The organism is Microbacterium sp. 10M-3C3, from assembly GCF_003931875.1.
Taxonomy (GTDB): Bacteria; Actinomycetota; Actinomycetes; order Actinomycetales; family Microbacteriaceae; genus Microbacterium.
The window spans coordinates 2,378,751-2,435,840 of record NZ_CP034245.1; the positions used below are offsets into that span (position 1 = coordinate 2,378,751).

The window sequence follows — 57,090 nt, forward strand, 5'->3', positions numbered from 1 at the left end:
GCACGAGCGCACGGACGGCCTTGGTGTTGGCATCGAGCACGAAGCTCGACGTCACCTTCGCCGGCGACAGCGCGTTCGCGACGAACCGCGGCAGGTCGGCGTCGTAGTCGACGATGTCGATCTTCTCGCCGCCGAGCTCCTCGGTGACCGCGCGCACGCGGCGGCCGAGCTCGCCGATGCACGCGCCCTTCGCGTTGATGGTCGGGTCGTTGGCCTTCACGGCCATCTTGGTGCGGTGACCGGCCTCGCGCGCGAGGGAGACGATCTCGACGAGGCCGTTCGCGATCTCCGGCACCTCCAGGGCGAAGAGCTTGCGGACGAGGCCGGGGTGCGTGCGCGACACGGTGATCGAGGGGCCCTTCGCGCCGCGGCCGACGGAGGTGACGTAGACGCGGAGGCGTGAGCCGTGCGGATACGTCTCCCCCGGCACCTGCTCCTCGGGCGGCAGGATCGCCTCGACGGAGCCGAGGTCGACGTGCACCATGCGGGGGTTGGGGCCCTGCTGCACGACGCCGGCGACGATGTCGCCCTCCTTGCCGCGGAACTCCCCGAGCACGGCGTCGTCGGCGATGTCGCGCAGACGCTGGCTGATGACCTGCTTCGCGGCGAACGCCGCGATGCGGCCGAAGTCATCGGGAACCTGCTCCTCCTCGCCGATCACGGCGCCCTCCTCGTCGAGGACGGGCGTGTAGATCGCGACGTGACCGGTCTTGCGGTCGAGGTGGGCGCGCGCGCCCTCGGGGACGGCGCCGGTGGGCGAGGTGTGCTTTCCGTACGCGGTCAGGATGGCCTGCTCGATGATGCCGGCGAGTTCGTCGAAGGGAATCTCCTTCTCCCGTTCGATCGTCTTCAGCAGCGCGAGATCGATGTCCACCGTGGGCCTCCCCTATTCAGCTCTCGTCGGCGCTCACCGCCGCCGACATCCTGAATACGTTACCGGATGCAGCGGCGTTCAGGGCAGGCGCTCATTCCTTGCCGCAGTCGTCCAGCTCGCCGGGCGCGCGTTCGAAGAGCGCGTCCGTCCAGCGGTACAGGACGGGGAGGAACCGCGATTTCGGGAGGATCGGCTGAAGGTGGGTGTAGCCGCTGTACGACCGCCACTTCACGGTCTGCCCCTGGCTGCAGAGCTCCCGGACGAGCTCGCCCTGCAGTTTCGTCGGGATGACCTCGTCGGCCCGCCCCCACGCGAGCAGGATCGGAGAGCCGAGGGGCGCGACCGCGCTGTTCTCCTCGAGCCGGCGGCCGAGTGCCCCCGCCGTGAGGTCGGCGTCGTAGAGCGGTCGATCCTCCGAGACGCCGAGCGCCGTGAGCACCGAGACCACCACGCCCGGCTCGGTCGGGCAGCGCTGCGTCATCTCCCGGACGATGGACCTGGCTCCCGGCGTGACGTAGTCCTCGAGGTGCACGTCGGCGTACGTCTCGGAGTAGGGCACGAGCACCCACGACGTCAGCACCGACAGCAGGGCGCTCGCGTCGCTGCGCAGGAGCTCGCGCGCGAGAGCGGCGGGCTCGGCGGCCGGGGCGATCGCGGCGGTGCCGAGCACGTCGATGCCGGGGGTGTACTCGGGCGCGAGGCGCGTCGTCCACAGCGCCGCGTGACCGCCCTGCGAGTGCCCCCACACGACGGTGTCGGGCGAGAGCGTGACGTCCGGGAGCTCGGCGGCGGCCAGCACGATGTCGAGCGACGACCGCGCTTCTCCCTTGCCGATGAGGTAGGGGAAGGTCCCGGGGGCGCCCTGCCCGCTGTAGTCGGAGGCGACGACCACCCATCCGGCCTTCAGCGCGTCCTCGAGTGCGGGGATCGACCAGCGCGTCGCCGACGCGTCGCGCAGGCTCGGCGCGCAGCCCTGCGCGACACCGGTCGTGCCGTGGTTCCATACGACGACCGGACGCGGTCCGGCCGGCGGGTGCTTCGGCACGATGACGAGCCCGCTCGCGACGGCGGGGCGGCTCACCGCATCCCGTGTCGTGTACAGCACGCGGTACACGTCGCCGTTCTGCGGGGCCCGGCCCTGGTAGACGTCCCACCGGATGAGGCGCCCGTGGCCCTCGGGAAGATCGGCGGGCGGCGAGTAGAACGCGTCGATGACCGGAGCGCCCTCGGCGAGCCAGTCGTCGAGCCACCATCCGCCCGCCGCGGTCGCCACGAGCACGACCGCGAGCGCGTAGCGCCCGGCCGCCGCCCACCGGGTGCGGACCCGCACGGCCGCCGCATCGCGCGTGCGCTCCGCGGCGGGTGCGCCCCGCCGCTCGCGCACCTGCGCGCGCCACTCCCGGGCGCCGCGGATGACGAGCGAGCCCCCGAAGACGAGCGTGCGCACACCGAAGACGATCGCGACGACGAGCACCGTGACATCCGGCCAGGTGAGCGACAGCACCGCGAACGCGACTTGTGCGACACCGGATGCGGCGGCGAGCACCCGCTCGCTGACGCGCCCGCGGCGCAGCGCGTCGCCGATGGCGGCAAGCCCGCCCACCACGAGGAAGACGGCGAGCGCCTGGGGCAGCAGGTCGAGGCTGCGCCCGAGCCACACGAGCACGGCGAGGCCGCCGACGATCCACACCGCCGCGACCGCGCGATTCCACCAGCGCAGGCGCCGACCGCGCGGTATCAGCTCGACGACGCCGGTGACGACGGCGCTCACGCCGATGTAGATCGCGAGGAGCACGAGCGAGGTGAGCGGGCGCGTGACGATGAGCGCGCCGAGGACGACGACGACGATGCCGACGACGAGCACGACCCGCGCCGGCGCGCGCGCCACGAGCACGGGCAGGGCGCTCCAGCGCCGGGCGGTCGACATCCGCCCCATGATAAGCGTGTCGCCGATGACGCTCCGGGCGGAGGTAGGGTGCGGGGATGATGAGCACCGTGCGCTCGGCGGCGCGCGACGTCGAGCGCAATCCCGTCGTCCGCCTCCTCGCGCGGGCCGGGTACGTCGCGAACGGGATCACCCACGTCCTCATCGGCGTGGTCGTGCTCGTGGCGTGCTTCGGCGGCGGATCGGAGGCCGACCAGACGGGCGCCTTCACCTCCGTCGCCCGCGCGCCCGGCGGCGTGGTCCTGCTGTGGGCCGTGGCGATCGGCCTCGCCGCCCTCGCGGTGTGGCACGCCGCGGCCGCGATCGCCGCGCGGCGCGCGGACGCCGCCAAGCGGGCGGGCATCCTGGTCTCCGAACTGGGTCAGGCCGTCGCGTTCGCCGTGGTGGGGGTGGTCGCCGCCGCCATCGCCCTCGGCGCCCGTCCGAGTGCCGAGCGCACCGCCGAGGACGCCAGCCGCGGCCTGTTCACCGTCCCCGGCGGCCTGTTCGTCGTCGGCGCCGCCGGAGTCGGCGTGGCGATCGCGGGGATCGCGTTCGTCGTGATGGGCGTGCGGCGCTCGTTCCGCGACAAGGTGTCGTTCCCCCGCTCCGGCTGGGGGCACGTGCTGGCCGGTGTCGGGGTGGTCGGCTTCGTGGCGAAGGGCGTCGCGCTCCTCATCGCGGGCGTGCTGCTCGTGATCGCGGCGGTGCGACTCGACCCCGACACCGCCGGCGGCATCGACGGCGCCGTCCAGGCCCTGCTCACCCTGCCGGCCGGACCGGCGCTCGGGGCGACGGTGGGCGCCGGGTTCCTCGCGTACGGCGTGTTCACGATCTTCCGTGCCCGCTACGCGCGGCTCAGTGCCTGACGTGCCCGACGCGTGAGCGCCCCGGCGCCCGGTTCAGTCGAGATCCGGGTCGCGCCCGGTGCGCTCGCCCGTCTCCAGGCGCGCGATGACGGCTCGATCCGCGTCGTCGAGCGAGAAGTCGAACACGTCGGCGTTCTCGCGCAGGCGCGCCGCGGAGGTCGACTTGGGGAACAGCACGAGGCCCCGGTCCAGGTGCCACCGGATCACGACCTGCGCGGGCGTCCGGCCGTGCCGACGGGCGATCTCGGCGAGCGCGGGGTCGTCGAGCAGCCCACCGCGGGCGAGCGGCGCCCACGCCTCGGTCACGATGCCGTGCGCATCGTTCCACCGCTGCAGGTCCCGCTGCGGGAAGCGCGGATGCAGCTCCACCTGGTCGATGACCGGCCACACGCCCGTCGCCTCGGCGATGCGCTCGATGTGGGCGGGCGAGAAATTGCTGACGCCGATCGACCGGGCGCGTCCCTCCTCGCGCAGCCGCACGAGGGCGCGCCACGTGTCCACGTAGCGGTCGCGGCTCGGGATCGGCCAGTGGATCAGATACAGATCGACCTCGTCGAGGCCGAGCCGCGCCGCGCTCGCGTCGAACGCGCGGAGCGCCTCGTCGAAGCCGTGGTCGTCGTTCCACACCTTGGTCGTGACGAACACGTCGTCGCGGTCGAGGCCGCTGCGACGGATGCCGTCGCCCACCTCCGCCTCGTTGCCGTAGAGCGTCGCGGTGTCGACGTGGCGGTAGCCGATCCGCAGCGCCTCGACGACGAGATCGGCGGTCGCATCGGCCGGCACCTTGTACGTGCCGAAGCCCAGCTGCGGGATGCTCCGCCCGTCGGCGAGCGGAACCCGGGGGGCCGGCAGCGCGGTCACGACCGCAGCCGCTCCACGGCCTCCGCGACGGCGAGCGTGTCGCGCTCGCCCGTGCTGCGGTCCCACAGCTCGACCTGGCCGTCCGCGGCGCCGCGTCCCACGACGAGGATGCGCGGCACGCCGACGAGCTCGGCGTCGCCGAACTTCACCCCGGGCGAGACCTTGGGGCGGTCGTCGTAGAGCACGTCGAGCCCGTCGGCCTCGAGCTGCGCGGCCACCTTCTCGGCCAGCTCGAACGCCGCCGCATCCTTGCCCGTCGCCACGACGTGCACGTCGAACGGCGCGACCGACGCCGGCCAGATGAGACCCTTGTCGTCGTTGTTGAGCTCGGCGATGATCGCGAGGATGCGGGTGACGCCGATGCCGTACGACCCCATCGTGACGGTGACGAGCTTGCCGTTCTCGTCGAGCACCTTCAGCCCGAGGGTCTCCGCGAAGAACCGGCCGAGCTGGAAGACGTGGCCGATCTCCATGCCCCGCGCGAGCTCGACAGGGCCCGATCCGTCCGGAGCCGGATCGCCCGCGCGGACGGAGGCGACCTCGACGAAGCCGTCGCCCACGAAGTCGCGGCCGGCCACGAGCGAGTGCACGTGCTTCTGGTCGATGTTCGCGCCGGTGATCCACGCCGTGCCGTCCACCACGCGAGGGTCGAGCAGGTACCGGATGCCGGTGGCCGACTCCTCGCCCAGCACGGGCCCCGTCGGCGACCACGGGCCGATGTAGCCCTTCACGAGGAGCGGATTGGCCTCGAAGTCGTCCTCGGTGGCCGGCTCGACCTCCGCCGGCGCGAACGCGACCTCGACGCGCTTGTCGTCGACGTCGCGGTCGCCGGGGATGCCGACGACGACGAGCTCGCGCGTGCCGTCGAGGTGGGTGAGGGCGAGCACGACGTTCTTGAGCGTGTGGGCGGCGGTCCACCTCGCCGCATCCGCCGTCGCAGGTCCTGCGATGCCCGGCGCGGGCGCGTCGAGGTGCGCGTTGGCGTGGTCGACGAGCGTCGCGATCGTCGGCGTGTTCGGGGAGTCGAAGACGACCGGCTCGGGCTGCCCCTCGATCGGCAGCGCCTCGGGGACGACGGTCGTGAACGCCTCCACGTTGGCTGCATAGCCGCCGGCCGAGCGCACGAACGTGTCTTCGCCGACCGGGGTGGGGTGCAGGAACTCCTCCGACTTCGCCCCGCCCATGAGGCCGTTGTCGGCGTTGACGATGACGTACTCGAGGCCCAGGCGCTGGAAGATGCGCTCGTAGGCGTCGCGCTGCTTCTGGTACGACGCGTCCAGCCCGGCGTCGGAAGCGTCGAACGAGTACGCGTCCTTCATCGTGAATTCGCGCCCGCGCAGGAGGCCCGCACGGGGCCGCGCCTCGTCGCGGTACTTGTCCTGGATCTGGTAGATCGTCAGCGGCAGGTCCTTGTACGACGAGTACAGGTCCTTCACGAGGAGCGTGAACATCTCCTCGTGCGTGGGGGCGAGGAGGTAGTCGGCGCCCTTGCGGTCCTGCAGCCGGAAGATGCCGTCGCCGTACGACTCCCATCGACCCGAGGCCTCATAGGGCTCACGCGGCAGGAGGGCGGGGAAGTGCACCTCGAACGCGCCCGCAGCGGCCATCTCCTCCCGGATGATGGCCTCGATCTTCGCCTTGACCTTCAGTCCGAGCGGCAGCCACGCGAAGATGCCCGGCGCGTTGCGGCGGATGTACCCGGCGCGCACGAGCAGGCGGTGGCTCGTGACCTCGGCGTCGGCGGGGTCTTCGCGGAGCGTGCGGAGGAAGTATGTCGAGAGACGGGTGACCACGAGGTACGAGTCTAGGCGCGCCGTTCGACCCGATCCGAGCGTGCACCGTTGGGGCGAAACCGTTCACTGGGGCGAGCAGGCTCGGCGGGAGCGTGCACCTTCGCGGCGTTCAGCGGACTACGCGCCTACCCTGGGGCGATGACCACCGTGCTGCTGACCGGGTTCGAGCCGTTCGCCGGCGATGCGACGAATCCCTCGGGCGAGGCGGTGCACCTCGTCGGCGAGCGGTGGGCCGGCCCGGAGGATCTCGTGACCGCCGTGCTGCCGGTGACCTTCGCCGGTGCGACGGCGCGGATGCGCCAGCTCATCGCCGAGCACCGGCCCGACGTCGTGATCGCGACCGGGCTCGCCGGCGGGCGCACGGCCGTCACGCCCGAGCGCGTCGCGATCAATCTCGCCGACGCGCGCATCCCCGACAACGACGGCGCCCAGCCGCTCGACGAGCCCGTCGAGGCCTCGGGCCCCGCCGCGTACTTCGCGACGCTTCCCGTGAAGGCGATCACCGCGGCGATGGCGGATGCCGGCGTGCCCGCGGCCGTGTCGCACTCGGCCGGCACGTTCGTGTGCAACGCGACGATGTACGCCGCGCTCGCGGCATCCGACGACAGCACCCGCGCGGGGTTCATCCACGTGCCGTGGGCGTCCGGCTCCGGCCCGGCCGACGCACCGTCCCTCCCCCTCGCCGACATCGTGCACGCGCTCGAGGTGGCCGTCCGCGTCGCGCTCTCCTGACCACCCGCTCGCCGAAAGTGCACCGCCGCGGCGAGAGTGCACGCCGGGCGGCGCGGATTCGCCGCGAGGGTGCACTCTCGGCGGGGGGGGCGCGGCGGCGCTGTGTCAGCGCCGGCCGGCGTGCAGCACGGCGCGCACGAGCAGGCCCGCGAGGAGCGCCCAGAAGGCCGCGCTCACCCCGGCCACGGCGATGCCGGACGCCGCGACGAGGAACGTCACGACGGCGGGGATCCGCTCCCCCGGGTCGTCGATGGCCTGCTGCACGGCCGAGCCGAACGCGGAGAACAGCGCGACGCCGGCCACCGCGGGGATGACGCCCTCCGGCGCCAGCAGCACGAGCGCGGCGAACGCCGAGGACAGCGCGCCGAGCACGAGGTAGGTGCCGCCGGCGGAGACGCTCGCGAGCCAGCGCCGCTGCGGGTCGGGGTGCGCATCGGGGCCGGCGGCGATCGCGGCGCTGATGGCGCCGAGGTTGATCGCGTGGGCGCCCGCGGTCGCCCCGAGGGCGGAGCCGACGCCCGTGACGAACATCGCGGGGCGCCACGGCACGGTGTAGCCGAGGCTCTTCATGACCGCCACGCCCGGCACGTTCTGCGACGCCATCGTCACCACGAACAGGGGCAGTGCGACGCCGACGACCGCACCGACCGTGAGTGTCGGCGCGGTGAACTCCAGACGTGGCGCGAGGGATGCTGCATCCGGGGCCGGTCCCGATGACACGAGGCCTACGACGATGACGACCGTGGCGGCGACGAACGCGAGCGGCACCGACCAGCGCGGCAGCAGCCGCGCGGCCACGAGCCACACCACGAGCACCGGGGCGACCGCCCACGGGTCGCCCACCAGGCCGACGAAGGGCGCGACGCACAGCGGCAGCAGCACGCCTGCGAGCATCGCCTGCGCGATGGACGGCGGGATGCGGGCGATGAGGGCGCCCAGCGGCGGGAAGAAGCCGGTGAGGAGGATGAGGCCGGCCGACACGAGGAACCCGCCGACGACAGCGGGCCATCCGCCCTCGACGGGCCCCGTCGCAGCGAGGAGCGCGACGCCCGGGGTCGACCACGCGATCGTGATCGGCAGGCGGTAGCGCCACCCCATCACGAGGCAGCCGAGTCCGACGAGCGCCGACAGGGCGAGCAGCCCGCTCGCGGCCTGGTCGGGCGTCGCGCCGACGGCGCGCAGGCCCGTGAGGACGACGGCGAACGTGCTCGTGAACCCGACGAGCGCGGTCACGACGCCCGCGACGAGGGGGCGGGAGGCGGGAGCGGCGAGGTCGGACATGCGGTTCCCGACGCTATCGGATCCGGCCGCTGCATCCGGGTGGCCACCCGCGCTCGCGTGGCCTGCCGCCGTCCGCGGCGACCGGCCGATCCGGGTCGTTTCTCAGGAGATTCGTGTGGCGGAGCGAGACGCACCCTCGGAATCACGCGGATCGGCTCGGAAGCCGGACGATATCTCCGGAGAAACGAACCGGAGAAGCCGGATGCCGAACGGTGCGAGACCGACGGCCGGCGTCAGGAGGTGACGACCTGCGCGGTGCCGATCGGGGCGTCGGGGCCCATCTCGTCGGCGATGCGGTTCGCCTCCTCGATGAGGGTGGCGACGATCTCCGACTCGGGCACGGTCTTGATGACCTGCCCCTTCACGAAGATCTGCCCCTTGCCGTTGCCGGAGGCGACGCCGAGGTCGGCCTCGCGCGCTTCGCCGGGCCCGTTCACGACGCAGCCCATGACGGCCACACGCAGCGGCACGGTCATGTCCTTCAGGCCCTCGGTGACGTTGTCGGCGAGCGTGTAGACGTCGACCTGCGCGCGACCGCACGACGGGCACGAGACGATCTCGAGCTTGCGCTCGCGCAGGTTCAGCGACTGCAGGATCTGCAGCCCGACTTTGACCTCCTCGGCCGGCGGAGCGGACAGCGATACGCGGATGGTGTCGCCGATGCCCTCGCCGAGCAGGATGCCGAAGGCCGTCGCGCTCTTGATCGTGCCCTGGAACGCGGGGCCGGCCTCGGTCACGCCGAGGTGCAGCGGCCAGTCGCCGCGCTCGGCGAGCATGCGGTAGGCCTTCACCATCACGACGGGATCGTTGTGCTTGACCGAGATCTTGAAGTCGTGGAAGTCGTGCTCCTCGAACAGCGACGCCTCCCACACGGCGCTCTCCACGAGCGCCTCGGGCGTGGCCTTGCCGTACTTCTCCAGCAGACGCCGATCGAGCGAGCCGGCGTTCACGCCGATGCGCAGCGACACGCCCGCCGCCTGCGCGGCCTTCGCGATCTCGCCGACCTTGTCGTCGAACTGCCGGATGTTCCCCGGGTTCACCCGGACTGCGGCGCATCCGGCGTCGATCGCCTGGAACACGTACTTCGGCTGGAAGTGGATGTCGGCGATCACGGGGATCTGGCTCTTCTTGGCGATGATGGGCAGCGCCTCGGCGTCGTCGGCGCTGGGTACCGCCACGCGCACGATGTCGCAGCCGGAGGCCGTCAGCTCGGCGATCTGCTGGAGTGTCGCGTTGATGTTCGTCGTGGGCGTCGTGGTCATGGACTGGACGCTGACGGGCGCGTCTCCGCCGACGAGCACCCTGCCCACGCGGATCTGACGGCTCTTGCGTCGAGGGGCGAGCACTTCGGGGATCTTGGGCATCCCGATGTTCACTGCAGGCACGGCCTCAGCCTACGCCGACGCGAGTGGGAGGGGCCTGAGCCTCCCCGTGCAAGGTCGCTGTGCTACATTCGCGGCATGTTCGCGCGCTCCTCCTGGTGGCCCACCGCATAGGCGGTGCGCGAACGAGCGACAGACCGCCCCCGGGGCGGTCTTCTTTTTCGTGTGGCCGCCTCTCCGACGAAAGCACGGCCATGACCCGCCCCGCCGCAGCCGACCTGCTCCTCTCCCTCGCGTCCTCCGACGCCCCGTTCGCGCTGCTCGCGCGCGACGGCGCGACCGTCGAGGTGCTCACCGGCGATGTCGCGGACGTCGAGCTGCTGGCCGACATCCCGCTGACGGATGCGGCGGGCGCGCCACGCGAGATCCTCGCCCTCGTGCCGTACCGGCAGGTGCGCGAGCGCGGGTTCGTCAGCCACGACGACGGCGCGCCGCTGCGCTGCCTCGTCGTGGGCGAGCACATCGCCCTTCCGCGTGACGAGGTGCTGGCCGCCCTCCCCACGACGCCGGTGCCGCTCGCGAACGCCGGCTTCGACATCTCCGACGACGACTACGCCGCGATCGTGCGCCGTGTGATCGGCGTGGAGATCGGGCGCGGCGAGGGGGCGAACTTCGTCATCCGGCGCGACTTCACCGCCGACGTGGACGCCGAGCCGCGCACCGCGGCCCTCACGTGGTTCCGGGCCTTGCTCGAGCACGAGCGCGGCGCGTACTGGACGTTCGCGATCGTGACCCCCGGCCACATCGCGGTCGGAGCGAGCCCGGAGGCGCACGTGAGCGCTCGTCGCGAGGGCGGCGAGCCCGCGGGGGCGAGCACCGTCACGATGAATCCGATCTCGGGCACGTTCCGCCATCCGGCGGGCGGGGCCACCGCGGAGACGCTCACGGAGTTCCTGCGCTCGACCAAGGAGACCGAGGAGCTCTTCATGGTCGTCGACGAGGAGCTCAAGATGATGTCGGCGGTGTGCTCCGACGGCGGGCGGATCACCGGCCCGCATCTCAAGGAGATGTCGCGGCTCACTCACACCGAGTACATGCTCCGGGGCACGAGCCGCATGGATCCGCGCGAGATCCTGCGCGAGACGATGTTCGCCCCGACGGTCACCGGCTCCCCCATGCAGAACGCGTGCGCCGTGATCGCCCGCCACGAGAGCACGCCGCGCGGCTACTACTCGGGTGTCGCGGCCCTGTTCACGCCGAGCGCGTCGGGCCACGACCTCGACGCCCCGATCCTCATCCGCACCGCCTACCTGGTGGACGGACGCCTCCGCGTGCCCGTCGGCGCGACTCTCGTGCGCCACTCCGACCCCTACGGCGAGGTCGGCGAGACGCACGGCAAGGCCGCGGGCGTACTCGGCGCGATCGGAGCCGTGCCCCGCCCAGCCGCCCCCGTGCCCGCAGTCGATCCGGATGCGCCGAAGCCCGCCCCCCGGGCGCTCGGAGACGACCCCGCGATCGCCGAGCTGCTCGCGTCGCGCAACGCCCGTCTCGCGCCGTTCTGGCTGCAGCCGCAGGGCTTCGCGGGTCCGCGACCCTTCGCCGGCCGCACGGCGATGGTGGTCGACGCGGAGGACCGCTTCACCACGATGCTCGCCCACCAGCTCCGCCACCTCGGCTTCGACGTCGAGATCGCACCGTGGACGGATGCCGACGACGCACGTCTCACGACGGCAGACCTCGTCGTCGCCGGCCCCGGACCAGGCGACCCGCGCGACGACGCCAGTCGCCGCATCGAGCGCATGCGGGGGGTCGTCGCCGATCGCCTGCGCTCGGGCCGACCGCTCCTGGCGGTGTGCCTCAGCCACCAGATCCTCGCCGATGCGCTCGGCATCGACCTCGCGCCGCTCGCACGCCCGCACCAGGGACTGCAGCTCACCGTCGACGTCTTCGGCGAGCCCGCCTCGATCGGGTTCTACAACACCTTCACCGCACGCGTCGCGCCCGGGACCACCCAGCGCGGCGTGACGATCGGCTCGGGCGGGCGGACGACCGAGATCCCCGTCGACGTGGCCGCCGACGCCGCATCCGGCGATGTCTACGCGCTGCGGGGGCCGCGGTTCGCGTCCGTCCAGGGCCACCTCGAGTCGATCCTGTCGCGCGACGGCATGCGCACGCTCGAGCGTCTCGTCGCGCACGCCCTCGGCTGACCGGGGCGCGGCGCGCCATCAGAGCAGCTGGATCGGGTTGAACAGGTCGGCCGCGATGAGGACGCCGCCCATGCCGATCAGAAGCATGACGACGACGAAGGTCACCGGCACGAGCTTGGTGGCGTCGACCGGCCGCGCAATACGGCCACGCAGACGCGCCCACGCACGCTTGATCCCGTCCCACAGCGCCACGACCACGTGACCGCCGTCCAGCGGCAGGAGCGGGATGAGGTTGAAGACGAACAGCGCGATGTTCAACGACCCCAGCAGCCCGATGAGGGTCGCGACCCGGTCGAGCACGGGAGCGTCGGTCGCGGCGACCTCGCCGGCGAGCCGCCCGGCGCCGACCACGCTGAGCGGCCCGTTCGGGTCGCGCTCCTGCCCCGTGAACAGGTCGACCGCGGTGCCCCACACCCGCACCGGCAGCTGCACCATGATGCCCGCGACCGATCCGACGTTCTCGATCGCGGCCTGCGGGCCCGCCCACAGCGGCTGCGGCTCGAGAGAGACCTGCGCACCCACGCCGGCGAAGCCGACCTGCTGCGTCCGGGGTTGACCGTCCGCGCCGGTGACGGGTCTGCCATTGGCGTCGACGACCGCGCGGGTCGTCTCGACGGGCGTGAGCGTGACGGTGAGGTCCTGCCCGTCGCGGGTGAGCTCGACCGGAAGCGCGTCCCCGGGGTGGGCCTGGATGATCGCCGTGGCCTCCGCGAACGTCGAGACGGGCGTGCCGTCGATCGAGCGGAGGACGTCGCCCGGCTGGATCCCGGCCTCGGCGGCGGGGGCCACCGGATCGTCGGCGGTGCACGTGTCGCGGCCGGCGTCGGCGGGGAGCACGCACTGGCTGACGGAGGCGACCGTCGTCGTGGCCGTCTGCACGCCGATGCCGCTGAACAGGATCGCGAACAGCACGACCGCCAGGACGAGGTTCATGACCGGGCCACCGAGCATGATGATCACGCGCTTCCACACCGCGAGCCGGTAGAAGGCGCGCTCGTCGTCGGCCACGAGCGTCTCGTCGTTCGCGGCGCGCGCGTCCTGCACCATCGTCGAGAAGAACCGGCCGAGGCGCGTGGGCCGCTCCCGTTCGCCCTCTGCCCCGCCGTCGAGCGCCTTCGAGGGCGGATACATGCCCGCCATCGAGATGTAGCCGCCGAGCGGGAGCGCCTTGACGCCGTACTCGGTCTCGCCGATGCGACGCGACCACAGCGTCGGTCCGAAGCCGATCATGTACTGGCCGACACGCACGCCGAACAGCTTCGCGGGCAGGAGGTGGCCGATCTCGTGCAGCGCGATCGAGACGGCGAGGCCCACGACGAGCAGCACGACGCCGATCACGAACAGCACAACGGTCACCCGCTCACGGTACCGCCGAGCGCCTATGAGAGGGCCGTGCGACGGCGATGAGACGACCGCTCGCCTCCCCTGGAGGCGTGAGCACGCGGTCGGCGAGAGCGGTGCGCGGCGCCTCGTTCGCCGCATCCGCCAGCGCCTTCGCCGCGACGGCCCACACCCTCGGCGGCGGCAGCCCGCCCTCGCCGCTGTTCTGCCTGCTGCTGGCGGCGCTGCTGCTGCCGGTCACGACCGCCCTGGCCGGCCCGCGTCCGGCGCTGTGGCGCACGGTGACCGATGGGCGCCGCGCAGCTCTCGTTCCACACGGCCTTCGCCGTCGTCGGCGACATCGGCGCATGGGGCCCCGTGGCGACGCACGTGCACGGTGCCGGCGCCTCGATCGCACTCGCGCCGGCCACCGGCGGCCTCGCACCGGATGCGGCGATGACGCTCGCGCACGCGATCGCCGCACTCGCGGCCGTCGCGGTCGTGCACCGCGGCGAGCGCGCCGTCGTCGCGATCCTCGCGTGGGTCCCGCGCGCCCTGCGGCGCCTACTCGCCCCCGTCGCCCCGCTCGTCGTCCGTGCCCCCCGCCTCCTGGCGGAGCGCGCGATCCGTCCCGCCCGCCCGACCGTCCCGCACGGGACGCTGTCGCGCCGCGGCCCGCCGCTTCCCGTCGGCCCCGCACCCGCTCGGTGAGCGGGTGGCGCCGTCGCCTGCGGGCGACGGCGTCCCGCCGACCGGTCGCCCGACCGGCCGGTCCGGTCGTGCGCGTTCGCCGCGACCGGTCACGGGCGTCCCACGCCCCGACGAGAAACGAGATCAGCATGTCCCTTCCCTCCCCCGCTCCCCGTCCCTCCCGCCGGCGCCGCACGCGTCTGCTCACGGGCGCTGTCGCCGGCCTCGCCCTCGTGGTCGGCACGCCGCTCGCGGCGCTCGCCCACGTGCACGTCACGCCCGACACCACGGCCGCCGATGCGACCACCACGCTGACGTTCTCCTTCAGCCACGGCTGCGAGGACTCGCCCACGACCGCGCTCGTGATCGACATCCCCCAGGGCGTGACCAACGTCGTGCCGGCCGCGTCGGCGTCGTGGGACATCCAGCGCACGCTCGCCGGCAACGGCACCGTCACGCAGGTCACCTACACCGCCGTCCGCCCGATCGAGTCTGGCCTGAAGGGCGAGGTGGCGATGGACGTGCGCTTCGCGCCCGACCTCGCCGGCACGTCCGTCCCGTTCCCCGTGACGCAGCAGTGCGTCTCGGGGTCGACGGCGTGGACCCAGGGCGCGGGCGCAGGCGAGGAGGAGCCCGAGTCGCCCGCGCCCGTCGTCCAGGTGGGTGCGGTCGCCGCCTCCACGGGCGACGACGAGCACGGCGGAGACGCGCAGTCCGCGGGCGACCACTCCGCCACCGACCACTCCGCCACCGGCCACTCCGCCACAGACCAGGAGGGCGCGTCGGCCGCCGACGGTGCCGACCCCGCGGCCGCGACGACGGATGCGGCGGGCCTGTGGCTCGGCGGAGCCGGCCTCGCCCTGGGCGCCGCGGCTCTCGTCGTCGCTCGTGGCGCTGCGCCGCCGGCGCGCGTGAGCCGAGGCGTGCCGCGGCCCGCGCCGCGGCGCGCCTCGCGCACGCGCGACCGGATGAGACGCGCGACCGGATGAGAGGATGGTGCGGACATGTCGACTGCCGCCGCCTCCCACCTTCCGCCCGTGCTCCGTCCGGAGCATCCGCCCCGCCGCTCGCTGGCCGACCTGGCCGCGCGCTTCGGTGCGCAGGTCGCGGGCGACATCGACGGCGTCGAGCTGTCGGGCATCACGCTCGCCACCGCCGATCTGCGCCCCGGCGAGGCGTTCGTCGCGACCCGGGGCGTCAACCGCCACGGCGCGGAGTTCGCCGCCCAGGCCGCGGCCTCCGGAGCCGTGGCCGTCATCACCGACGAGGCCGGAGCCGCTCTCGCCACCGGCAGCGGCGTGCCGGTGCTCGTCGTGGACGACCCCCGGGCCCTCCTCGGCGACCTGTCGGCGTGGGTGTACGGCACCGGCCCGGACGACGCGCTGCCGATCCTTCTGGCGACCACGGGCACGAACGGCAAGACGAGCGTGTCGCACCTGCTCGAGGGCATCCTCGCTCAGCTCGGCGTCGTGACGGGGCTCTCCTCGACGGCCGAGCGGCACATCGCAGGCGAGGTCATCGTGTCTCGGCTCACCACGCCCGAGGCGTCGGAGTTCCATGCCCTGCTCGCCCTCATGCGGGAGCGCGGCGTCGAGGCCGTCGCCGTCGAGGTCAGCGCGCAGGCGCTCAGCCGCCACCGCGTCGACGGCATCGTCTTCGACGTGGCCGCGTTCACGAACCTCAGCCACGACCATCTCGACGACTACGCCGACATGCGGGAGTACTTCGAGGCGAAGCTCGCGCTGTTCCGCCCCGACCGCGCCCGGCGCGCGGTGGTCTCCCTCGACTCCGCCTCCGGCGCCGAGGTCGCCGCCCGCGCCGAGGTGCCCGTGGTCACGGTCGCCACTCCGGCGATCGCCGCGGACCCCGCGTCCGCCGCATCCGCCGACTGGATCGTCGAGATCGGCGAGGAGCGACAGGACGGCACGGCGTTCACGCTGCGCGGCCCCGATGGGCGCGCCCTCTCGACGGTCGTGCCGGTCATCGGCCGGCACATGGCCTCCAACGCCGGGCTCGCGATCGTCATGCTGCTCGAGGCCGGGTACGCGTGGGACGCCCTCGTCGCCGCCCTCGACGACGGGCGGATCGACGCGTACCTGCCGGGTCGCACGCAGCTCGTCTCGGGCGAGCGCGGTCCCGCCGTGTACGTGGACTTCGGCCACTCTCCCGACGCGTTCGAGAAGACGCTCGCAGCGATCCGCCGCGTCACCCCGGGCCGCGTGCTCATGCTCGTCGGCGCCGACGGCGACCGCGATGCGACGAAGCGCCACGACATGGGCCGCACCGCGGTCGAGGGCAGCGACGTGCTCGTGATCACCGACCACCATCCGCGCTTCGAAGACCCCGACACCATCCGCGCCACCCTGATCGAAGGCGCCCGGCGCGCGCGGCCCGACGCCGAGATCCACGAGTACTCCCCACCCGAGCGGGCGATCGTGGAGGCCGTCGCGCTCGTGGGCGAGGGCGACGCGATCCTGTGGGCGGGCCCCGGCCACCAGGACTACCGCGACATCCGCGGCCGGCGCACCCCTTATTCCGCGCGCGAGCTCGCGCGCCGCGCACTGCGGGCGGCCGGCTGGCCGGTGCCCGAACCGCACTGGCCGGTGCCGTATCCGGACGGCGAGACGCCGGCGTCCGATCCCGAGCGCCCGTACCCCTTCCCCGCCTGACGCACGGCCCGAGAAACCACGCTCGCGTCAAGACATCACGTCAGACCTGCTTTCTCAGCACGGACGTGGTTTCCCGAGGACGTCAGGATGCGGCGGCGATGACCGCGTCCGCGGTGCGTCGCGCCCACGCCTCGGCCTCGGCGAGGCTCTCGCGCGTGAGGGCGACGGGCGCATGGTGCCGCTCGACCACGTCGCGGACGGTGTCGACGATGCCGGTGAACGCCAGCCGCCCGTCGTGGAACGCGTCGACGGCCTGCTCGTTGGCCGCGTTGAAGACGGCCGGATAGGTGCCGCCGCGGCGACCGACCGCCTTCGCGAGTGCGACGGCCGGGAACGCGTCGTCGTCGAGCGGTTCGAAGGTCCACGCGGTCGCCGTCGTCCAGTCCAGCGGCCGGCCGACACCCGCTACACGTCGCGGCCAGTCGAGGCCCAGCGAGATCGGCAGGCGCATGTCGGGCGGCGAGGCCTGGGCAAGCGTCGAGCCGTCGATGAACTCCACCATCGAGTGCACGATCGACTGCGGGTGCACGACGACGTCGATGCGCTCGTACGGCACGTCGAAGAGCAGATGCGCCTCGATCACCTCGAGTCCCTTGTTCACGAGCGTGGCCGAGTTGGTCGTGACGACCCGTCCCATGTCCCATGTGGGGTGCGCGAGCGCCTCGGCCGGCGTCACGCCCGCGAGCTCGGCGCGCGTGCGACCGCGGAACGGGCCGCCCGAGGCGGTCAGCACGAGCCGGCGCACCTCGTCGGCGTCGCCGCCGCGCAGCGCCTGCGCGATCGCGGAGTGCTCCGAGTCGACGGGCACGATCTGCCCCGGTCGCGCGAGCGCCGTCACGAGGTCGCCGCCGACGATCAGCGACTCCTTGTTCGCGAGCGCGAGAATGCGCCCGGCCTCGAGCGCGGCGAGCGTCGGGCCGAGCCCCACCGAGCCGGTGATGCCGTTGAGCACGACGTCCGCGTCGACGTCGCGGACGAGCTGCTCGGCCTCGACGGCACCGACCGCCGTGTGCGCGACGCCGAAGCGCTGCGCCTGCGCGGCCATCGTCTCGCGGTCGCGACCGACGGCGAGGCCGACGACCTCGAACCGGTCGGGGTTGGCCGCGATGACATCGAGCGCCTGCGTCCCGATCGATCCGGTGGAGCCGAGGACGAGAACGCGTCGCATCCGGTCAGCCTACCGACGGGGCCGCGACCGCCCGTCCGCGATCACTGGGCCTGCGGATGCTGCGTCGCGAGGATGTCGACGACGAACACGAGCGTCTCGTTCTGCAGCTCGTTGCCCTCGGCGTTGCCGTAGCCGGCCGACGGCGGCACTACGACGAGCACCTGCGAGCCGACGGTGTGGTTCTCGAGGGCCTGGCGGAAGCCGTCGACGACCCCCGTCGTCGGGAAGCTCGCGGGCATGCCGCGGCTCCAGCTCGAGTCGAACTCGCTGCCGTCCGACCACTTCACGCCCTTGTACTGCACGAGGACGGTGTCGCCGGGCTCCACGGTGGCGCCGTCGCCGAGCTTGAGCGTCTCCAGCTGCACGTCCGTGGGCGGGTCGGTCTGCGGCACGGTGATGGTGGGCTCGCCGTCCTCGGCGAGCTCGACCGTCGGGAAGCCCGCCTGCGGCTGCTGGTCGGCGCCCGTCGCCGTAAGGGGCGTCACACCGAGGAGGTCGACGACGTAGGCCACCGGGGCCGACTCGCCGTCGCTCGAGGGCAGCACCGTCGCCACGCGCGTGCCGACCGGGGCGCAGCCGAAGAACTGGCCGAGCACGCTGTCGGGCGAGATCTGCTGCGGCAGGAGCTCGCCCGCGCCGTAGCCGAGGGTGCCCAGCTGCTCGCCCGTCGTCGTGTCGAAGGCGGTCAGCCCGTACGAGATGTAGTCGCCCGAGGCCACCGGGTCGCCCGAGCCCTCGGTGACGACCGTGCTCTCGACCTCGGTCACATCCAGGGGCGTCGAAAAGGTCGCCGTCGCCGGCTGGCCCTCGTCGCCCGACACCTGGATGGCCTCGGATGCCGCGCCGGACGGCGCGGCGGCGACGCACAGGTCGCCGGGCGTGCCCGACGGGCTCGCGTCCGGCTCCGCGGCGCCCGAGCACCCGGCGAGGATGACGGCCGCGGCGGCGGCGAGGGACAGCGTGACGAGCGGGCGGAAGCGCACGGGGAGACCTCTCGAAGGGAGCGGGGGCCACTCCATCCTGACGCATCCCGCTTACGAAGGCGCTGAGAGCGGGGCATACGCGGTGGAGAATGCGATCGGCAGTATCGTCGTCGGGTGACTCCCGAGGATGCCGCTGCCCCCGAAGCGGCCGAGGTCCCGCCGTCGAAGACGACCGGCGCGGCGTACGCCTTCGGCCGCTTCGTCGTCGCGCCGCTCGCGCGCATGATCTACCGCCCGCACGTCGAGGGCCGCGACCTGGTCCCCCGGACCGGCGCGGTCATCTTCGCGAGCAACCACCTGTCGTTCATCGATTCGGTCGCGATCCCGATCGCAGCGCCCCGTCCCGTGCACTTCCTCGCGAAGTCGAGCTACTTCGAGTCCTGGGCGTCACGGCAGTTCTTCTCGGCCATCGGCGCGATCCCGGTCGAGCGCGGTGCAGGCCAGGCGGCGCTCGACGCGCTCGAGCAGCAGCGCCGCATCCTCGCCGACGGGCGCGCCGTCGCGCTCTACCCGGAGGGCACGCGCTCGCTCGACGGGCGCCTGTACAAGGGCCGCACCGGCGTGGCGTTCCTCGCCCTCGAGACCGGAGCTCCGGTGGTGCCGGTCGGCCTCATCGGCACCGACGCCGTGATGCCCGTGGGCGCGCGCTTCCCGACGCTCCGTCAGCGCGTCACGGTGCGCTTCGGCGCGCCGCTGGACCTGTCCGCGCACGGGCCCGCCTCCTCCGGCCGGGCCCGGCGCACCGCGACCGACGAGATCATGGCCGCGATCCACGCGCTCTCCGGCCAGGAGCTCGCCGGCGCGTACAACGAAGTGCCCGCCTCCCACCCGATCGAGCGCATCAAGCAGGTCCTCCCCCACGAGCGCCGCTGACGACACGTCGCACCCGCGCGCCCTTGACAGTGCCCGCCGCACGGGGGACTCTCTCCCTGACTGCACCGTCGCCGTCATGGGGAGGAATCATGAAGAAGCTGATCAACGCGCCCGCCGACGTCCTGGCCGATGCCCTCCGCGGCATCCAGGCCGCGCACCCCGAGCTACGCGTGGACACCGAGAACCGCGTGGTCCTGCGCGGCGAGCCGACGAGGTCCGGCAAGGTCGCCCTCGTCTCCGGCGGCGGGTCGGGACACGAGCCGATGCACGGCGGGTTCGTCGGCCGCGGCATGCTCGACGCCGCATGCGCCGGTGAGGTGTTCACCTCCCCCACCCCGGATCAGATGCTCGCCGCCGACAAAGCCGTCGACTCGGGCGCGGGCGTGCTGCACATCGTGAAGAACTACACCGGCGACGTGCTCAACTTCGAGATGGCCGCGGAGCTCGCGGAGGCCGAGGGCATCCAGGTGGCGACCGTCGTCGTCGCCGACGACGTCGCCGTGCAGGACTCCACGTGGACTGCGGGCCGGCGGGGCACGGGTACGACCGTCGTGCTCGAGAAGGTCGTGGGTGCGTTCGCGGAGGAGGGCGCCGACCTCGAGGCGGTGCGCGCACTCGCGCAGCGGGTGGCCGACAACGGCCGGTCGATGGGCGTGGCCCTGACCAGCTGCACCGTCCCCGCGGCGGGCAAGCCCACCTTCGAGCTGCCCGACGACCAGATGGAGGTCGGCGTCGGCATCCACGGCGAGCCGGGGCGCGAGCGCCGTCCGCTCGCCTCGGCCCACGAGATCGCGCGCATGCTCGTGGACCCGATCGTCGCGGACTTCGACGCGACGGGCCCGGCGATCGTCCTCCTCTCGGGCCTGGGCGGAACACCGCTGATCGAGCTGTACGTGATGTGGGGCGAGATCGCGCCGCTCCTGGCGGAGGCGGGGGTGAGCGTCGAGCGCGTGCTCATCGGCGACTACATCACGAGCCTGGACATGGCGGGCTGCTCGCTGACCGTGGTCAAGGCCGACGACGAGATGCTCCGGCTGTGGGACGCGCCGGTCGTCACGCCCGGACTGCGGTGGGGGGCGTGACGCGGACATGACGGATGCCACCCCCGCCGACCTCGTCGCGTGGGTCGAGCGCTTCGCCGACCTCATCGACGCGCACGAGGCCGAACTCACGCGACTGGACTCCGAGATCGGCGACGCCGACCATGGCGCGAACATGGCGCGCGGCCTGCACGCCGTGCGCGCCAAGATCGACGCCGACCCGCCCGCGACGGCCGGCGACCTCGGCCGCGTCGTCGGCATGACCCTCGTCTCGACCGTGGGCGGGGCCAGCGGCCCGCTCTACGGCACGTTCTTCCTGCGCCTCGGGTCCGCCGCAGGCACGCAGGCCGCACTCGACGCCGCGGCGCTCGGCGCGGCGCTGCGGGCGGGCCTGGACGGCATCGTCGCGCGCGGCAAGGCGGAAGCGGGCGACAAGACGATGATCGACGCCCTCGCGCCCGCGCTCGACGCGTGGGACGCCGCCGTCGGCGACGGTGCCGATGCCGCGGGCGCGGCCGCCGCCGCCGCCGAGGCCGCCGCGCGCGGGCGCGACGCGACCATCCCGCTCGTCGCGCGAAAGGGACGCGCCAGCTACCTCGGCGAGCGAAGCGCCGGGCACATGGACCCGGGGGCGGCGTCGGTCACGCTGCTGCTGGAGGCGCTCCACGACAGCGTGGGAACCACGTGATCGGCATCGTCGCGGTCTCGCACAGCCGCCCCCTCGCCGAGGCGGCGCGCGAGCTCGCCCTGCAGATGGGCGGCGAGACGCCGCCCCGCGTCGAAGTCGCCGCCGGCACCGCCGACGGCGGGCTCGGCACCGACGCCGCCGCGATCGCCGACGCGATCGCACGCGCCGACACCGGCGACGGCGTGCTCGTCCTCATGGACCTCGGCTCCGCCATCCTCAGCACCGAGATGGCGCTGGAGTTCCTCGCCGAGCCGGTGCGCACGCGGCTGTCGCCCGCTCCGTTCGTGGAGGGGCTCGTCGCGGCGGTCGTGGGCGCCGCATCCGGCGCACCGCTCGACGACGTCGCCGCTCAGATCGCCGACGCCGGCGACGCCAAGCGACAGCAGCTCGGCGACGGCGACGGCGGGGACGACGCATCCGCACCGCCCGCTCCGCCTTCGGAGCCCGAGCGGTCGTTCGAAGCGGAGATCCGCAATCCGTCGGGTCTGCACGCGCGTCCGGCCGCCGCGTTCGCGCGTGCCGCCGGACGCTGGGACGCGCACGTGAGCGTGACCGACCTGTCGCGCGACGTGCCGTCGGCCGCCGGCGACAGCCTGCTCGCGCTCATGGCGCTGGGCGTCGGGCCGGGCACGCGCGTGCGGGTGTCGGCGTCGGGGCCGCAGGCGGATGCGGCGCTCCAGGAGCTGCGCGCGATGATCGAGGACGGCTTCGGGGAGATGTGAGCCCCCCTGCGCTCACGCCCGGGCCGTGACCTCGAGGAGGCGCCGCGCGAGCGACTCCTCGACGACGAGCTCCGTGATGATGCCGGCTGCGAGCGCGCCGCGCAGGCTGTCGAGCTTCGACAGGCTCGACACGATGCAGAAGCGGGTCGGGATGCGGCGGACCGCCTCGAGCTCGGGCCCGCTCGAGCGCGCGTTCAGATCGATGCCGTCGGAGGACCCGTCGAGGTGGTAGAACACCGTCGCGCAGTCTCCGACGATGCCGTTGCGCTCGATGGCGGCCTCGTCGGTCTCATCGAAGTAGTCGCCGGAGTACACGTGGCTCGGCACGTCGGCATGGGGCGAGCCGAGGCCGAACACGAAGATGTTGACGCGGCGCTGGATCTCCAGCACGGCCCGCACCGAGCGCTCGCGCCACATCGCCTGCTTGGTCAGCGGGTCGTCGAACAGGGCCGGCACCGGGAATTGGTGCACAGAGGCCGACCACGCGGCCCCGAAGCGCGTGAGGATCTCGCCGGCGTACGTGATGCCCGAGGTGCGGACGTTCGCGGCGCCGTTCATCTGCACCACGCGCGAGTCGTGTGTGCGCTTGGTCGGCAGATGCCGGGCGACGGCCGACAGCGTCGAGCCCCACGCGATGCCCATGGTCATGGACGACTCGACGCGCTCGGCCAGCAGTCGTGCCGCCGACAGCGCCGTGCGCTCGAGACGCTCGGCCTCGCTGATGCGATCGGGGGTCGGCACGACGTGCGCCGTCACGCCGAAGCGGCGTGCGAGGCGGCTCTCCACCTGACTGCGGGCGTCCTGCGGGGAATAGATCGAGATCGTGACGAGCCCGGTGTCCCGCGCGTAGGAGAGCAGCCGCGACACCGACGAGCGCGACACCCGCATCTCGCGCGCGATCGCCTCCATCGTGAGGTCCTGCAGGTAGTACAGCTGCGCAGCTCGAAGAGCGTCCTGCGCGCGGGTGGACGTCGTCGCCATCGCCTGTCTCCTCTCGCGCCCTACCCCAGTCTGCACGTTTGTGCAATTGGGTTGCAACTCTGTTCAGAGGCGGACAATGGTGGATGAAGCAGCACAGAAAGGCCGAAGAATGACCCCGTCAGCGACGACTCCCTCCGCCCGACCGGACGTCACGGCCCTCCGCGAACGCGGAGACGTCGACGTCCTCATCGTGGGCGGCGGCATCAACGGTTTGGCCACCTTCCGCGATCTCGCCCTGCAGGGCGTCGACGTCGCCCTCGTCGAGAAGGGCGACTTCGTCTCCGGCGCGTCGTCCGCCTCGAGCCACATGGTGCACGGCGGCATCCGCTACCTCGAGAACGGCGAGTTCCGTCTCGTGAAGGAGGCCGTGACCGAGCGCAACGCCCTGCTGCGCACCGCGCCCCACTACGTTCGCCCTCTCGAGACGACGATCCCGATCTTCAAGACGTTCTCGGGCATACTCTCCGCCCCCTTCCGCCTGCTCATCACGCACGGTCGGGGCAAGCCCCGCGAGCGCGGCGCGCTGCTGATCAAGATCGGCCTGGTCATCTACGACACGTTCTCGCGCGGCGGCGGCACGGTGCCGCGCCACCGCTTCCACGGGCGCAAGAAGTCGCTCGCGGCCCTCCCCCGCCTGAACCACGACCTCAAGTACACGGCGACGTACTACGACGCGTCGATGTGGGACCCCGAGCGGCTCGCCCTCGACGTCCTGCACGACGGCCTCGTGGCCGGCGGGCCGCGCGCGAGCGCCGTCAACTACGTGTCGGCCGTCGGCATGGACGGCGGCGCCGTGCGCCTGCGCGACGAGCTCGGCGGCGAGGAGTTCACGGTGCGCGCGAAGGTCGTCGTGAACGCGAGCGGCCCGTGGACCGACGTCACCAACCAGGCGATGGGCATGCCCACGCGCTTCATGGGCGGCACCAAGGGCTCGCACATCGTGCTGGAGAACACCGAGCTGCTGGATGCGACGCGCGGACGGGAGATCTTCTTCGAGAACTCCGACGGACGCATCGTGCTCATCTACCCGCTCAAGGGCCGTGTGCTCGTGGGCACGACCGACATCGACGCCGACCCGTCGAAGCCGGCCGTGATCACCGAGGACGAGATCGACTACTTCTTCGACCTCATCAAGGAGGTCTACCCCGACATCGCCGTGGACCGCTCGCAGATCGTCTACACGTTCTCGGGCATTCGCCCGCTGCCGCGTCACGACGACACCGCGCCCGGCTTCGTCTCGCGCGACTACCGGATCGTCGACGACACGCACGAGGGCACCCCGATCCTCAGCCTCGTCGGCGGCAAGTGGACCACCTTCCGCGCGCTCGCGGAGCACTTGAGCACGCGCACGCTCGAGACCCTGGGGCGTCCGCATCGCGTGAGCACCGCGAACCTGGCGATCGGCGGCGGCAAGGACTTCCCCCGCACGGCAGGCGATCGCGACCGCTGGGTCGCCGCGCACGGCGCCGGGCACCCGCGCGAGCTCGTCGAGGCGATGCTGAACCGCTACGGCACGCGGGCGGACGAGGTCCTCGCCGCGATCCCCGTCGGCGCGGCCGAGCTCACGAGCGCTCCCGGCTACTACCGGGACGAGATCGCGCACCTCGCCCGCACGGAGCAGGTCGTGCACCTCATGGACGTGCTGCTGCGTCGCACGTCGCTCGCCTTCGTGGGCGGCATGAGCGCGCAGACCCTCCGCGAGGTGGCCGACGCGGTCGGCGACACCCTCGGGTGGAGCGAGGCGCGGCGCGACGAGGAGGTCGCCGCGGCGACCGAGCAGCTGCGCACGGCGCATCTCGTCGAGCTCGAGAAGGTCGGCGCGACACAGTCGTGACAGGACGTGCTCCCCGGTGAGCGACATGCCGAGGAGTAACGTCACCCGAAACGGCCACCGCGGCCGTGCAACGATGCGAACGCGGCACACACCAGAAAGGTCATCGTCGACATGCAAGAAGTGAATCTGGGGCTCTACTTCCTCTCGGAAGTCGTCGGTACCGGGATGCTGATCCTGCTCGGTACCGGTGTCGTGGCCAATGTCGCCCTCGCCCGCACGAAGGGCAACGGCGGGGGTTTCCTCCTCGTCAACTGGGGCTGGGGTCTCGCCGTGTTCGCCGGTGTGATCGCCTCGGCGTACTCGGGTGCGCAGCTGAACCCGGCCGTGTCCATCGGCCTGCTGATCCGCGGCACGATCTCCCCCGCGGAGTTCGGCATCGCCGTCCTCGGTCAGATGGTCGGCGCGATCCTCGGCGCCGTGCTGTGCTGGCTGTCCTACAAGCAGCACTTCGACGAGGAGCCCGACCCGGCCGCCAAGCTCGGCGTGTTCTCCACCGGCCCCGCCATCCGCTCGTACGGCTGGAACCTCGTCACCGAGATCATCGCCACGTTCGTCCTCGTGTTCGTGATCTTCGGCTTCGCCGACTACGGCGTGGCCGACGTGGGCGTCCCCGGCGGCATCGGCGCGCTCTCCGCCCTGCCGGTGGCCCTGCTCGTGGTCGGCATCGGCGCCTCCCTCGGTGGCCCGACCGGATACGCGATCAACCCCGCCCGTGACCTCGGCCCGCGCATCGCCCACGCCATCCTGCCCATCAAGGGCAAGGGCTCGAGCGACTGGTCGTACTCGTGGGTGCCCGTGGTCGGCCCCCTCATCGGCGGCGCGCTCGCGGGTCTGCTCGCTCCCGTGCTGCTGAGCCTGGCCTCCTGACCCCCTCGACCTGACACCGGCGCGGTGACACCGCGCCACCGGGTGGGCGCCCACCGGGGCGCCCACCCCCACCACCTACCGAACACACAGACAAGGAAGTCCACTTATGGCTGACTACGTCCTCGCCATCGACCAGGGCACCACCTCCACGCGCGCCATGATCTTCGACCGCAAGGGGAGCGTCATCTCCGTCGGTCAGAAGGAGCACGAGCAGATCTTCCCCCGGGCGGGATGGGTCGAGCACGACCCCGCGGAGATCTGGCGCAACACGCAGGAGGTCATCGGCCTGGCCCTGAGCCGCGCCGACATCACCCGCCACGACATCGCCGCGATCGGCATCACCAACCAGCGCGAGACCGCGGTGGTGTGGGACAAGAACACCGGCAAGCCGGTCTACAACGCGATCGTGTGGCAGGACACCCGCACCCAGCCGATCGTCGACCGCCTCGCCGACGGCGACACCGACCGCTTCAAGGACATCGTCGGCCTGCCGCTGGCGACGTACTTCTCGGGCACCAAGATCGTGTGGATCCTCGAGAACGTCGAGGGGGCGCGTGAGCGCGCGGAGGCCGGCGACCTCATCTTCGGCACGACCGACACGTGGGTGCTGTGGAACCTCACCGGCGGCCCCGACGGCGGCGTGCACGCGACCGACGTGACCAACGCGAGCCGCACCCTCTTCATGGACCTCGAGACGCTGCAGTGGCGCGACGACATCCTCGAGACGTTCGGGGTGCCGAAGTCGATGATGCCCGAGATCCGCTCCTCGTCCGAGGTGTACGGCAACGCCGAGTCGTCGTCGCTGCTGCGCGAGACACCGGTCGCCGGCATCCTGGGCGACCAGCAGGCGGCGACCTTCGGTCAGGCCGCGTACGACCCGGGCGAGAGCAAGAACACCTACGGCACGGGCAACTTCCTCATCTTCCAGACGGGTGAGGAGATCGTCCGCTCGAAGAACGGCCTGCTGACAACGCTCGGCTACAAGCTCGGTGACGGCCCGGCGCACTACGCGCTGGAGGGCTCGATCGCGGTGACCGGCTCGCTCATCCAGTGGCTGCGCGACCAGCTCGGCATCATCTCCTCGGCCCCCGAGGTCGAGAAGCTCGCCGACACCGTCGAGGACAACGGCGGCGTGTACTTCGTGCCGGCGTTCTCGGGCCTGTTCGCGCCCTACTGGCGTCCCGACGCCCGCGGCGCGATCGTCGGCATGACGCGGTACGTCAACAAGGGCCACATCGCGCGCGCCGCCCTCGAGGCCACGGCCTTCCAGTCGCGCGAGGTGCTCGACGCGGTCAACGCCGACTCCGGCGTCGACCTGACCGAGCTCAAGGTCGACGGCGGCATGACGGCGAACGACGCACTCATGCAGTTCCAGGCCGACATCCTCGGCGTGCCGGTTGTGCGCCCGGTCGTCGCGGAGACGACGGCGCTCGGGGCCGCCTACGCGGCGGGGCTCGCCGTCGGATTCTGGGACAACCTGGACGACCTGCGTGCCAACTGGCAGGAGGACAGGCGCTGGGAGCCGAACATGGACCCCGAGGAGCGCGACCGCCAGCTGCGCCTCTGGAAGAAGGCCGTCACGAAGTCGATGGACTGGGTCGACGACGACGTGCGCTGATCCCCGCGATCACGAAGGGCCCCCGCCGGTGCATCCGGCGGGGCCCTTCGCCGTCTCACGCGGCGACGCGGATGATCGGCTCGTGGCGGACGGGGAAGTTCACGGAGTTCGCGATGAAGCACCAGTCGTGCGCATTCGTGTGCGCCTCGCGCGCGGCGGCGACCATCGACGCATCCGCGACCGTGACCACCGGATGCAGCACGACCTCGGTGAAACGGCCCCCCATCCCCTCCACGACCATCGTCGCGGTCGCATCGTCCTCGTACGCGGTGACGACGACGCCGACCTGGACGCACGCGTGGAGGTAGGACAGCAGGTGGCATTCCACGAGCGCCGCGACGAGCAGATCCTCCGGATCCCACTTCTGCGGGTCGCCGCGGAACGGCTTGTCCGCCGAGGCGAGGACGTCGGGCTTGCCCTCGACGCGCAGCGTCACCGACCGGTCGTAGTCGCGGTACCCGCTCGTGCCGGTGCCGCGGTCGCCGGTCCACTCGGCACGGACGCGATAGGAGTGCTCGGAGCTCATCGCCCCAGTCTCGCACCGTGCGTCACGCGGTCGGCCGCGCAGGGGCGGCGATAGGCTGAGGACGTGCCGCCGCTCCCCGCCGACCCCGTCGAACTCGCCGTCGTCGACCGCAGCGGCTTCGTCGAATCCCGGCACTTCGGCGTGGCGGTCGTGCTCGGCCCCGACGGCTCCGTCGTGCGGTCGCTCGGCGACCCGGGCGCGGTCATCCTCCCCCGCTCGAGCATGAAGCCGCTGCAGGCGGTCGCGTGCCTGTCGGCGGGCGCGTCGCTCGAGGGCGCGGCCCTCGCGCTGTCGACGGCGAGCCACGCCGGCACCGATCGGCATGTCGCCGTGGTGCGCGAGATCCTCGCCGCCGCCGGCCTCGGCGAAGAGGATCTCGGGTGTCCGGCCGCGTGGCCCTCCGACACCGCGACGCGCGACGAGATGGTGCGCGACCGCGCCGAGCCCGCGCGCATCCGCATGAACTGCTCCGGCAAGCACGCCGCGATGCTCCTCGCGTGCGTGGCGAACGAGTGGCCGACCGCCGGCTACCTCGACCCGCAGCATCCGCTGCAGCAGCACGTCCGCGAGGTCGTCGAGCGCCTGGTCGGCGAGCGGCCGGCCGCGACCGCCGTCGACGGCTGCGGCGCCCCCGTCTACGCTACGACCCTGGCGGGACTCGCGCGGGCGATCCACCGCATCGGCACGGCGTCCGAGCGCTCGCCGTTCGCGCTGCACCGCGGCGCGGGCATGCTCGTGCGTGCGGTGCGCGAGCACCCGTGGGCCATCGACGGCCCCGGCCGTCCCGACACGATCGTGATCGAGCGCCTCGGCGTGTTCGCCAAGGGCGGCGCCGAGGGCGTCATGGTCATGGTCGCGCCCGACGGCACGACGGTCGCGCTGAAGATGTGGGACGGCAGCGGCCGCGCCGCAACCGCCGTCGCGCTGCGCCTCCTCGAGCAGGCCGGCGCCCTCCCCTCGTCCGACGTCGCCGAGGCGATGTCGGTGCTGCCGCTGTCGATCGCCGGCGGCGGCCGAGAAGTCGGGGCCATCCGCCCCGCAATGTAGAGCGCGGCTCACACGGACGCGCGGAAAGGTCGATGATGAGGATCTGCGTTCCCACCGAGATCAAGGACAACGAGTACCGGGTGGCGCTCACGCCCTCCGGCGTGCACGACCTCGTCGCCGCCGGGCACGAGGTGTTCGTCCAGCGCGGCGCCGGACTCGGCTCGTCGATGACGGATGCCGACTACGAGGCCGCCGGCGCGGTCCTGCTCGACGACGCCGCCGACGTGTGGGACCGCGCGGAGCTGCTGCTCAAGGTCAAGGAGCCGATCGCATCCGAGTACGACCACTTCCGCGACGACCTGGTCCTGTTCACCTACCTGCACCTCGCGGCCGACCGGCCGCTGACCGACCGGCTGCTCGTCGACGACGTGACGGCGATCGCGTACGAGACGGTGCAGCTGCCCGGCGGCGGACTGCCGCTCCTGGCACCCATGAGCGAGGTCGCGGGGCGCCTGGCCCCGACCGTCGGCGCGCACACGCTGCTGCGCTCGCAAGGCGGCCTCGGACTGCTCATGTCGGGCGTCCCGGGCACCCGTCCCGCGCAGGTCACCGTGATCGGCGGGGGTGTCGCAGGCGCGAACGCCACGGTCATCGCGGCCGGCCTCGGCGCGCAGGTGACGGTGTTCGACACCAACGTCGCGCGGCTGCGGCAGCTCGACGACCACTTCCAGGGCCGCATCCGCACCGCCGCGTCGAACCCGCTCGACCTCGAGCGCGCCGTGATCGAGTCCGACCTCGTGATCGGCGCGGTGCTCATCCCCGGCGCGCGCGCCCCCAAGCTCGTCTCGACCGAGACCGTGTCACGGATGCGGCCGGGCAGCGTGCTCGTCGACATCGCCGTGGACCAGGGCGGCTGCTTCGAGGACACCCGTCCCACGACCCACGCCGATCCGACGTTCGAGGTGCACGGGTCGGTGTTCTACTGCGTCGCGAACATGCCCGGCGCGGTGCCGAACACCTCGACGTCGGCGCTCACGAACGTCACGCTCCCCTACATCCGCCAGATCGCCGCGCGCGGCTGGCGCGACGCGCTGAAGGCCGACCCGGCCCTCGCAGCGGGCCTCAACACGGCCGGCGGCGCCGTGGTCAACCCGGGCGTCGCCACGGCGCACGGCCTGCCGCTCGCACCGCTCGCCGGCGCCCTCGGCTGAGCGCCGCGGCCGGCGGGCGCGCGATCACTGCTCGCGGATGCCCCACGGCGAGCCGTAGCCGGCCGGTGCCGGCACGGCGAGGAGGTCGAGGAACGGCGCCGCGGGGAACGCCTCAGGGCCGAGGACGCCCGCCCCCGACCACGCGCCGGTCGCGAGCAGCTCGAGCGCGATGATGGGGTTGATCGCCGTCTGCCACACGACCGCCTGCGAACCGTACTCCGCCATCGTCTGCTCGTTGTCGGCGACGTGGTACAGGTAGGTGGACCGGGGTCGCCCGTCCTTGCCGGTGCCCGTCACCCACACCCCCGCGCACGTCTTGCCGCTCATGCGGTCGCCGAGCGTCGCGGGATCGGGGAGGACGGCCGCGACGACATCGCGCGGCGACACCTCGACGCCCTTCACCGCGACCTTGTCGGTGCGGTCCAGGCCGAGCTTGTGGAGGACCTTGAGCACCTCGATGAACTCGTCGCCGAGACCGTACTTGAACGTCACGCGCTTGGCCTTCGTCCACCGCGGCATGAGGAGCACCTCCTCGTGCTCGACGTTCACGCACTCGACCGGGCCGATGCCGTCGGGGAAGTCGAAGACCTCGGGCTCGCTGAACGGGGCCGTCGTGTACCAGCCGCGGTCGCGCTCGAACACGACGGGCGGGTTGAGGCACTCCTCGATCGTCGTCCAGATCGAGAACGACGGCGCGAAGTCGTATCCCGCGACGACCAGGTTCGCGCCGTCGCGCACCCCGAGCTCGTCGATCTCGGCGAACAGCTCGTCCTCGGCGTAGCGGGCGAACACGTCCGACAGGCCCGGCTCGACGCCGATGCCGACGAGGGCGAGGCGACCGGCCGCCTCCCACTCGGCGGTCTTCGCGAACTGCTCGTCGCCGAGCTTGACGCCGGTCTGCTCGTACGGGCGCTCCGGATGCGGCCGCGACAGGCTCATCGCCATGTCGAGGTAGGTCGCGCCCGCGGCGAAGCAGCCGTCGAAGATCGGCATGACGAAGCGCGGGTCGACGGCGTTCAGCACGTGCGTGACGCCATGCGCGCGGATGAGCTCGGCCACCGACTCCGCGCGGGACGCGTCGACCTGCGCGGCGGTCACGCGCGCGTCGCCCAGCTCCGCGACCAGTGCCTCCGGGCGCGCCGGGTCGTAGTCGGCGATCACGAGCGCGTCGAAGAAGCGGCGCCGCACCGCGATGCGGGCCGCCGCCGAGCCGACGCCGCCGGCTCCGACGATGAGGATGCGCATCGACCCGGTCATGCGAGGCCGCCGTCGACCGATCGGCTGTACTGCGCCGCATCCTCCGGCACGAGCACCTCCGTGTCGCGGTTGAGACTCTCGCCGCGGAAGAACGGCCGCGACCCCGGGAAGGCGAACCACAGGAACATCAGCAGCACGCCGACGGCGAGCGAGCCGATCCCCACGACGAACGTGCCGCCGATGCCCAGCAGCACGGTGTAGCCGTAGTCGACGTCGACCATGTCGATCGCGGACTGCACGAACGCGTACGTGAGCATGAGGGCGCCGAGCAGCGGCAGGAGTCCGCGGTAGAAGAAGTTCCGCGTCGACGTGAACAGCTCCCGACGGAAGTACCACACGCACGCGTAGCCGGTGATCGCGTAGTAGAACGCGATCGCGAGCCCGAGCGACAGGATCGAGTCCTGCAGGATGTTGTCGCTGATGAGCGTCATCCCGATGTAGTACAGGCTCGCGACGACCCCCATGACGATCGTCGAGAACGACGGCGTCCGGTAGCGCGGATGCACCGTCGCGAAGCGGCGCGGGAGCGCCCGGTACACGGCCATCGCGAGCGTGCCGCGGGCCGTCGGGAGGATCGTGGTCTGGGTCGAGGAGACGGCGGAGATGAGGACGCTGAGGATCAGCACCCAGCCGAAGGGCCCGAACAGGCCGTCCTTCAGCGCCAGGAAGATGTCGTCGGCGTTGGCCTCGTTCCCGAGGCCCGTGCCGGATTCCCCGAGACCGGCGTACATCATCGCCGCGACCGTGACGCCGACGTACGTCACCAGCAGGATCACCGTCGTGAGGAGCGCCGCGCGCCCGGGGATGCGCTTCGGATCGCGCGTCTCCTCGTTGAGGGCCAGGCACGTGTCCCAGCCCCAGTAGATGAAGATCGCGAGCAGGACCGCCTCGGTGAAGCCGCTCCAATCGCTGAAGCCGAACGGGTTGAACCACGCGAAATCGAACGGCGTGGGGTCGGGCGCCGTGCCGTCGAAGAAGTGCCAGAGCGCGGCGACGATGAAGATCGCCAGCACGAGGTACTGGATCGCGAGCAGGATGTTCTGGATGCGCTCGCCGATCTCGACGCCGCGCCAGCTCACCCACGTCATCGCCGCGATGAAGACGACGCCGGTCGCGGTCACCAGGGGGACGTTGTCGGCGAGCGAGCCGTCGCCGATCAGCGACCACAAGTAGATGCCGGCGACCTGGGCGAGGTTGGCGAGCACGACCGTTCCGGCCACGACGACGCCCCACCCGCCCATCCAGCCGACCCACGGGCCGAACGCCTTCGTGCCCCACGTGAACGTCGTGCCGCAGTCCGGCACGGCGTTGTTCAGCTCGCGGTACGCGAAGGCGATGAAGAGCATGGGCACAAAGGCCACGACGAAGGCGATGGGGGCCTGCGCGCCCACGGCGAGGACGACGAAGCCGAGGGTCGCCACGAGCGAGTACACCGGCGCGGTCGAAGCCAGACCGATGACGGTCGATCCCCACAGCCCCAGCGTGCCCGCCGCCAGCCCCTTGCCTGAGGTGCGGTCGAGTTCGGTGGTCACACAGCCGAACGTAGGGGGCGTGTCAGCGGGCGGTCAAGGGATCGACGGGGCGACCGCGACGCGGCGGACCGGCGCGTCCGCCCCGTACCGCCACGCCCGGCCGCGACCGGCGTGCGCGTACGGCGGGACGTCGCGGTCGCCGGTGAGGAGGCGCAGATCGCGCGCGCACGCGACATCGACGACGAGCTCCCCCGTCGCGCGCACGCGCTCGAGCTGACGCGGCCGTGCCAGCCACTGCTCCGGATCGCCCACGAGCACGACGGGCTGCCCGGGCACCGCTCCGGCGGGATCGCCCTCGGCGTCGACGGCGCGCACGCGCACCCCCGCGCGCTCCCAGCGCGTCACCGCCGCGCGCTCATATCGCGGTGCGACATAGCCCGACAGCGCTCCGGTCGGCTGCCACAGCGGCGGCTCGGCGCGGGGCGGGGTCTCCGGCGCGTCCGCGCACACCGCCACCTGCACCGCGGTGCCGGCGATCACGCCGCGTCCGGGCGCGGCGTCGCGGTCGTGGTCGTCGGCACGACCGCCCGCGGCGAGCCACTCGGCGCGTTCGCCGATGCGCAGCAGCACCCGGCCGGCGAACAGGTCGGCGACGCGGGCGACACCCGCGAGCCGCTGCACCGTCGCGACGACCCGGATGCGCAGCGCCGGCGCCTCGCGCACGAGGCGCTCCACCGCTGCCACCGCCGCACGGCCGTACTCGTCGGGGAAGCGGGCGATGAGCGCGTCGAGGTCGTCGAGGAGCACGATAGTGTCGGGGGCGGGCGGATGGAGCATCGCGGCGCACAGCGCGTCCCACGCGTGCTCGGCGTCGGGCCCGATCCACAGCGGCCGCGCCGACTGCGCCGCGACGGTGCGCACGAGCGTGGACTTCCCGACACCGGCGTCGCCGATCACCAGCAGCGTCCGGTCGGCGTCGCCCAGCGTCCACGGGGTGCGGCGCTGCCGCTCGGGCTCGTCGCGCAGCCCGAGCACGAGCCCCGCGGCGGCGATCTCGTCGCGCGTGATCCGTGGGGGCAGCGGCGGGGCCCACGGAGCGGGAGGCCGCTCGCCCGCGCCCATGCACGCGGCGGCGACGTCGGACGCGTCCGACAGCGCGATGCGCACGCGCTGCGGGCGCGCGTCCGCCGCGCGGCGGACGAGGGCGAGCCCGCGACCGTCCGGGCCGCCGGGCAGGTCGGCGGCGTCGGGCACACCCACGACGGCCGCGCTGTCGTGCGGATCGTTCGTGCGCAGGCTCACGCGCAGCCCGCAGTTGGTCAGCAGGGCGTCGCGGAAGACGCCGGCGGCGCGCTGCGTGCCGAGGATGACGTGGACCCCGAGCGCGCGCCCGCGCGCCGTCAGGTCGGCGAAGAGCGCGTCGAACTGCGGATGCGCCTCGCGCAGCGCCGCGAACTCGTCGACGACCACGACCAGGCGCGGCAGCTCGACGTCGGCGACGTCGCGCGCGCCGGCGGCGGCGAGCACGCGCTCCCGGCGCCGGACCTCGGCGCGCAGGCTCTCGATCGCCCGTCGGGCACCGCCGCCGTCCAGGTCGGTGATGACGCCCGTGACGTGGGGCACGTCGCGGAGCGCGTCGAAAGCCGCGCCGCCCTTGAAGTCGGCGAGGAGGAAGCACACGTCCGCCGTCGTGAAGCGCGCGGCGAGGGCCAGCACCCAGCTGACGAGGAGTTCGCTCTTGCCCGACCCGGTCGTCCCGGTGACGATCGCGTGCGGCCCGTCGGCGACCAGGTCGATCACGGCCGGGGCAGCGCCCGCCATCCCGATCGCGCACGGCAGCCCCCGGCGCTCGCGCTCGCGCACGGGCGGGCGCAGCGCCAGGAGTGGCACGGCCTCCACGGCGTCGGCGGGTGCGCGACGGGCCAGCAGGCCGGTGGCGATCACAGCGGCCTGCGCACGGCTCACCGCCTCCACTTCGATCTCGACGCTTCGCCCGGGCCCGGCGAGCCGCGCCCGGGTGGGTGCGGTCAGCTCGATCACATGCGTGCACCCGGGTGGGAGGGGCTGCCCCGGCCGCGCCTCGACGAGGCGCGCATGACCGTCCGTCGGTGCATCCGCGGTCATCCACGCGAGTCGACACGGGGCGGGCATCCGCGTCTGCGGGAGGTCGGCGACCCACGACTCCTCGCCGGCGACGTCCGCGGCGATCTCCAGCCGGCCGGGGGCCGCGACGCACGCCGCCTGCAGGACGAGCGCCCGCGCGACGGCGCGCGTGAGCACGGGCGGCCCCACGATCGCGATGCCCTCCGCGCACGACGCGGTCACGGGCGCGTCGGGGATGCGGCGCGCCGCGCGGACGATCGCCAGGTCGGCGGGGTCGTCACCGGACGCCGTGACGCGCAGCGTGCTGTCGAGCTCGCCGCGGCCGAGCACGAGGAGGTCGGCGGAGTCGGCGCCGCGCCACACCGCGTCGGGGCGGCGCACGTGCCCGCGCACGTCGGGATGCCGGGCCTCGAGCGCCTCGCGCTCCGCGTCGTGCCGTGCGGCCACGCGGGCGGCGACGCGGCCACGGACCTCGTCGGCGCGCGTCGTCTCGGCCCGTCGCTCGCGGCGCGCCGTCCGCGCGCCGTCCACGACTCCGGCAACGGCGATGAGCGGACCGAGCAGCGCGAACCACAGCGCGAAGGCGGAGCCGGTGAACGCCCAGAAGGCCAGCGCGCCGGCGACGGGCACGGCCGACGCGAGCCACGGGATCGCGGGGCGCGGAATCGCACGCGGAGCGTCCGGTAGCGTCAGCGGGCCGTCGGCGTCGACGGCGGGTTCGGTCGTGAGCGGGAGCGGCACAGAGCCAGTCCACTCGGCTGCGGGCGGCGAGCGCGCGCGAGACGGTCGCTCGTGGACGGGGGCGGCGCGGGCCGCCCTGGGGAGGAGAGGTCAGGACCGCGCGCGGTGCACGTCGAGCACGACGATCGTGATGTTGTCGCGCCCGCCGTTCTCCAGGGCCGCGTCGAGCATCGCGCGCACCGCGTCGGCCGGGTCGACGTTCTCGTCGAGGAAGTGACGGATGCCGTAGTCGGTCAGCTCCTTCGTCAGCCCGTCGGAGCAGATGACGAAGCGGTCGCCGTCGACGACGTCGAGCCGCACGTAGTCGGGCTTGGCGTTCTCGCTCGGGCCGACGGCGCGCGTGATGACGTTGCCGTACGGGTGGTTCTCGGCCTCCTCGGGGCTCAGGCGGCCGGCGGCCACGAGCTCCTGCACGACCGAGTGGTCGGTGGTGATCTGGGTCAGGTCGTCATCGCGCAGGAGGTACACGCGCGAGTCGCCGATGTTGAGGGTCACCCAGTGCGGCGGATGCTGCGTGGTGTCCAGGAACACGCCCGTGAGCGTCGTCCCCGTGCCCTCGTCGGTGGTCTCCGGGTGCGCGACGATGTCCTTCACGGCCCGCACGAGCGCCTTCTCGATCGCCTTGGGCGTGACGGTGCCGTCTTCGACCATGGCCCGCAGCCGGTCGACGGTGGAGGTGCTGGCGATCTCGCCGCCGATGTGCCCGCCCATGCCGTCGGCGACGACGAACAGCGGGAAGCTCGTGAGCACGGCGTCCTGGTTCGCCTCGCGGCGGCGCCCGGTGTCGGTCACCTCGGCCCACGAGAGGTCGATCGTCCCGTCGGACACGCGCACGGAGTGCGTGTGGGTCGTCACGTCGGGCACGCCACATCCTCCGGTCGCCGTGAACGGTCACCGCACGGGCGCGCGGCGTGCTCACATCCTAATGGACCGTCGGTGCGCTGCCTCGGATCCCGGCCCGGACGGTAGGGTGCGCGATGCTCAGCCGGCGGCGGGGTCGGCCGGCAGCGGCAGCAGCGCGTCGATCGCGGTGAGCGCGTCGTCGTCCGGCTCCCACGCGGTCGCCGCGGCGGCGTTCGCGCGGACCTGCTCGGCGCTCGTCGCGCCCGCGATGACGCTCGAGACCGGCTCCTGCGCGAGCAGCCACGCGAACGTCGCCTCGAGCATCGAGGCGCCGTGCTCCTCGGCGAGCCCCCGATAGGACTCGAGGACGTCCCACGGCGCGTCGCGCCACAGGTGCGGGCGCTGGCGGAGGATGCGACTGTCAGCGGGGCCGCCCTCGCGCGTGAACTTCCCGGTGAGCAGTCCGTTGTGCAGCGGGAAGAACGGGAAGAAGCCGAGCCCGAAGCGCCGCGCGGCCGGCAGCACCTCGCGCTCCGCGGCGCGCGCGAGCAGGCTGTACTGGTTCTGGGCCGACACGAACCGGACGCTGCCGAGGGCCGCCGCATCCGCCTCCGCGATCTGCCATCCGGTGAAGTTCGAGTGGCCGATGTAGCGCACCTTGCCCTCGCGGACGAGGTCGCCCAGCGCGTCGAGGGTCTCGTCGATCGGGGTCTCGGGGTCGGGCGTGTGCAGCTGGTACAGGTCGATGTAGTCGGTCTGCAGGCGCCGCAGCGACCCCTCGACCGAGCGGCGGATCGTCGCCCGCGACGCCTTCGCGCCGCCGGTCATCGCCGGAGCGAGCTGGGCATGCCCGAACTTCGTCGCGATGACGACCTCGTCGCGTCGGCCCCGGAGCGCCTCCCCCATGAGGGTCTCCGACAGGCCGAACTCGCGTCCGTAGACGTCGGCGGTGTCGAGGAACGTCACCCCCGCATCGATCGCGGCGTCGAGCACGTCCCGCGTGCCCTCGAGCGTCTCGGTACGGGTGCCGGCGCGCCCGAAGTTGTTGCAGCCCAGGCCGATGGCCGACACCATCAGCCCGGAGTCACCGACACGGCGCAGGGGAACGGGATTCGTCATGGTCCCACGCTACCCGGGCAGCTCGAGGTCCCCGCGAACGAGAGTCCCCTCCCGCGGACGGGAGGGGACTCTCGCGGACGTCAGACGCGCGGCGGAGCCGGCGGCTCGGTCGGCGGCGTCGTGGGCGGCGCCGGCGGCTCGGTGGGCGGCGTCGTCGGCGGAGCCGGCGGCTCCGCCGCCGCGGGCGGCGCCGTGGGGGCGGCGGAGGCCGGCGGCGGCGGGTAAGCGCCGGGGGCGGGAGGCGGCGGGTAGGCGCCGGGGGCGGCCGTCGCGCCGGGCGCGGCGTAGCCGCCCGCGGGCGCCGGAGCGCCCGGCTGCACGGGGATGCCCTGCCACACGGTGCGGTCGGCGATGAAGCTCGAGGCCCACGGAGCCGGCGGGATCGCCGGGTTCCAGCGCGACTTGTCGAACGCGAGGATGCCCAGCCAGATCAGCTGTCCGAGGCCGGGCAGGATGAACAGCAGCAGCAGGTACCACTCCTTGCCGAGCTTGAGCCCGACGCGCCACGAGTACGCCACGACGACGAGGTACGCGGCGATCGAGAAGATCCAGCCGATGTAAGGGATCTGGCCGAGGACGCCCGCGGCGATCGCGGCGCCCAGGACCACCCACGGCGACATGTCGCCGAGCTTGCCCATGATCATGCCGTTGTAGATCGGCACCCACGCGCGCCACTGCCCCTGCACGCCGGCCTTCTGGAAGATCTTCATCATGAAGAACGACGACAGGACGTAGTAGATGACGGCGAAGAACAGGATGAGCGGGATCAGGATGGCCAGGAACGCCAGCGCGGCGGCCGCGCCGGTCGGGTCGTAGTACGGATCAGACATGACAGCCCTCTCGGAAGGTGGGCGTGCACGCACGCCGCGGGATCATTCCCGCGGCGCCATGTTAGCGATCCTGAGTGTTGACTGAACAGCAGGCGCGGCCGATTCGCGCGGAATCCGTCTCCGGGTTCACTCCGCGAGCACGTCGATCTCGTCGCCGACGCCGCGTCGCGCGGGGAAGCCGGCGGCATCCGCCCACCGCACGAACGCGTCGGCGTTCGAGATCCGCGGGCGCGTCTGCGCGAGGGCACGCGTGAGCGCGCCCTTGGTGTGCTTGTTGAAGTGGTTGAGGGCGCGGCCCTCCGCCGTCACGACGCGCACGTACGCGTGCGGCGTGCCCGCGGGCACCGGGCCGAGGGCCGCATACGCCTCGGAGCGCAGGTCGAGCACGAAGCGCGGCGCGTCGGCGAAGGCCGCGGTCACCGCATCCGCCCAGTGCCGGCGCAGCGGCGGCAGGCCGGGCACGGATGCGGCGGCGCCGAGTCGGTACGCCGGGATGCGGTCGAGCGCGCTGACGGGCCCGAAGGGGGCGGAGTGGATCAGGACGTGGGCGCCGAGCCACCGGCGCGCGGTCGCGTCGAGGCCGTCGGCGCCGAGGGCGTCGAAGAGCACCCCCGTGTAGCGGTCGACGGCGGGCATCGTGGGCGCCGTCCGCAGGGCCGCGTTGGCGGCGATGTCGGCGCGCTGCCGGGCACCGAGCTTGAGGACGCGCGCCGCCTCGTCCTCGTCGGAGGACAGCGCCACGAGCGCGTCGACGGCCGCGGCGCGGCGGTCGCGGAGCCCCGGCAGCGCGAGAGCATCGAGGTCGAGGGGCGCGGACGACCCGCCGGGACGCTTGGTCTCCGACGGCGGCAGCAGGATCAGCATGCGGTCCTTCCACCGCGAAGGGTCGCGACCCGCCGTCCGCCGGGCTCCGGCGGGGGCGCGTCGCGACCCTTTGCGAACGTGGGATGCGTCGTCAGGAGATGAGCGCGGCGTTGCCCGCCACGATCGTGAGTTCGTCGCCCTCCATGGAGAGGAAGCCGTCCTGCGCGTTCGCGGTCACCTTGGAGCCGTCGGCACGCGTGATACGCACCTGGCCCTCGGCAAGGATCGCCAGCACGGGCTCGTGACCGGCCATGAAGCCGATCTCCCCCTCGACGGTCTTGGCGACGACGAGCGACGCCTCCCCCGACCACACCTCGGCGTCGGCCGAGACGAGGTGCACCTGGAGCGGCATGTCAGCCGTTCTCCTTCTGGATCTGCGCCCAGCGCGCCTCGACGTCGGAGATGCCGCCGACGTTGAAGAACGCCTGCTCGGCGACGTGGTCGAACTCGCCCTTGACGATCGCGTCGAACGACTCGATGGTCTCCTTGATCGGGACGGTCGAGCCCTCGACACCGGTGAACTTCTTCGCCATGTAGGTGTTCTGCGAGAGGAACTGCTGGATGCGGCGCGCACGCGAGACGACGATCTTGTCCTCTTCGGAGAGCTCGTCGACACCGAGGATCGCGATGATCTCCTGCAGCTCCTTGTTCTTCTGCAGGATCTGCTTCACGGCGGTGGCCACGCGGTAGTGGTCCTCACCGATGTAGCGCGGGTCGAGGATGCGGCTCGTCGAGGTCAGCGGGTCGACCGCGGGGTACAGACCCTTCGACGCGATCTCGCGCGAGAGCTCGGTCGTCGCGTCCAGGTGGGCGAACGTCGTCGCCGGGGCCGGGTCGGTGTAGTCGTCGGCGGGCACGTAGATGGCCTGGAGCGACGTGATCGAGTGGCCGCGCGTCGAGGTGATGCGCTCCTGCAGCACACCCATCTCGTCGGCGAGGTTCGGCTGGTACCCCACAGCGGAGGGCATGCGGCCGAGGAGCGTCGACACCTCGGAGCCGGCCTGCGTGAACCGGAAGATGTTGTCGATGAACAGCAGCACGTCCTGGTTCTGCACGTCGCGGAAGTACTCCGCCATCGTCAGAGCCGAGAGGGCGACGCGCAGACGGGTCCCCGGCGGCTCGTCCATCTGGCCGAACACGAGCGCGGTCTTGTCGAAGACGCCCGCCTCCTCCATCTCGTGGATGAGGTCGTTGCCCTCGCGCGTGCGCTCGCCGACACCGGCGAACACCGACACACCGCCGTGGTCCTGCGCGACGCGCTGGATCATCTCCTGGATGAGGACGGTCTTGCCGACGCCCGCACCGCCGAACAGGCCGATCTTGCCGCCCTGCACGTACGGGGTGAGCAGGTCGATGACCTTGATGCCGGTCTCGAACATCGTGGTCTTCGACTCGAGCTGGTCGAAGTTCGGCGCCTTGCGGTGGATGCCCCAGCGCTCGGTGACCTCGATCTGCTCGCCCGGCTCGCCGTTGAGGACGTCGCCGGTGACGTTGAACACCTTGCCCTTGGTGACGTCGCCGACGGGCACCGTGATGGGGCCGCCGGTGTCGCGCACCTCCTGGCCGCGGACCATGCCGTCCGTGGGCTTCAGCGAGATGGCGCGCACGAGGTCGTCGCCGAGGTGCTGGGCGACCTCGAGGGTGATCTCGGTCGACTCCCCCTCGATCGTGATCGTCGTCTTCAGGGCGTTGTAGATGTCGGGGATCGCATCGTGGGGGAACTCGATGTCGACGACCGGGCCCGTGACGCGTGCGACGCGTCCGACGCCGGCCGTCTGAGTCTGCTCGGCCTTCTCGGCGGTGAGGCTCATGGCTTCTTCTCTCCTTGTGAGGTCTTACTTGCCCGATGCCAGGGCGTCGGCGCCGCCGACGATCTCGGCGATCTGCTGCGTGATCTCCGCCTGACGCGCGTTGTTGCGCAGGCGGGTGTAGTCGGTGATGAGCTTGTCGGCGTTGTCGCTGGCGGACTTCATCGCCTTCTGCGTCGCCGCGTGCTTGGCCGCGGAGGACTGCAGGAGGGCGTTGAAGACGCGGCTCTGGATGTACACCGGCAGGAGCGCGTCGAGCACCGTCTCGGCGTCCGGCTCGAACTCGTACAGGGGGTACACCTGCGCCGACGCGTCCGCCTCGGCCTCGACGACCTCGAGCGGGAGCAGCCGCACCGACTCGGGCGTCTGCGTCATCATGCTGACGAAGCGGTTGTAGACGAGGTGGATCTCGTCCACGCCGCCCTCGGTGCCGCCGCGGTTGTACGCGTCGATGAGGGTGGCTGCGATCTCCTCCGCCGTGCGGAACTGCGGGGTGTCGGTGTCACCGGTCCACTCGCCCTCGGTCGCGAGGCGACGGAACTGGAAGTAGCCCACCGCCTTGCGTCCGACGAGGTAGAACGCGACCTCCTTGCCCTCCGAGCGCAGCAGCTCGGCCAGCTCGAGACCCTCGCGGAGGATCTGCGAGTTGAACGCGCCGGCCAGGCCCCGGTCCGAGGCGAAGATCACGACCGCCGAGCGGCGGATGTCCGCGCGCTCGGTGGTCAGCGGGTGATCGACGTTGGAGTGGGTGGCCACGGCCGAGACGGCGCGCGTCACGGCCCGCGCGAAGGGCGAGGACGCGCGCACCCGCGCCATCGCCTTCTGGATGCGCGAAGCCGCGATGAGCTCCATCGCCTTCGTGATCTTCTTGGTGGTCTGCGCAGAGTTGATCTTCTGCTTGTAGACCCGCAGTTGTGCGCCCATGATCCGTTATCCGTGTCGCGTCAGCGACGGCCCTTGACGATCTTCTCCTGGTTGACGTCCTCGGCCTCTGCGGCGGCCACCGACTCGGTGCCCGGCGTGCCGATGCCCTGGCCGTCGCCGGCCTGGAACTCCAGGATGAACTCGTCGATGCGCTTGTCGAGCTCGGCGACGGTGTCGTCGTCGAGGACGTTGGTCTCGCGCAGGGTGTCGAGCACCGTCGTGTTGCGGCGCAGGTAGTCGAGCAGCTCGCGCTCGAAGCGCAGGACGTCCGACACCTCGATCTTGTCGAGCTTGCCGTTCGTGCCGGCCCAGATCGAGACGACCTGCTCCTCGACGGGGTACGGCGAGTACTGCGGCTGCTTCAGGAGCTCCGTCAGGCGCGCACCGCGGGCCAGCTGGCGGCGCGAGGCCGCGTCGAGGTCGGACGCGAACATCGCGAAGGCCTCGAGCGAGCGGTACTGCGACAGCTCGAGCTTGAGCGTGCCGGAGACCTTCTTGATCGACTTGACCTGGGCGTCACCGCCCACGCGCGAGACCGAGATGCCGACGTCGACCGCAGGACGCTGGTTGGCGTTGAACAGGTCGGACTGCAGGAAGATCTGGCCGTCGGTGATCGAGATGACGTTCGTCGGGATGTACGCCGAGACGTCGTTGGCCTTCGTCTCGATGATGGGCAGACCCGTCATCGACCCGGCGCCCAGCTCGTCGGACAGCTTCGCGCAGCGCTCGAGGAGACGCGAGTGCAGGTAGAACACGTCGCCCGGGTACGCCTCGCGGCCCGGCGGGCGGCGCAGCAGCAGCGACACGGCGCGGTAGGCCTCGGCCTGCTTCGACAGGTCGTCGAAGATGATGAGAACGTGCTTGCCGCCGTACATCCAGTGCTGGCCGATGGCCGAGCCGGTGTAGGGGGCGAGGTACTTGAAGCCGGCCGGGTCGGAGGCGGGCGCCGCGACGATGGTGGTGTACTCCATCGCGCCGGCGTCCTCGAGCGCGCCCTTGACGGAGGCGATCGTCGAGCCCTTCTGGCCGATCGCGACGTAGATGCAGCGCACCTGCTTGTTGACGTCGCCGGACTCCCAGTTGGCCTTCTGGTTGATGATCGTGTCGAGCGCGATCGCGGTCTTGCCGGTCTGGCGGTCGCCGATGATCAGCTGGCGCTGACCGCGGCCGACGGGGATCATCGCGTCGATGGCCTTGATGCCGGTCTGCAGCGGCTCGTGCACGGATTTGCGCTGCATGACGCCGGGCGCCTGGAGCTCGAGGGCGCGACGGCCCTCCGACGCGATCTCGCCGAGACCGTCGATCGGGTTGCCGAGCGGGTCGACGACGCGGCCCAGGTAGCCGTCGCCGACGGGCACCGACAGGACCTCGCCCGTGCGGGTGACCTCCTGGCCCTCCTCGATGCCGGCGAAGTCGCCGAGGACGACCACGCCGATCTCGTGCTCGTCGAGATTCTGGGCCAGGCCCAGCGTGCCGTCCGCGAAGCGGACGAGCTCGTTGGCCATCACACCCGGCAGGCCCTCGACGTGCGCGATGCCGTCCGCGGCGTCGACCACGGTGCCGACCTCGGAGGCGGCGGCGCCGGTGGGCTCGTAGGCGGCGACGAAATCCTTCAGCGCGTCACGGATGACGTCGGGGCTGATGGTGATATCTGCCATTGTCGTTCCTTCGTATCGGGGGGCGTTCGGCCCCCGGAGTCTGCGTCCTCGTGGACGGCAAGCCTTGTGGGTTAGCCCGCCAGGCGCTGGCGGAGATCGGCCAGGCGGGTGGAGATGCTGGCGTCGATGACGTCGTCGGCGATCTGCACGCGCAGCCCGCCCACGACCGACGGATCGATGACGACGTTCAGGGAGACCTGCGCACCATACCTCGCCGACAGCGCGGCGGCCAGCCGCTCGCGCTGCGCCTCGCCGAGGGCGACGGCGCTGACGACGGTCGCGACCGTGCGGCCGCGCTGGTCGGCCACGAGCCGCATCGCACGCGACAGGAGCGCCCGCACGCGCCGCTCGCGCGGCTGCTGGACGAGCGAGGACACGATGAGCGTCGTCGCCGCGCTCGCCCGCGATCCCAGGAGCGTCTCGATGAGCGCGCCCTTCGCGGCGGCGTCGCCGAGCCGGCTCCCGAGAGCGAGCTCGAGCTCGGCGTTCTGCGCGACCGTGCGGGAGAAGGCGAACAGCTCCGCCTCGATGTCGTCGGCGGCGGCGACGGCCGCGGCACGGACGGCCAGCTCCTCGATCGCGTCGACGAGGTCGGACGCGTTCGACCAGCGCTGCGCCGCGAGCGTCGAGAGCAGCTCGACGGTCGTCGGCTTCAACGCGCGGCCGAAAACGTCGGCGACCACCTTGGCGCGCGCGGCGGCCGGAGCCGCCGAGTCCGCGAGCGCGCCGCCGAGCTGCGGCGAGCCGCCGACGGCGCGCGAGGCCGCGAACAGCTCGCGCGCGACCTCGAGGTCGACGCCGGCCGCGCCGGTGAGCGCCGTCGTCGCCGCCTCGAGCGCCTGCGTGGTCGCACTGCCCATTACGGTGCCGCCTTCTCGGGCGCAGCCTTCTCGGAGGCCTCGAGGTCGGCGAGGAAGCGGTCGACGACCGCCTGCGCCTTGGCGTCGTCGGAGAGGGTCTCGCCGATGACGTTGCCGGCCAGGTCGAGGGCGAGCGTGCCGACCTCGCTGCGCAGCGACACGAGGGCCGACTGGCGCTCCGCCTCGATCTGCGTGTGCGCGGTGGCCGTGATGCGCGCGGCCTCGGCCGACGCGGCGTCCTTCGCCTCGGCGACGATCTTCTTGCCGTCCTCGCGGGCGGCCTCGCGGATCTCGCCGGCCTCCTTGCGGGCCTCGGCGAGCTGCGCGGTGTACTCCTCGAGCGCCGCCTCGGCCTGACGCTGGGCCTCGTCAGCCTTCGCGATGTTGCCTTCGATCGCGGCACCGCGCTCGTCGAGCAGCTTCTGCATGCGCGGCAGCACGACGCGCCAGAAGACGAGCAGGATGACGACGAAGCAGACCGCGGACCAGGTGATGTCGTAGATCGCCGGGATCAGCGGGTTCGGGGGCGTCCCCTCCCCTGCCGGCTCGGCGGCGAGGACAAGAGCGTTCAGCATCTCGTCTCCTTTACGTGAGTGGTCCGGCGGGTCAGAAGCCGAAGATGAAGCCGGTCGCGATGCCGATGAACGCGAGCGCCTCGGTGAAGGCGATGCCGATGAACATCAGCACCTGCAGGCGGCCGGCCAGTTCGGGCTGACGGGCGACGCCCTCGATCGTCTTGCCGACGACGATGCCCACGCCGATGGCCGGGCCGATGGCGGCGAGACCGTAGCCGACGGTCGCGATCGAACCGGAGACCTGGGCGAGAACCGTAGTTGCGTCCACGGGGTGTTTTCCTTTCGGTTGGGTGGCTCGGCGTGCGCCGGGCCGCTCAGTGCTCTTCTGCGATCGCGAGCTGGATGTAGACCGCGGTGAGAATTGCGAAGACGTACGCCTGGAGGAAGGCCACCAGGAGCTCGAACAGGGTGAAGGCGAGGCCGAACGCGAGCGTGCCCGCGCCCAGGAGCGACCAGAAGCCGCCGAGGCCGAAGACGAAGAACTGCGTCGCGGCGAAGAACAGCACCAGCATGAGGTGCCCGACGATCATGTTCATCAGGAGACGGAGCGTGAGCGTCACGGGCCGGATGATGAAGGTCGAGAGGAACTCGAGCGGGATGATCAGGATGTACAGGAACCACGGCAGGCCCGACGGCATGAGCGAGTTCTTGAAGAACGCGCCGGGCGACTTCTTCACACCCGCGTAGATGAACGTCACGTAGGCGACCGCGGCCAGCAGCAACGGCACCGCGATGACGCTCGTTCCGGCGATGTTCAGGCCCGGGATGATGCCGGTGATGTTCATGAACAGCACCATGAAGAAGATCGTGGTGAGGATCGGCAGGAACCGGCGGCCGTCCTTGCGCCCGAGGAGGTCTTCGGCGATGTTGACGCGGACGAAGTCCAGACCCATCTCCACGACGCTCTGGAAGCGGCCGGGGACGAGCTTCATGCGGCGCGTGCCGAGGACGAACACCAGCACGAGCACCGCGGTGGCCAGCAGCTGGATGATGTTGATGCGCGTCAGCTCGAAGGGCGTGCCGGCGAACAGGACCGCGTCCGGGAAGAAATCGTTGATGGACGGCGGATGGAACTCCGCCTCAGCGGACACGACGTTCGCGATCAGGGTCGCAGCTTGAGTGGACAGCGCTGGCTCCAGCTTCGGGGCATCGGTGTGAACCGTTGCGACGATGGTCGGTGATCGCACCCCGGAAGCGCTCGTAGAGCGGGCGGGCGCAACACCACCCTACCAAATCCGGGCGCCGACGCCGACGCCCCGGGGCGGATCTCTCGATATCGAGAGATCAGTCGCGCCGGTCGCCCGCCTCGGGATCGCTCGGCAGCGTCACATCGCTCGCAGCGGGCACGCGCATCCGCAGCAGCACGACGACGTCCACGACGAGCGACGCGACGACGCTCACGACGAGCGCGACGAAGAACACGACCGGGTCGACCCACGACTGCCCGCGCAGCACGACCAGGGCGACGATGAACAGGACGAGCTTGAGCAGCCATCCGCCGAGCACGACGCCGAAGAAGATCGGCACGTACAGGTCGTCGCCGAACCAGCGGTTGGCGATCAGGATGCTCGCGGCCGTCACGGCGAGGAAGAGCGCGCTCACGAGCACGCCCGCCAGGGCGCTGCCCAGGCCCCCCGCACCGCCGACGGCGAAGCCGACCACCGCGCCGACGACCAGGAGGACGCCGGCGACGATCCCGCCCCACGTGAGCGCGGTGCGCAGCACCGGCGTGCTCGAGGGGCGGCGGGCGGCGGGCGAGGTGGCGCTCATGCGGGGATCTCCGTCGGGACGTGGCGCGCCCGGGGGCGCGAGGGGAGGAAGGTCAGGACGAGGCACGCGACGACCCCGACGAGGCCGAAGCCGGCGCCGAGGAGGTAGTCGCCGGGCCACTCCTCCTGCGTGCCGATGTACATCAGCAGGAACGAGAAGCTCACGATCGCGGTCCACGCATAGAAGATGAGCACCGCGTCGCGGTCGGAGTGCCCCATGTCCAGCAGCCGATGGTGCAGGTGCTTCCGATCGGGTGAGAACGGCGAACGACCCGCGCCCATGCGCCGGATGACGGCGAGGCCGAAGTCCAGCAGCGGCAGCAGCACGATCACGATCGGCAGCAGGATCGGGATGAAGGCACCCAGCAGCTGCGAGCGGCCGAGGCGCTCGGGGTCGAGGACGGCCGGGTTCAGGACGCCCGTGATCGCGATGGCCGATGTGGCCATGAGCAGTCCGAGCAGGAGTGCGCCGGAGTCGCCCATGAAGATCTTCGCGGGGCTCCAGTTCAACGGCAGGAAGCCCAGGCACGCCCCCACGAGGACGGCGGCGATGAAGGACGCGACGTTGAAGTACGTGCTCGCGCCGAAGTCGCGCACGAGCAGGTAGGAGTACGCGAAGAACACGCCGTTGGCGATGAGGCACACGCCCGCGACCAGCCCGTCCAGGCCGTCGATGAAGTTGACGGCGTTCATGACGATGACGATCGCGAAGAGCGTCAGCGTGAAGCTCATCCAGCTGGAGCCGACCGTGATGCCGCCGATCGGCAGCGAGTAGATCTGGAATTGGCCGAAGAAGGCGATGATGCCGGCGGTGAGGAACTGCGCGCCGAGCTTGATGAACCAGTCGAGGTCCCACACGTCGTCGAGGACGCCGACCACGACGATGACGAACGCGGCGGCCAGGATCGCCAGCACCGGAGCGGGGTTGACCCAGATGATCGCGAAGAACGGGAACTGCGTCGAGAAGGCGAACGCGGCGCACACGCCGAGGAACATCGCCACGCCGCCGAGCCTCGGCGTCGGCCGCTTGTGCACGTCGCGCTCGCGGATCGCCGGATACAGCTTGTAGCGCAGGCTGAAGTGGAGCACGGCCCACGTCAGCACGGAGGTCACCACCGCGGTGAAGATCACCACGAGGAGATACAGCTTCACGCGCCGCTGCTTCCCGGCGGGGTCGGCCCCGCGTCCGGGGCGTGATGGTGCGCGTGACCGGAAGCGGGATCCGGCTCGAGCAGGTCGCCGAGGACGTCGCGCAGGCGCTCGCGCGACACGGCGCCCTCGCGGAGCACGCGCACGACCGGTTCGGCGCCGCCGACGAGTCGCGTCGCGTCCACGATCGTCGAGGCGATCCCCGTCTCGCTCGGGCCGGCGTCGAGGTAGGCCGACACGGAGTCGCCGAGCATGTCGCGCGCCTGGTCGATCATCACGGCGGCCGGCATCCCCGTCAGGTTGGCGCTGGAGACGGCGAGGGGCCCGGTCTCCTGCAGCAGCTCGAGTGTGAGGGTGTGCGCGGGCATCCGCACCGCGACCGTGCCGTGCGTCTCGCCGAGATCCCACGACAGCGACGGCTGCGCGGGAAGGACGATCGTGAGGCCGCCGGGCCAGAACTCCTCGACGAGGCGCTCGACCGGCTCGGGCACCTCGGCGACCAGGGCGCGCAGCGTCGCGACGCCCGCCACGAGCACGGGCGGGGGCTGCTGGCGGCCGCGTCCCTTCGCGGCGAGGAGCCCCGCGACCGCGCGCGCGTTGAACGCGTCGGCGGCGATCCCGTAGACGGTGTCGGTGGGCAGCACGACGAGGTCGCCGCGGCTCAGCGCCTGGCGGGCGTGGCGCATACCCGCGAGAAGCCCGGCCTCGTCACGGCAGTCGTACACAGGGGACATGTCGTCCGACAGTCTACGTGCGCCCCCGCTCGGCGCCCGTCCCGGGCGGCAGCGTCAGGGCCGGAGCGCCGTGGTCGCGCGGTCGCGCAGGGTCAGATCCGGATGCGTCGCCGTCGCCGTCCAGCCGTCGGCCTCCAGCAGGGCGCGGATGGCCGGCCCCTGCCACTCGCCGTGCTCGATCACGAGCAGCGCGCCGGGGTGGGCAAGGCGCAGGGCCACGCGGCTGAGCACGCGCACGACGTCGAGCCCGTCCGGCCCGCCGTACAGCGCCGCCGGCGGGTCGTACAGGCGCACCTCGGGGTCGCGCGGGACGGCGTCGTCGGGGACGTAGGGCGGGTTGGAGACGACGACCGACACGGTGCCGTCGAGCTCGGGGAACGCGTCGGCCAGGTCGATGCGCGCGATCCGCACGTTCTCGGCACCGAGGCGACGGGCGTTCTCCTTCGCCCACACGAAGGCATCCACCGACTTCTCCGCCGCGTGCACGCGCGCGTGCGGCACCTCGGTGGCCATCGCGAGAGCGATCGCGCCGCTGCCGGTGCCGAGGTCGACGGCCACCGGCGCGGGCGAGGCCGACGCCCGCAACGCGTCGATCGCGATCTGCGCGACGATCTCGGTCTCGGGTCGGGGCACGAAGACGCCGGGGCCGACGGCGAGCTCGAGATGGCGGAAGGGTGCCAGACCCGTGAGGTGCTGGAGGGGCACGCGGGCGCTGCGGCGTTCGACGAGCTCGTCGAACGCGGCGGCGGTGGCCGCATCCGTCGACGCCCCGCGGACGACCGCGGCCTGCAGCTCGCCGCGACCGACGCCCAGCGCGTGCGCGGCCAGCAGCTCGGCGTCGACGGCGGGATCGGGGACGCCCGCGGCCGCGAGCCGCTCGGCGGCGGCGCGCACGAGGTCGGACAGGCGCGACGGGGCGGCGTCGGGGGTGTGCTCGGGCATCGGCGTACGAGCTTACGGCTCCCGCGGGTCCGTGCGGTCGCCGGCCGACATACTCGGCCGCCGCGGAGGCGCGCTCGCTAGGCTGAGCCGGTACGCGTCCCGACGGCGAAAGGCCCGTTATGCCCGGCATCCACTCCGACATCACGTCCGCGTTCGGTGACACACCCCTCGTGCGGCTGAACCGCGTCGCCGAGGGGGTGGACGCGAACCTCCTCGCCAAGCTCGAGTTCTACAACCCGGCCGGCAGCGTCAAGGACCGACTGGGCATCGCGATCGTGGACGCCGCGGAGGCGTCGGGCGAGCTGAAGCCCGGCGGCACGATCGTGGAGTCCACGAGCGGCAACACCGGCATCGCGCTGGCGATGGTCGGCGCCGCCCGCGGCTACAAGGTCATCCTCACGATGCCCGCGTCGATGTCGAAGGAGCGGCGCCTGCTGCTGAAGGCGTTCGGCGCCGACGTCGTGCTGACCGACCCCACGAAGGGCATGTCGTTCGCGGTGGACGAGGCCAAGCGCATCGTCGCGGAGACCCCCGGCGCGATCTGGGCGCGGCAGTTCGAGAACGAGGCGAATCCCGCGATCCACCGCAAGACGACCGCCGAGGAGATCCTGCGCGACACCGACGGCAAGGTCGACTACTTCGTCGCCGGCATCGGCACGGGCGGCACGATCACCGGTGTGGGGCAGGTGCTCAAGGAGCGCGTCCCCGGCGTGAAGGTCATCGCGGTCGAGCCCGCCGACTCCCCCGTGCTCACGAAGGGCCACCCCGGCCCGCACAAGATCCAGGGCATCGGGCCGAACTTCGTGCCCGCGATCCTCGACCGCGACATCATCGACGAGGTCGTCGACGTCGAGTTCGACGACGCGATCCGTCTCGCGCGCGACACCGCCACCCAGGACGGCATCCTCGTGGGCATGTCCTCGGGTGCGGCCATCTGGGCGGCCCTGCAGATCGCCAAGCGGCCGGAGGCGGCGGGCAAGAACATCGTCGTGATCATCCCGTCGTTCGGCGAGCGCTACCTCTCGACGGCCCTGTACGAGAACCTCCGCGAGGACTGAGTGGGCGCCCTCCAGCGCGTCCGAGAAGACCTCGCCGCCGCGAAGCTGCGCGACCCCGCCGCGCGCGGGGCGCTCGAGATCGCGCTCCTCTACCCTGGCCTGCACGCGGTATGGGCGTATCGCCTCCACCACCGGATGTGGCGGCGCGGACTCCGGTTCCCGGCGCGCCTGGTGTCGCAGCTGACCCGGTTTCTCACGGGCATCGAGATCCACCCCGGCGCCGTCATCGGCCGTCGCTTCTTCATCGACCACGGGATGGGCGTCGTCATCGGCGAGACGGCCGAGATCGGCGACGACGTGCTCCTCTACCACGGGGTCACCCTCGGCGGCCGTCAGCGCGAGGGCGGCAAGCGGCATCCGACCCTGGGCGACGGCGTCGCGGTGGGTGCGGGGGCGAAGATCCTCGGGCCGATCGTGATCGGCGACCGCTGCGTCATCGGCGCGAACGCGGTCGTGACGAAGGATGCGCCGGCCGACAGCACGCTCGTCGGCGTCCCGGCGAAGGCCCGCCCGCGGCGCGACGGCGACGACAGCCGGGCGCTGCTGGCGGCGCCCGAGTACGTGATCTAACCGGCCAGGAGCGCCCCGAGCCGGTCGAACAGCGACGTCTGGATCTCCCGCAGCCCGCGCGTCTCACCCTCGGCGATCCACGCGGCGAAGGCCACCTCGAAGACACCGACCGCCGCGCGCGCGACGAGGGACGCCTCAGGCTCGGGCACTCCGCGTCCGTCGAGCGCGGCGGCGATCGAGACGGCGAGTGACCGCATCTTCTGCGCCTCACGCTCGCTCAGACCCTCGTCGGCGGCGATGATCGCGCCGCGCGCGCGGGAGCGCGGCCGGCGCTCGTCCGGGAACATCTCAGCCGCCGCGTCGAAGCCGTGGCGGACGGCGGCCACCGCGTCGTGCCGCGCGGGCGCGGCGGCGACGGCCTCGGCCACCGCCGTGACGAAAGTGGACTGCCCATCGAAGAGCACTTCGCGTTTGTCGGCGAAGTGGCGGAAGAAGGTGCGTTCGGTCACCCCGGCGGCCTCGGCGATCTCAGCGACGGTCACGGCGTCGAATCCGCGCGCGCGGATGACGTCGAACGCCGCGGCCTGCAGCCGGTCGCGCGCCCCGGGTGTCCATCGCGCCATGCTCGAATCCTACCGATGACAGAGCCTGACATCAGGGCGTATAGTCATGTCATTCCCTGACATGACTCGCGGATGCCCGCGGAAGGAGAACACCATGCGCATCTTCGTCACCGGCGCGAGCGGCTGGATCGGCTCCCACGTCGTCGCCGAGCTGCTCGCCCACGGACACCAGGTCATCGGCCTCGCACGCTCGGACGCGTCAGCCGAACGTCTCAGGGCGGCCGGGGCGGCCGTCGTCCGCGGCGACCTCGACGAGCCGGCATCACTGCAGCACGGCGCGGATGCCGCCGACGCCGTCGTCCACCTCGCCAACAAGCACGACTTCGCCCACCCCGAGGTCTCCAACGCCGCGGAGCGCGCCGCGACGCAGGCGTTCGGCGACGCCCTCGCCGGCACCGGCAAGCCGTTCCTCCTCGCCTCAGGCCTCGCGATCCCCACGGCCACACCTCCACTGACCGAGGGCACCCCCTCCCCCGCGCACGGCCCCGACTCCATGCGCGGCGGCAGCGAGAACCTCGCGCTCGACTTCGTCGACCGCGGCGTCCGCACGATCGTCGCGCGCTTCGCGCCGACCGTGCACGGCAGGCACGATCACGGCTTCGTCGCGGCGCTCGTCGCGGCGGCGCGCGCCAGCGGCGAGGTGCTCGTGGCGGGCGACGGCTCAGCCCGGTGGACCGCGGTGCACGTCGACGACGCGGCCGCCGCGGTGCGCCTCGGACTCGAGCGCGCCGAAGCGGGCACGATCCTGCACGTCACGGCGGAGAGCGTGCGCACCGGCGACATCGCGGCCGCGATCGGCGCGGGGCTGCGGCTTCCCGTCACCGCCACCACACCGGACGTGCTGGCCGAGCGTCTCGGCTTCATCGGCCGCGTCTTCGCGAGCGACACGTCGGCCTCGAGCGTCCGTACGCGCGAGCTGATGGGCTGGACGCCGACAGGCCCGACGCTGCTCGAGGACATCGCCGCGGGCGCGTACTTCCCCGTGGGCTCCTGAGCGCACGCCGTACGCTCGGAGGATGGCCGAGCTGCACGATCTGTCCCTCGTCGAGCAGGCGCGGATGCTGCGCACCGGAGAGCTCACGCCGAAGGCCGCGGTCGCCCATTACCTCTCGCGCATCGAGCGCGAGCACGCGCTCGCCGCGTTCGCCGAGGTGACGGCCGGGGCCGCCTTCGCGCGGGCCGACGCGCTCGGCAGCGCTGCCGCATCCGGTGCGCTGCACGGCGTGCCGCTGGCCGACAAGGACCTCGTCGCGCGGGCGGGCGTGCCCACGCGCTACGGGTCTCGGGCGCGCGCCGACCACGTGCCCGCCGTCTCGGATCCGCTCGCGGCCGCGCTGGATGCGGCCGGCGCGATCAACCTCGGCAAGACCGCGACGAGCGAGTTCGGGCTCACCGGGTACACCGAGCCGCGCACCGGCCGACCCGCACGCGATCCGTGGAACCCCGCGCACGGCGCGGGCGGCTCGAGCGGGGGCGCGGCGGTCGCCGTGGCGGCGGGGCTGCTGCCCGCCGCCGTCGCGTCCGACGGCGGCGGGTCGATCCGCATCCCCGCGGCGACCGTCGGCGTTGTGGGCGTGAAGCCCTCGCGCGGCCGCCTCCCGATCGGCTCGGGCTTCGACGCGCCCGACGGCCTGGCCGTCACGGGGCCGATCGCGACGAGCGTCGCCGACGCCGCGTTCCTCCTCGACGCGCTCGTCGGCCTCGCCCCGTTCCGCTACGCGACGCGCGCGCCCGGCGACGGACCGTTCCTCGCGGCGGCGCAGCGCCCGCTCGAAGGCGCCCGCATCGGGGTGACCACGGTGTCGCCGTGGGACGACAGCGAGGACATCCGCCTGGACCCCGCGGCGGCCGAGGCCGTGCGACGCGCGGCGGGCGCTCTCGCGGCAGGCGGACACGGCGTCGAGGACGCGGCGTGGCGGCCGCGGGGCTACGCGGAGCTCTTCCGCGTGCTGTGGCGCGCGAGCGCCGCACGCATCCCGCTCACCGAGGCCGACCTCGACGTCGTCGAGCCGCTCACCGCGTGGCTCGTGCGCGAAGGCCGCGGACTCGCCGCATCGGACCTGCTCGCGGCGCTCGCGGCCGCGCGCGTGTTCGAGCGCGAGACGATCACGGCCTTCGACGCGTTCGATGCGGTGCTGACGCCCGCGCTCGCCCTGCCGCCGCAGCACGTCGGCTGGTACGACGGCCTCGATCCCGAACGCACGTTCGCACGCCAGGTCGAGTACGCGCCGTACTCGAGCTTCGTGAACGTCGCGGGGCTCCCGGCGATCACGGTGCCGTTCACGACGGATGCGGCGGGCCACCCCGTCAGCGTGCAGCTCGTCGGCCGCCCCGGCGGTGAGGCCGCGATCCTCGCCCTGGCCGCGCAGCTCGAGGCCGCGCGTGGCCCGCTGCCGCATCCGCCGGCCTGGTGACGCCGGCCGCCCACCCGGAGCCCTGCGGGATGTTCAGTCGGAGGAGCCGAGGGCGGCGAGGCGGGCTTCCTCGTCGGCGGCGATCGCCGACTCGATGATCGGGCCGAGCGCGCCGTCCATGACCTGGTCGAGGTTGTACGCCTTGTAGCCGGTGCGGTGGTCGGCGATGCGGTTCTCGGGGAAGTTGTACGTGCGGATGCGCTCGGAGCGGTCCATGCCGCGGATCTGCGAGCGGCGCGCGTCGGAGGCCGCCGCATCCCGCTCCTCCTGCTGCTTCGCGAGCAGCCGCGCCCGCAGCACGCGCATGCCGGCCTCGCGGTTCTGCAGCTGGGATTTCTCGTTCTGCATCGACACCACGATGCCGGTCGGCACGTGCGTGATGCGCACGGCCGAGTCGGTCGTGTTGACCGACTGGCCGCCCGGGCCGGACGAGCGGAACACGTCGATCTTCAGATCGTTCGGGTCGATGGAGATCTCCTCGGGCTCGTCGACCTCGGGGAAGACGAGCACGCCGGTCGTCGACGTGTGGATGCGGCCCTGCGACTCGGTCGCGGGCACGCGCTGCACGCGGTGCACGCCGCCCTCGTACTTCAAGTGCGCCCACACGCCCTGCGCGGGATCGTCGGAGCTGCCCTTGATCGCGACCTGCACGTCCTTGTAGCCACCCAGGTCGGATTCGTTGCGCTCGAGCAGCTCGGTCTTCCACCCCATCGACGCGGCATACTGCAGATACATGCGCAGCAGGTCGGCGGCGAACAGGGCCGACTCCGCGCCGCCCTCCCCCTGCTTGATCTCCATGATCACGTCGCGCGCGTCGTCGGGGTCGCGCGGGATGAGCAGGCGCCGCAGCTTCTCCTGCGCGTCGGCGAGCGACTCCTCCATCTCGGGGATCTCCGCCGCGATCGCCTCGTCCTCGCGCGCGAGCTCGCGGGCGGCCTCGAGGTCGTCGGATGCGGCGCGCCACGCGTCGTACGCGTGCATGATGCGGTTCAGCTCGGCGTAGCGCCGATTGACGCGCTTCGCGCGGGCGGGGTCGGCGTGGACGGCCGGGTCGTTCAGCTCCTCCTCGACGCGCTTGTGCTCGTCGAGGAGACTGCGGACGGACTCGAGGATGCCCGATCCCTCTGCAGGCTCAGGTGCCACGGATCACGCTTCGCCGGACTCAGCGGATGCTGTTGTCGTCCCGGTGGCTGTGCCCGCCGCCGTTGCCGTGCGCGGGCGCCGGGATCGACTTCTGCATCTGGACGAGGAACTCGACGTTGGACTGCGTCTCCTTGAGCTTGCCGAGCACGACCTCCAGCGCCTGCTGGGGGTCGAGGCCCGCGAGCGCGCGGCGCAGCTTCCACGTGATCTTGACCTCGTCGGGCGACAGGAGCATCTCCTCGCGACGCGTGGACGACGCGTTGACGTCGACGGCGGGGAAGATGCGCTTGTCGGCGAGCTGACGGCTCAGCCGCAGCTCGCTGTTGCCGGTGCCCTTGAACTCCTCGAAGATGACGTCGTCCATCTTGGACCCGGTCTCCACGAGCGCCGTGGCGAGGATCGTGAGCGATCCGCCGTTCTCGATGTTGCGCGCGGCGCCGAAGAAGCGCTTGGGCGGATACAGCGCCGACGCGTCGACGCCACCGGTGAGCACGCGGCCCGAGGTGGGCGCGGAGATGTTGTACGCACGGCCGAGGCGCGTGATCGAGTCGAGCAGCACGACGACGTCGCGGCCGAGCTCGACGAGCCGCTTCGCGCGCTCGATCGCGAGCTCCGCGACGGTCGTGTGGTCCTCCGCGGGACGGTCGAAGGTCGAGGCGACGACCTCGCCGCGGACGGTCCGCTGCATGTCGGTGACCTCTTCGGGGCGCTCGTCCACGAGCACGACCATCAGGTGCACCTCGGGGTTGTTGTGCGCGATCGCGTTGGCGATCTGCTGCAGCACGATGGTCTTGCCCGCCTTCGGGGGCGCGACGATCAGACCGCGCTGGCCCTTGCCGATGGGCGCGACGAGGTCGATGATGCGCTGCGTCAGCTTCTCCGGCGCGGTCTCCAGGCGCAGGCGCTCCTGCGGGTACAGCGGCGTGAGCCTGCCGAACTCGACCCGGTTCGCCGCATCCTCGACCGACAGGCCGTTGATCGCGTCGACCTTCACCAGCGCGTTGTACTTCTGGCGGCCGGACTGCTCGTTCTCGCGAGGCTGCTTGATGGCGCCCACGACGGCGTCGCCCTTGCGGAGGTTGTACTTCTTCACCTGGCCGAGCGAGACGTAGACGTCGCTCGGGCCGGGGAGGTAGCCGGTGGTGCGGACGAACGCGTAGTTGTCGAGCACGTCGAGGATGCCGGCGACGGGGATGAGGACGTCGTCCTCGCCGATCTCGGTCTCGAACTCGTCACCGGTCTGGTTCTGCCCGCCGCGCCGCTTGTTGCGCTGACGGCTGCGGCCGTTGCCCTGCGCGTCGCCGTTCTGCTGCTCGCGCTCGTTCTCGGCGGCCGGGGCCGCCTGCGGCGCCGCCTTCTCGGCGGTCTGCTGCTCGCCGGCGGCACCGCCGCTGCGGTTGCGGTTGCGGCTGCGTCCGCGCCCACGGCTGCGGCCCGACGTCGCGCCCTCGTCGGCGGTGTCGGTCCCGCCGCCTTCGACGGGTGCCTCAGCGGTCTCGGCCGGCGCCTCGGCGGGGGCGGCCTCGGCGGCTGCGGCCGCCGGCGCGGGCGCCTCGGATGCGGCGGTCTCGGTGGCTTCGGTCGTGTCCTCGGCGGCGGGCGCGGCGGTCGCGTCGGCGGCCGGCGCGGCGGTCTCGGCGGCGGTCTCAGGCGC

53 protein-coding genes (2 of these 53 running past the window's edge) are annotated in these 57,090 nt (G+C 72.4%); 19 read left to right on the top strand and 34 right to left on the bottom strand.

The window, feature by feature from the left end:
• Positions 1-874, bottom strand: the 5' portion of a protein-coding gene (nusA, locus tag EI169_RS11560; RefSeq protein WP_125132464.1) for a transcription termination factor NusA. Its footprint begins 113 nt before the window's first position; the window shows 874 of its 987 coding nt (coding positions 1-874); it begins with the start codon at positions 872-874; the stop codon falls past the left edge of the window.
• Positions 875-965: 91 nt separating this feature from the next.
• Positions 966-2,801, bottom strand: coding sequence for a lipase family protein (locus EI169_RS11565; RefSeq protein ID WP_240640423.1), 1,836 nt, complete (start codon positions 2,799-2,801; stop codon positions 966-968).
• A 56-nt stretch (positions 2,802-2,857) separates the two neighbouring features.
• Here EI169_RS11565 and EI169_RS11570 point away from each other — a divergent pair, with 56 nt between their 5' ends.
• Positions 2,858-3,667 (top strand): DUF1206 domain-containing protein, encoded by an 810-nt coding sequence (locus EI169_RS11570; protein ID WP_240640424.1) that lies wholly within the window; start codon positions 2,858-2,860, stop codon positions 3,665-3,667.
• A 33-nt stretch (positions 3,668-3,700) separates the two neighbouring features.
• On the opposite strand, the gene EI169_RS11575 is transcribed toward EI169_RS11570, so the two are convergent.
• Together EI169_RS11575 and EI169_RS11580 are read right to left on the bottom strand one after the other, a co-directional pair.
• A complete protein-coding gene (locus tag EI169_RS11575) occupies positions 3,701-4,528 on the bottom strand; it encodes an aldo/keto reductase (RefSeq protein ID WP_205783793.1) in 828 nt (275 codons plus the stop codon).
• Complete coding sequence (locus EI169_RS11580) at positions 4,525-6,321, bottom strand: proline--tRNA ligase (protein WP_125132466.1); 1,797 nt, start codon at positions 6,319-6,321, stop codon at positions 4,525-4,527. Before EI169_RS11580 ends, EI169_RS11575 begins: the two co-directional genes overlap by 4 nt.
• 138 nt (positions 6,322-6,459) lie before the next feature.
• On the opposite strand from EI169_RS11580, the gene pcp reads away from it, so the two are divergent.
• Complete coding sequence (pcp, locus tag EI169_RS11585) at positions 6,460-7,053, top strand: pyroglutamyl-peptidase I (RefSeq protein WP_205783794.1); 594 nt, start codon at positions 6,460-6,462, stop codon at positions 7,051-7,053.
• Positions 7,054-7,158: 105 nt separating this feature from the next.
• Here pcp and EI169_RS11590 read toward each other — a convergent pair whose 3' ends face one another.
• Complete coding sequence (locus EI169_RS11590) at positions 7,159-8,334, bottom strand: benzoate/H(+) symporter BenE family transporter (protein WP_125132467.1); 1,176 nt, start codon at positions 8,332-8,334, stop codon at positions 7,159-7,161.
• A gap of 233 nt (positions 8,335-8,567) precedes the next feature.
• The gene (ispG, locus tag EI169_RS11595) at positions 8,568-9,698 is read right to left on the bottom strand and encodes a flavodoxin-dependent (E)-4-hydroxy-3-methylbut-2-enyl-diphosphate synthase (RefSeq protein WP_125133450.1); all 1,131 of its coding nucleotides are present in this window, start codon (positions 9,696-9,698) and stop codon (positions 8,568-8,570) included.
• A 212-nt stretch (positions 9,699-9,910) separates the two neighbouring features.
• On the opposite strand from ispG, the gene EI169_RS11600 reads away from it, so the two are divergent.
• The gene (locus EI169_RS11600) at positions 9,911-11,863 is read left to right on the top strand and encodes a chorismate-binding protein (RefSeq protein ID WP_125132468.1); all 1,953 of its coding nucleotides are present in this window, start codon (positions 9,911-9,913) and stop codon (positions 11,861-11,863) included.
• 18 nt (positions 11,864-11,881) lie between these two features.
• On the opposite strand, the gene EI169_RS11605 is transcribed toward EI169_RS11600, so the two are convergent.
• Both EI169_RS11605 and EI169_RS11610 read right to left on the bottom strand, forming a co-directional pair.
• Complete coding sequence (locus EI169_RS11605; RefSeq protein WP_125132469.1) at positions 11,882-13,219, bottom strand: site-2 protease family protein; 1,338 nt, start codon at positions 13,217-13,219, stop codon at positions 11,882-11,884.
• Between the two features lie 4 nt (positions 13,220-13,223).
• Positions 13,224-13,445 carry a hypothetical protein gene (locus tag EI169_RS11610; protein WP_125132470.1) on the bottom strand — a complete coding sequence of 74 codons (222 nt, stop codon included), beginning with the start codon at positions 13,443-13,445 and terminating at the stop codon, positions 13,224-13,226.
• Positions 13,446-13,492: 47 nt separating this feature from the next.
• Here EI169_RS11610 and EI169_RS11615 point away from each other — a divergent pair, with 47 nt between their 5' ends.
• From EI169_RS11615 to EI169_RS11625, 3 genes are all read left to right on the top strand, one after another.
• The gene (locus EI169_RS11615; RefSeq protein WP_125132471.1) at positions 13,493-13,894 is read left to right on the top strand and encodes a hypothetical protein; all 402 of its coding nucleotides are present in this window, start codon (positions 13,493-13,495) and stop codon (positions 13,892-13,894) included.
• Positions 13,895-14,022: 128 nt separating this feature from the next.
• Entirely contained in the window at positions 14,023-14,862 is an 840-nt protein-coding gene (locus EI169_RS11620; protein ID WP_125132472.1) for a DUF1775 domain-containing protein, read from the top strand.
• Between the two features lie 15 nt (positions 14,863-14,877).
• The gene (locus EI169_RS11625; protein WP_205783795.1) at positions 14,878-16,542 is read left to right on the top strand and encodes a UDP-N-acetylmuramoyl-L-alanyl-D-glutamate--2,6-diaminopimelate ligase; all 1,665 of its coding nucleotides are present in this window, start codon (positions 14,878-14,880) and stop codon (positions 16,540-16,542) included.
• Between the two features lie 82 nt (positions 16,543-16,624).
• Here EI169_RS11625 and dxr read toward each other — a convergent pair whose 3' ends face one another.
• On the bottom strand, positions 16,625-17,710 hold the full coding sequence (gene dxr, locus EI169_RS11630) for a 1-deoxy-D-xylulose-5-phosphate reductoisomerase (protein WP_125132473.1): 1,086 nt from the start codon (positions 17,708-17,710) through the stop codon (positions 16,625-16,627).
• A 41-nt stretch (positions 17,711-17,751) separates the two neighbouring features.
• A complete protein-coding gene (locus tag EI169_RS11635) occupies positions 17,752-18,693 on the bottom strand; it encodes an FKBP-type peptidyl-prolyl cis-trans isomerase (RefSeq protein WP_125132474.1) in 942 nt (313 codons plus the stop codon).
• A 114-nt stretch (positions 18,694-18,807) separates the two neighbouring features.
• Here EI169_RS11635 and EI169_RS11640 point away from each other — a divergent pair, with 114 nt between their 5' ends.
• The 4 genes from EI169_RS11640 to dhaM all read left to right on the top strand — a co-directional run bounded on the left by EI169_RS11640 (position 18,808) and on the right by dhaM (position 22,016).
• Complete coding sequence (locus EI169_RS11640; protein ID WP_240640425.1) at positions 18,808-19,566, top strand: lysophospholipid acyltransferase family protein; 759 nt, start codon at positions 18,808-18,810, stop codon at positions 19,564-19,566.
• Positions 19,567-19,655: 89 nt separating this feature from the next.
• A complete protein-coding gene (gene dhaK / locus EI169_RS11645) occupies positions 19,656-20,648 on the top strand; it encodes a dihydroxyacetone kinase subunit DhaK (RefSeq protein ID WP_125132475.1) in 993 nt (330 codons plus the stop codon).
• 7 nt (positions 20,649-20,655) lie between these two features.
• Complete coding sequence (gene dhaL / locus EI169_RS11650; protein ID WP_125132476.1) at positions 20,656-21,294, top strand: dihydroxyacetone kinase subunit DhaL; 639 nt, start codon at positions 20,656-20,658, stop codon at positions 21,292-21,294.
• Positions 21,291-22,016 (top strand): dihydroxyacetone kinase phosphoryl donor subunit DhaM, encoded by a 726-nt coding sequence (gene dhaM, locus EI169_RS11655; protein ID WP_125132477.1) that lies wholly within the window; start codon positions 21,291-21,293, stop codon positions 22,014-22,016. Before dhaL ends, dhaM begins: the two co-directional genes overlap by 4 nt.
• A 12-nt stretch (positions 22,017-22,028) precedes the next feature.
• Here dhaM and EI169_RS11660 read toward each other — a convergent pair whose 3' ends face one another.
• Positions 22,029-22,997 carry a sugar-binding domain-containing protein gene (locus EI169_RS11660; RefSeq protein WP_125132478.1) on the bottom strand — a complete coding sequence of 323 codons (969 nt, stop codon included), beginning with the start codon at positions 22,995-22,997 and terminating at the stop codon, positions 22,029-22,031.
• A 109-nt stretch (positions 22,998-23,106) separates the two neighbouring features.
• On the opposite strand from EI169_RS11660, the gene EI169_RS11665 reads away from it, so the two are divergent.
• The 3 genes from EI169_RS11665 (at position 23,107) to glpK (ending at position 27,316) form a co-directional block, all read left to right on the top strand.
• Entirely contained in the window at positions 23,107-24,831 is a 1,725-nt protein-coding gene (locus EI169_RS11665) for a glycerol-3-phosphate dehydrogenase/oxidase (protein WP_125132479.1), read from the top strand.
• A gap of 111 nt (positions 24,832-24,942) precedes the next feature.
• Positions 24,943-25,698, top strand: coding sequence for an MIP/aquaporin family protein (locus EI169_RS11670; RefSeq protein WP_125132480.1), 756 nt, complete (start codon positions 24,943-24,945; stop codon positions 25,696-25,698).
• A 106-nt stretch (positions 25,699-25,804) separates the two neighbouring features.
• Positions 25,805-27,316 carry a glycerol kinase GlpK gene (gene glpK / locus EI169_RS11675; RefSeq protein WP_125132481.1) on the top strand — a complete coding sequence of 504 codons (1,512 nt, stop codon included), beginning with the start codon at positions 25,805-25,807 and terminating at the stop codon, positions 27,314-27,316.
• A gap of 55 nt (positions 27,317-27,371) precedes the next feature.
• Here glpK and EI169_RS11680 read toward each other — a convergent pair whose 3' ends face one another.
• Positions 27,372-27,842 carry an OsmC family protein gene (locus tag EI169_RS11680; protein ID WP_125132482.1) on the bottom strand — a complete coding sequence of 157 codons (471 nt, stop codon included), beginning with the start codon at positions 27,840-27,842 and terminating at the stop codon, positions 27,372-27,374.
• A gap of 63 nt (positions 27,843-27,905) precedes the next feature.
• On the opposite strand from EI169_RS11680, the gene EI169_RS11685 reads away from it, so the two are divergent.
• Positions 27,906-28,889 carry an asparaginase gene (locus tag EI169_RS11685; RefSeq protein WP_125132483.1) on the top strand — a complete coding sequence of 328 codons (984 nt, stop codon included), beginning with the start codon at positions 27,906-27,908 and terminating at the stop codon, positions 28,887-28,889.
• 35 nt (positions 28,890-28,924) lie between these two features.
• Complete coding sequence (ald, locus tag EI169_RS11690) at positions 28,925-30,040, top strand: alanine dehydrogenase (RefSeq protein ID WP_125132484.1); 1,116 nt, start codon at positions 28,925-28,927, stop codon at positions 30,038-30,040.
• Between the two features lie 24 nt (positions 30,041-30,064).
• Here the strand turns inward: ald and EI169_RS11695 are convergent, their stop codons facing one another.
• The 19 genes from EI169_RS11695 to prmC all read right to left on the bottom strand — a co-directional run bounded on the left by EI169_RS11695 (position 30,065) and on the right by prmC (position 49,688).
• Positions 30,065-31,285: a saccharopine dehydrogenase C-terminal domain-containing protein gene (locus EI169_RS11695; protein WP_125133453.1), complete on the bottom strand. Its 1,221-nt coding sequence runs from the start codon at positions 31,283-31,285 to the stop codon at positions 30,065-30,067.
• Positions 31,286-31,293: 8 nt separating this feature from the next.
• On the bottom strand, positions 31,294-32,829 hold the full coding sequence (locus EI169_RS11700) for an APC family permease (protein WP_125132485.1): 1,536 nt from the start codon (positions 32,827-32,829) through the stop codon (positions 31,294-31,296).
• A gap of 33 nt (positions 32,830-32,862) precedes the next feature.
• The gene (locus EI169_RS11705) at positions 32,863-35,613 is read right to left on the bottom strand and encodes an FtsK/SpoIIIE domain-containing protein (protein ID WP_125132486.1); all 2,751 of its coding nucleotides are present in this window, start codon (positions 35,611-35,613) and stop codon (positions 32,863-32,865) included.
• A 90-nt stretch (positions 35,614-35,703) separates the two neighbouring features.
• Positions 35,704-36,477 carry a protein phosphatase 2C domain-containing protein gene (locus EI169_RS11710; protein ID WP_125132487.1) on the bottom strand — a complete coding sequence of 258 codons (774 nt, stop codon included), beginning with the start codon at positions 36,475-36,477 and terminating at the stop codon, positions 35,704-35,706.
• Between the two features lie 117 nt (positions 36,478-36,594).
• Positions 36,595-37,575, bottom strand: coding sequence for an aldo/keto reductase (locus EI169_RS11715; RefSeq protein ID WP_125132488.1), 981 nt, complete (start codon positions 37,573-37,575; stop codon positions 36,595-36,597).
• Positions 37,576-37,655: 80 nt separating this feature from the next.
• Positions 37,656-38,405: a large exoprotein gene (locus EI169_RS11720; protein ID WP_125132489.1), complete on the bottom strand. Its 750-nt coding sequence runs from the start codon at positions 38,403-38,405 to the stop codon at positions 37,656-37,658.
• A 126-nt stretch (positions 38,406-38,531) separates the two neighbouring features.
• Positions 38,532-39,269, bottom strand: a complete 738-nt coding sequence (yaaA, locus tag EI169_RS11725) for a peroxide stress protein YaaA (protein WP_125132490.1) — start codon at positions 39,267-39,269, stop codon at positions 38,532-38,534.
• A 91-nt stretch (positions 39,270-39,360) separates the two neighbouring features.
• Positions 39,361-39,621, bottom strand: a complete 261-nt coding sequence (locus tag EI169_RS11730) for a F0F1 ATP synthase subunit epsilon (protein ID WP_125132491.1) — start codon at positions 39,619-39,621, stop codon at positions 39,361-39,363.
• Between the two features lies 1 nt (position 39,622).
• Complete coding sequence (gene atpD, locus EI169_RS11735) at positions 39,623-41,080, bottom strand: F0F1 ATP synthase subunit beta (protein ID WP_125132492.1); 1,458 nt, start codon at positions 41,078-41,080, stop codon at positions 39,623-39,625.
• A 24-nt stretch (positions 41,081-41,104) separates the two neighbouring features.
• Complete coding sequence (locus EI169_RS11740; protein WP_125132493.1) at positions 41,105-42,001, bottom strand: F0F1 ATP synthase subunit gamma; 897 nt, start codon at positions 41,999-42,001, stop codon at positions 41,105-41,107.
• A 20-nt stretch (positions 42,002-42,021) separates the two neighbouring features.
• Entirely contained in the window at positions 42,022-43,659 is a 1,638-nt protein-coding gene (atpA, locus tag EI169_RS11745; RefSeq protein WP_125132494.1) for a F0F1 ATP synthase subunit alpha, read from the bottom strand.
• A 71-nt stretch (positions 43,660-43,730) separates the two neighbouring features.
• The gene (locus EI169_RS11750; protein ID WP_125132495.1) at positions 43,731-44,519 is read right to left on the bottom strand and encodes a F0F1 ATP synthase subunit delta; all 789 of its coding nucleotides are present in this window, start codon (positions 44,517-44,519) and stop codon (positions 43,731-43,733) included.
• Positions 44,519-45,094, bottom strand: coding sequence for a F0F1 ATP synthase subunit B (locus EI169_RS11755; protein ID WP_125132496.1), 576 nt, complete (start codon positions 45,092-45,094; stop codon positions 44,519-44,521). The genes EI169_RS11750 and EI169_RS11755 overlap by 1 nt, the downstream gene beginning before the upstream one ends.
• 31 nt (positions 45,095-45,125) lie before the next feature.
• The gene (gene atpE, locus EI169_RS11760; protein ID WP_047542583.1) at positions 45,126-45,362 is read right to left on the bottom strand and encodes a F0F1 ATP synthase subunit C; all 237 of its coding nucleotides are present in this window, start codon (positions 45,360-45,362) and stop codon (positions 45,126-45,128) included.
• Between the two features lie 46 nt (positions 45,363-45,408).
• On the bottom strand, positions 45,409-46,185 hold the full coding sequence (gene atpB, locus EI169_RS11765; protein ID WP_346427088.1) for a F0F1 ATP synthase subunit A: 777 nt from the start codon (positions 46,183-46,185) through the stop codon (positions 45,409-45,411).
• A 193-nt stretch (positions 46,186-46,378) separates the two neighbouring features.
• A complete protein-coding gene (locus tag EI169_RS11770) occupies positions 46,379-46,864 on the bottom strand; it encodes a hypothetical protein (protein ID WP_125132497.1) in 486 nt (161 codons plus the stop codon).
• On the bottom strand, positions 46,861-48,015 hold the full coding sequence (locus tag EI169_RS11775) for an MraY family glycosyltransferase (RefSeq protein ID WP_125132498.1): 1,155 nt from the start codon (positions 48,013-48,015) through the stop codon (positions 46,861-46,863). Before EI169_RS11775 ends, EI169_RS11770 begins: the two co-directional genes overlap by 4 nt.
• Positions 48,012-48,746 carry an L-threonylcarbamoyladenylate synthase gene (locus tag EI169_RS11780; protein ID WP_125132499.1) on the bottom strand — a complete coding sequence of 245 codons (735 nt, stop codon included), beginning with the start codon at positions 48,744-48,746 and terminating at the stop codon, positions 48,012-48,014. The genes EI169_RS11775 and EI169_RS11780 overlap by 4 nt, the downstream gene beginning before the upstream one ends.
• A 54-nt stretch (positions 48,747-48,800) precedes the next feature.
• Positions 48,801-49,688 carry a peptide chain release factor N(5)-glutamine methyltransferase gene (gene prmC, locus EI169_RS11785; RefSeq protein WP_125132500.1) on the bottom strand — a complete coding sequence of 296 codons (888 nt, stop codon included), beginning with the start codon at positions 49,686-49,688 and terminating at the stop codon, positions 48,801-48,803.
• 119 nt (positions 49,689-49,807) lie between these two features.
• On the opposite strand from prmC, the gene cysK reads away from it, so the two are divergent.
• A complete protein-coding gene (cysK, locus tag EI169_RS11790) occupies positions 49,808-50,746 on the top strand; it encodes a cysteine synthase A (RefSeq protein ID WP_125132501.1) in 939 nt (312 codons plus the stop codon).
• Positions 50,747-51,316, top strand: a complete 570-nt coding sequence (epsC, locus tag EI169_RS11795) for a serine O-acetyltransferase EpsC (RefSeq protein WP_125132502.1) — start codon at positions 50,747-50,749, stop codon at positions 51,314-51,316.
• Here the strand turns inward: epsC and EI169_RS11800 are convergent.
• Complete coding sequence (locus tag EI169_RS11800; protein ID WP_125132503.1) at positions 51,313-51,879, bottom strand: TetR family transcriptional regulator; 567 nt, start codon at positions 51,877-51,879, stop codon at positions 51,313-51,315. The genes epsC and EI169_RS11800 overlap by 4 nt on opposite strands.
• 94 nt (positions 51,880-51,973) lie before the next feature.
• On the opposite strand from EI169_RS11800, the gene EI169_RS11805 reads away from it, so the two are divergent.
• On the top strand, positions 51,974-52,873 hold the full coding sequence (locus tag EI169_RS11805; RefSeq protein WP_125132504.1) for an NAD-dependent epimerase/dehydratase family protein: 900 nt from the start codon (positions 51,974-51,976) through the stop codon (positions 52,871-52,873).
• A gap of 22 nt (positions 52,874-52,895) precedes the next feature.
• Complete coding sequence (locus EI169_RS11810; protein ID WP_125132505.1) at positions 52,896-54,293, top strand: amidase; 1,398 nt, start codon at positions 52,896-52,898, stop codon at positions 54,291-54,293.
• Positions 54,294-54,326: 33 nt separating this feature from the next.
• On the opposite strand, the gene prfA is transcribed toward EI169_RS11810, so the two are convergent.
• Together prfA and rho are read right to left on the bottom strand one after the other, a co-directional pair.
• Positions 54,327-55,406: a peptide chain release factor 1 gene (prfA, locus tag EI169_RS11815; protein ID WP_125133455.1), complete on the bottom strand. Its 1,080-nt coding sequence runs from the start codon at positions 55,404-55,406 to the stop codon at positions 54,327-54,329.
• A 49-nt stretch (positions 55,407-55,455) separates the two neighbouring features.
• Positions 55,456-57,090: the 3' portion of a transcription termination factor Rho gene (rho, locus tag EI169_RS11820; RefSeq protein ID WP_240640426.1), read on the bottom strand. It continues 393 nt past the right edge of the window; 1,635 of the gene's 2,028 nt are visible here — the last part of the coding sequence; its start codon lies off the right edge, out of view; the stop codon is at positions 55,456-55,458.

Coding starts and splice junctions, on each gene's coding strand:
- EI169_RS11625 (WP_205783795.1), top strand. CDS start 14,878: ATGTCGACTGCCGCCGCCTCCCACCTTCCGCCCGTGCTCCGTCCGGAG.
- EI169_RS11715 (WP_125132488.1), bottom strand. CDS start 37,575: ATGACGAATCCCGTTCCCCTGCGCCGTGTCGGTGACTCCGGGCTGATG.
- EI169_RS11720 (WP_125132489.1), bottom strand. CDS start 38,405: ATGTCTGATCCGTACTACGACCCGACCGGCGCGGCCGCCGCGCTGGCG.
- EI169_RS11680 (WP_125132482.1), bottom strand. CDS start 27,842: ATGAGCTCCGAGCACTCCTATCGCGTCCGTGCCGAGTGGACCGGCGAC.
- EI169_RS11570 (WP_240640424.1), top strand. CDS start 2,858: ATGATGAGCACCGTGCGCTCGGCGGCGCGCGACGTCGAGCGCAATCCC.
- EI169_RS11750 (WP_125132495.1), bottom strand. CDS start 44,519: ATGGGCAGTGCGACCACGCAGGCGCTCGAGGCGGCGACGACGGCGCTC.
- EI169_RS11665 (WP_125132479.1), top strand. CDS start 23,107: ATGACCCCGTCAGCGACGACTCCCTCCGCCCGACCGGACGTCACGGCC.
- EI169_RS11660 (WP_125132478.1), bottom strand. CDS start 22,997: ATGGCGACGACGTCCACCCGCGCGCAGGACGCTCTTCGAGCTGCGCAG.
- ispG (WP_125133450.1), bottom strand. CDS start 9,698: ATGCCCAAGATCCCCGAAGTGCTCGCCCCTCGACGCAAGAGCCGTCAG.
- atpA (WP_125132494.1), bottom strand. CDS start 43,659: ATGGCAGATATCACCATCAGCCCCGACGTCATCCGTGACGCGCTGAAG.
- atpD (WP_125132492.1), bottom strand. CDS start 41,080: ATGAGCCTCACCGCCGAGAAGGCCGAGCAGACTCAGACGGCCGGCGTC.
- EI169_RS11740 (WP_125132493.1), bottom strand. CDS start 42,001: ATGGGCGCACAACTGCGGGTCTACAAGCAGAAGATCAACTCTGCGCAG.
- dhaK (WP_125132475.1), top strand. CDS start 19,656: ATGAAGAAGCTGATCAACGCGCCCGCCGACGTCCTGGCCGATGCCCTC.
- EI169_RS11780 (WP_125132499.1), bottom strand. CDS start 48,746: ATGTCCCCTGTGTACGACTGCCGTGACGAGGCCGGGCTTCTCGCGGGT.
- EI169_RS11565 (WP_240640423.1), bottom strand. CDS start 2,801: ATGTCGACCGCCCGGCGCTGGAGCGCCCTGCCCGTGCTCGTGGCGCGC.
- EI169_RS11590 (WP_125132467.1), bottom strand. CDS start 8,334: ATGTCCGACCTCGCCGCTCCCGCCTCCCGCCCCCTCGTCGCGGGCGTC.
- EI169_RS11695 (WP_125133453.1), bottom strand. CDS start 31,285: ATGCGCATCCTCATCGTCGGAGCCGGCGGCGTCGGCTCGGCGGCGGCC.
- glpK (WP_125132481.1), top strand. CDS start 25,805: ATGGCTGACTACGTCCTCGCCATCGACCAGGGCACCACCTCCACGCGC.
- EI169_RS11800 (WP_125132503.1), bottom strand. CDS start 51,879: ATGGCGCGATGGACACCCGGGGCGCGCGACCGGCTGCAGGCCGCGGCG.
- EI169_RS11730 (WP_125132491.1), bottom strand. CDS start 39,621: ATGCCGCTCCAGGTGCACCTCGTCTCGGCCGACGCCGAGGTGTGGTCG.
- prmC (WP_125132500.1), bottom strand. CDS start 49,688: ATGCCCGAGCACACCCCCGACGCCGCCCCGTCGCGCCTGTCCGACCTC.
- yaaA (WP_125132490.1), bottom strand. CDS start 39,269: ATGCTGATCCTGCTGCCGCCGTCGGAGACCAAGCGTCCCGGCGGGTCG.
- EI169_RS11620 (WP_125132472.1), top strand. CDS start 14,023: ATGTCCCTTCCCTCCCCCGCTCCCCGTCCCTCCCGCCGGCGCCGCACG.
- EI169_RS11810 (WP_125132505.1), top strand. CDS start 52,896: ATGGCCGAGCTGCACGATCTGTCCCTCGTCGAGCAGGCGCGGATGCTG.
- dhaL (WP_125132476.1), top strand. CDS start 20,656: ATGACGGATGCCACCCCCGCCGACCTCGTCGCGTGGGTCGAGCGCTTC.
- EI169_RS11615 (WP_125132471.1), top strand. CDS start 13,493: ATGGGCGCCGCGCAGCTCTCGTTCCACACGGCCTTCGCCGTCGTCGGC.
- ald (WP_125132484.1), top strand. CDS start 28,925: ATGAGGATCTGCGTTCCCACCGAGATCAAGGACAACGAGTACCGGGTG.
- EI169_RS11670 (WP_125132480.1), top strand. CDS start 24,943: ATGCAAGAAGTGAATCTGGGGCTCTACTTCCTCTCGGAAGTCGTCGGT.
- pcp (WP_205783794.1), top strand. CDS start 6,460: ATGACCACCGTGCTGCTGACCGGGTTCGAGCCGTTCGCCGGCGATGCG.
- EI169_RS11755 (WP_125132496.1), bottom strand. CDS start 45,094: ATGCTGAACGCTCTTGTCCTCGCCGCCGAGCCGGCAGGGGAGGGGACG.
- dxr (WP_125132473.1), bottom strand. CDS start 17,710: ATGCGACGCGTTCTCGTCCTCGGCTCCACCGGATCGATCGGGACGCAG.
- EI169_RS11770 (WP_125132497.1), bottom strand. CDS start 46,864: ATGAGCGCCACCTCGCCCGCCGCCCGCCGCCCCTCGAGCACGCCGGTG.
- EI169_RS11805 (WP_125132504.1), top strand. CDS start 51,974: ATGCGCATCTTCGTCACCGGCGCGAGCGGCTGGATCGGCTCCCACGTC.
- EI169_RS11600 (WP_125132468.1), top strand. CDS start 9,911: ATGACCCGCCCCGCCGCAGCCGACCTGCTCCTCTCCCTCGCGTCCTCC.
- cysK (WP_125132501.1), top strand. CDS start 49,808: ATGCCCGGCATCCACTCCGACATCACGTCCGCGTTCGGTGACACACCC.